Origin of the sequence: Abyssibius alkaniclasticus (assembly GCF_020447305.1) — a bacterium.
Taxonomy (GTDB): domain Bacteria; phylum Pseudomonadota; class Alphaproteobacteria; order Rhodobacterales; family Rhodobacteraceae; genus Abyssibius; species Abyssibius alkaniclasticus.
Genome location: NZ_CP095732.1, coordinates 1189785 through 1247455, shown reverse-complemented (window position 1 = coordinate 1247455; position 57671 = coordinate 1189785). Strand labels below are relative to the sequence as shown.

Here is a 57671-nt window from a genome sequence, read left to right as displayed (position 1 = left end):
CCCCAAAACGCCCGAAGACCCGACGCCGCGCATTTGCAAAACCTGCGGCAACGGGCAGTTGAACCTGAAAACCGCGCGCTCCGGCGGGGCCTTTATTGGATGTTCGAATTACCCCGAATGCCGCTACACCCGCCCGCTTTCCGGCGATATCAACGGCGATATCGGCCCCGATGGCAAGCTGCTGGGCCATGACGATAACGGCCTGCCCGTCAGCCTGCGCGTCGGCCGCTATGGCCCCTTCGTGCAGCTTGGCGAGGTGACGGAAGAGGAACCCAAACCCAAGCGCAGCTCGCTGCCCAAGGGGCTGGCGCCCGATGCGGTGGACCTGCAAAAAGCGCTCGACCTGCTGTCGCTGCCGCGTGCCATTGGCACCCATCCGGATGGTGGTGAGATCGAGGCAAATTTGGGACGATTCGGCCCCTATGTGCTGTGGCACAAACCTGCGGAGGAGGAGGGCGGCAAGCCGTCCAAACTATATGCCAACCTCAAGGATGCCGACGAACTGTTCACCATAGGCATGAACCACGCCGTTGAAATCATCGCGCAAAAGGCCGCGCGTGGCGGCGCGGGCCGTGGTGCGGCGGCCAAGCCCTTGCGTGAACTTGGCGACCACCCCGAAGGCGGGCCGATTGCCGTGATGCCCGGGCGCTATGGCCCCTATGTGAAATGGGAAAAGATCAACGCGACCATTCCCAAGGAACTCACGCCCGAGGATATTTCGCTTGAAGCCGCGATCGGGTTGATCAACGCCAAAGCCGCAACCAAACCCAAGCGCAAGACAGCCGCCAAAAAACCGACGGCGAAGAAAAAACCGGCGGCGAAGAAAGCCGCTGCCAAAAAGCCCGCAGCACGGAAAAAAGCCGAATAAACGGCGCTAGGCGCGGGCCATATCGGCCCAGATCGGCAAATGGTCCGACGCGCGCGCTGCCGACTTGCAGCGATGCACGGCGCTGTTTTCCACCCGCAAGTCGCGGCTATGGGCGATCCGGTCCAACTGGGCAACCGGGCGCTGCGTAGGGTAGCTGCGCCCCGGCACATGCATATCAAGCACGCTGTGAAGCGCGGTCAGGTTGCGGCCCTGCTGGCTCCATTCGTTGAAGTCACCAATCACAATGGCGGGCATGTCGGGCAGGGTTTTCAGATGTTCCACAAGTGCTGCTGATTGCGTGCGCCGGTCCTTGCTGCGCAGCCCCAGATGAAGGCCCACCACCCGCAGCGGGCCACTGGCCAGCGCAAGATCGGCCGAGACGGCACCGCGCGGCTCCAGCCCCGGCAGATCAATGCGCGAAATGCGCGTCACCCTTGTGCCGCGGCGCAGCAAAATCGCATTGCCATGCCAGCCGATACTGCCATTCCGTGTGGCCACATCCAGCGCAAAATAGTCGGTTTCATCCTTCAGCAAAGCCGCAGGAATGCTGCTTTTGCGGGTGCCGAACCGGCGGTCAACCTCTTGCAGGGCAACGATATCGGCCGCAAGGCTATTGACCACGCCCAGCACGCGCAGCGGGTCGCGCCGGTAATCCAGCCCGATGGACTTTCGGATATTGTAACTGGCAATGCGAAACATACGGCCTCCCGCTCATCATATGGGGAAGCGCAGCCAAATTTTCAATTCGCCCAGGTTTTGCGCTGGCGGTGCCGCCCCGGCCTTCCAAACCGGTGCTTCAATGCGCATCACCTGTGCGATTGCCGTGCCGGTTATCCTTGCAAAAACGGGATCGGCAGGCCGAATGTTGCCGCGAGAAGAACGAAATTAAGGCCAAGAACGGCAGTCGCCCCGGCGAATGACAGCGCCCTGACGAACGGACCTGTCACATAAGACCCCATGACATCCCGTCTGGATGTGAAGATAATCAGGGCGATCATTGGAACCGGCAAAGCGATGGACAGCACAACCTGTGACATGACCAGAGCATCGGTTGCGTTATAGCCCAGCGCGACCACGCCGAAGGCGGGCAGCATGGTGACCAGTCGGCGCAGCCAGATCGGCACCTGAAAATGCAAGAACCCCTGCATGATCATCTGCCCCGCCATCGTGCCGACGACCGAGCTTGAGATGCCCGACGTGATCAGCGAGACCAGAAACACAGCCGCCGCCGCCGAGCCAAGCAGCGGCGTCAGCAGGTAATAGGCCGTTTCGATTTCGGCAACGCCGCTATTGCCCTGGTTGAACGCACTGGCCGCCATGATCACCATTGCCATGTTGACCATGCCGGCAATCGCCAGCGCCACGACGACCTCGATATTGGAAAACCGCAGGATGCGGCGGCGCTCGCCTTCGTTGCGAATTGTGGCGCGGCTTTGTGTCAGGCCGGAATGCAGGAAAATCGCGTGCGGCATGACGGTGGCACCGATAATGCCCACCGCAATCGTGAGTGCCGCGCCATCGGGCAAAGCCGGGGTAACAAGGCCCGTTGCCGCCGCGCCCCAATCGACCGGCGCGATCACCAGTTCGACAAGATAGGAAAGCGCAATGATCGCAACCATCGTGCCGATGATAAGTTCCATCGTGCGAAACCCGTGCCGCTCGAAGATCAATATGCCATAGGTAACGATCGCCGTCACCGCCATGCCCCAGATCAGCGGCAGGCCGAACAGCAGCGACAGGCCAATCGCGCCACCCAGAAACTCGGCCAGGTCGGTGGCCATCGCCGCAACCTCGCTGACCGCCCACATGCCCCAGACCACGGGCCTGGGGAAATTGTCGCGCGAGATTTCGGCCAGATTCTTGCCGGTCACGATGCCCAGTCGCGCCGACAGCCCCTGAAACAGCATGGCAATGAGGTTCGCCATCAGCACGACCCAAAGCAGTTGATACCCGTATCCCGCCCCGGCCTGAATATTCGTGGCGTAGTTTCCGGGGTCCATATAGGCGATAGACGCGATAACCGCCGGCCCCACGAACAGGAACCGGCTGAACAGGCCGCGGCGCTGTCCGGAAAGGACATCGGCCATGCCTTGTCGGGTGCGTTCGGTGCTGATCATTCCTGGCCGCCTTTGCTATTGCTGCAAAATATAGCCTTGGCTAGATTTATAACAAGTGGGTTTATCGTCACCGCCCCGGCAAATGCGAAAAAAAGGTTGGTTTCTTCAAGCGTAAATATTACCCTTGGCTTCAAAATGTTTCCAACCGTGACAATTCGCCCCGATCCACTTGGCTAGGCAGAAAGAAGCGCAATGACCGACGCAAAAAACCCAGCGACACAGGTTACGCCCGCCGAGCAGGCCGGACGGTTCGCGCGCGCACGCGAAGTTCAGTCACGCGCATTGCTCGAAGACTATGTCGAGTTGATCGGCGATTTGATCGAGGCACAGGGCGAAGCACGTGTCGCCGATATCGCGGAACGGATGGGCGTGGCGCATCCTACCGCAACCAAGACCATTGCACGCCTCAAGCGAGAAGGATTGGCGACATCGCGGCCCTATCGCGGAATTTTCCTGACCGAGGAAGGCGCGAAACTGGCGCAAAGCGTGCGCGGGCGTCACCGGATTGTGGTTGATCTGCTCGTCGCACTCGGCGTGCCGTCTGACTATGCAGAACGCGACGCTGAAGGGATTGAACATCACGTTTCGCGCCGCACGCTAGAGGCTTTCGAGGTTTTTCTGGCCAAAAAGGCAAACGCGCCCCAACCCTAGCAAATGCCGGGCCCGCACTGCGAAGACGGTTGTTATCGGCAGGCCCATATCCTACATCTGCCTTATGAAATTTCGTGAACAATCCCGCCTTGTTCTGTTCGTGTGGGCCACGCTGGTCATCGCCGCGATTGCCGCCCTTGTCCTTGGCCGCTGGAGCGCGGCTTTCGTTGCCATTGTCACACTTACGCTGACCTTTCTGCCAATGGCCTTTGAAAGCCGGTTCAACATCAAGCTCCCGGCAGAATTTGGTGCCGCCATCGTCCTGTTCCTGTTTGCCACATTGTTTCTGGGCGAGGTCGGGGATTTTTACAACAAATACTGGTGGTGGGATGTGGTGCTGCATACCGGCTCGGCCATCGGTTTCGGGCTTATGGGGTTCATCCTCATTTTCATGATGTTTGAGGGCGACCGCTATGCCGCGCCCCCCATCGCCATTGCCCTGTTCAGCTTTACATTCGGCGTGTCCATCGGCGCGCTCTGGGAGATTTTTGAATTTTTCATGGATCAGTCCTTCGGGCTGAACATGCAAAAATCCGGCCTGCTCGATACGATGTGGGACCTGATCGTCAATACGATCGGCGCAGCACTCGGGGCAACGGCGGGGTTTTTCTACCTCAAGCGGCGGCATTTCGGCTGGCTGTCTTACCTTATCGACAAATTCGTCAAGGCCAATCAGCGGCTGTTTCGCAAACGCAACCGTTAGGAATTCGCATGACGGGGCGCAATCGCCGTGCTAGGGGCGGGGCATGAACAAAATGCCCTCAAAAAACCAGTTGCTGGAATTCATCCGCGAAAACCCGGGTGCCGCCACCAAGCGCGATATCGCCAAGGCTTTTGGCATCAAGGGGGCTGCGCGTATCGAGCTTAAGGCCATGCTGCGCGCGCTTGGCGATGAGGGGCATCTGGAAAAGAAGCGCCGCAGCTTTGCCGATCCGGATGTGCTGGCCCCGGTTGCTGTGCTGGTCATCGACGGGCAAACCAGCGATGGCGAGCTTCTGGCCAGCCCGGCGGTGTGGACAGGCAAGGCCGCCGCGCCGCGCGCGCTGGTCCTGCCCAACCCCTCGGCCCCTGCATTGGCACGGGGTGACAGGGTTCTGGCCAAGACCGAGGCGGTGGATGCCCCCGCCCCCATTACCCACCATGCCCGCCCCATTCGCCGCATAGCCCAGGCGGCCGCGCGCATTGTCGGCGTGTTCCGCCAGGCCGATCATGGCGGGCGCATCCTGCCCGTGGGCAAGGGCCAGGGCGACGAATATCAGGTGGCGGTGGGCGATCGGAACGGAGCGCGCGATGGCGAACTGGTCGAGGCCGAGCCTGCCGGACCCAAAAACCGTATGGGCTTGCGCAAGGCGCGCATCGTCGCGCGCATTGGCGACCCGAGCGCGCCAAAGGCCGTGTCGCTGATTGCCATTCATGAACATGGCATTCCAGACACCTTCCCCGATGAGGTGATCGAGGCCGCCGCCGCTGCCGAACCCGTGGAGCTTGGCAAGCGCACCGATCTGCGCCACCTCCCGCTGATCACCATCGACCCGGCCGATGCGCGCGACCGCGATGACGCTGTCGCCGCGATGGCGGATGACAACCCCGCCAATCCCGGTGGCCATATCCTTTGGGTGGCGATTGCCGATGTCGCCCATTATGTGCGCCCCGGCAGCCCGCTCGACCGCGAGGCGCTGAAGCGCGGCAATTCCTGCTACTTTCCCGACCGCGTTGTGCCCATGCTGCCCGACGCGCTTTCGGGCGATCTGTGCAGCCTGCATGGCGATGTCGACCGCCCCTGTATTGCGCTGCGCATCGTGCTGAACGCCCAGGGTGCCAGGCTTGGCCACGAATTCAAGCGCGGGCTGATGCGCAGCCATGCGGCCCTGTCTTACGAACAGGCCCAGGCCGCCGCCGATGGCTATGCCGATGCGGCGACAGCGCCGGTGCTGGAAAGCGCCATCAAACCCCTCTGGGCCGCCTATAAGGCGCTGCAGGCCGAACGCGACCGCCGCCAGCCCCTGCACCTGGACCTGCCCGAACGCAAGATCGTGCTGGATGAGGCAGGCCAGGTTACTTCCGTGGCCTTTCGTGACCGCTTCGATGCCCACAAGCTGATCGAAGAATGCATGGTGCTGGCCAATGTCTGCGCCGCTGAAACGCTGGAGACCGCGCGCCAGCCGCTGCTTTACCGTGTGCATGAGGAACCCGCCGTCGACAAGCTCGAAGCCCTGCGCGAAGTGGTGGGCGAGGTCGGGCTGACGCTGGCCAAGGGGCAGGTTCTGCAAACGCGCCACCTCAACCGCCTGCTCGATGCGGCGGCGGGGGGTGAGTTTGCCGAAATGGTCAACATGTCGGTGCTGCGCTCCATGACGCAAGCCTATTACGCGCCGCAGAATTTTGGCCATTTTGGCCTGAATCTGCGCCGCTATGCGCATTTCACCAGCCCGATCCGCCGCTATGCCGACCTGATCGTGCATCGTGCGCTGATTACGGTGCATGATTGGGGCCGCGATGGCCTGCCGCTTGACCAGGCCGAACGGCTGGCCGATATCGGCACCGCCGTATCCGCCACCGAACGCCGCGCAATGGTGGCCGAGCGCGACACGACCGACCGCTACCTTGCCGCCTATCTGGCGGAACGGGTGGGCACGGAAATGGACGGTATGGTGTCGGGCGTTGCACGCTTTGGCCTGTTCGTGAGGCTCGATGAAACGGGCGCCGATGGGCTGGTGCCGATCTCGGCTATCGGGCACGAATATTTCCAGTATGACGCCGACGCCCAAACCCTGAAGGGCGAAAAATCCGGACGGCTGATCGCGGCGGGAATGCGCGCGCGTGTCCGCCTGGCCGAGGCTGTGCCGATTACCGGCGGGCTGGCTTTCGATTTGCTGGAATTGCAGGGCAAACCCATTGTGGCGGGCCCGCGCGGGCGCGGCGCGGGGGGGCCAAAACGCAAACTCGTGCGCGCCAAAATCAAGCGCGACAAGGCCAAGCGCAAGCCGCGCAAGTAATTGCCGATGCGCAAAGGCCCGGCTTACATGCACGGGGCACACTGGCTATGCTGCAAGCAATTGGTTTATTTCTGCTGCCGGAGCCTGTTAGATGCGCCTGATCCTTGCAATTCTGCTTACCCTGTCCCTAGGTATTCCCGCCATCAGCATGGCCCAGTCATCGCCCACCGAATTTCCCGCCGCCACGGCTGACCAGCAGGCGCGGTTTGCCGCCTGGCGCGACGGGTTTCGCACCCGCGCGCTTGGCAATGGTGTGCCCGCCGCGCTGTTTGATTCTGCCTTTCGCGGGCGTGGTTTCAATACCGAAGTCGCCTATCGCGATGCCAATCAGGCCGAGTTTCGGCGTGCGATCTGGGATTATCTGGACCGCGCCGTGTCTGATACGCGCATCACCAATGGCCGCCGCCTGGCGCGCCGCAATGCCCGCACCTTGCGCGCCATCGAAAGCCGATTTCCGGTTGACAGCCAGGTCGTCATGTCGATCTGGGGGATGGAAAGCAATTACGGCGCCGTGCGCGGCGACATTCCGGTTGTCGAAGCCCTTGGCACCCTTGCCACGCAAGGCCGCCGCCGCAGCTGGGCCGAGCGTGAGTTGATGAACGTGTTCCGTATTCTGGGCAATGGCGATGTCGCCCCGCGCAACCTTACGGGCTCCTGGGCGGGGGCAATGGGGCATACGCAGTTCATGCCCAGCTCCTACCTGGCCTATGCGCGCGATCTGAGCGGCGACGGGCGGCGCGATGTCTGGGGCAACAACCCCGCTGACGCGCTGGCCTCTGCAGCCAATTATCTGGCCGAAAACGGCTTTCAGCGCGGCGCGCCCATCGTGCATGAAGTGCTTCTGCCCGCCGGCTTTGATTTTGCGCTTGTCGATGGTGAAACCCGCAACAGCGCCGGATTCTGGGCCGGGCTTGGCGTGCGCCGGGCTGAAGGCGCGCTATACAGCGGCGCGCCCTTTGCCCTGTGGGCGCCCGCTGGCGGGCGTGGCCCGGTCTTTGCGATCTACCCGAATTTTCAGGTGATCAAACGCTATAACAATGCCGATAGCTATGCGCTGGCCGTGGGGCTTCTGGCCGACCGCATCAATGGCGCCGGCCCGCTGCTTGCCGCATGGCCACGCGATGAACGCCCGCTGAGCGGCGCGGAAATTGTTGAAATTCAAACGATTCTGGCGCGGCTCGGCTATGCGCCCGGCACCGCCGACGGGCTTATGGGGCCAAATACGCGCAGCGCGATCCGTGGCTTTCAATCGGCCAAAGGCCTGTTGAGCGATGGTGAGCCGACGGTGGCGCTGCTGGCGCTTCTGCGTCAGGAGGCGGGCTGATCGAGCCGGTCGAGAATCGAGCGGCCCCCGTCGATTGCCAATACCTGCCCGGTGATGAAACTCGCCCCCGGTGAGGCCAGAAAAAGCGCCGCATCCGCCACCTCATCGGCCTCGCCAATCCGCGCAAGCGGGGTTGCGGCGATCATGCGGTCGGCCAGACTGTCTTCCACCTTCAGGCGTTCGCGCAGGCTTGGGGTCATTACGCCACCCAGTGCCAGGCCGTTCACACGAATCTGGTGCGAAGCCAGGCGCGCCGCCTGCCCGCGGGTCAGCTGTTCCTGTGCGGCCGAGGCCACGGAAAACGGCAGCAAAGCCGGCAAGGTGCGCCGCGCGGCAATCGAACAGATATTCACGATCGCGCCCGCAGGCTCGTCGCGCGGGCGCGCATCCGCTTGCTGGATCATCCGCTTGGCCACGGCCCGGCTTAGCCGCAGCGGGCCGGTGACAAGCTCGGCCATCAGCTTTTCAAGCGCCTGTTCCTCGTCCTCATCCTCATCCGGCTTGGCGGCAACGGTTTTGGCGTTGATCAGAATATCGACCCGGTCGAACGCGTCGATACAGGCGGCCAGCAGGTTGGCGATGCTCAGCTTCTCGCGCAGATCGCCCGCATGATGCGCCACCTCGCCCTTGCTTCCGTCAAGGCTTTGGGCAGCGGCCACAAGCTGTGCATCATTGCCATCGGTCATCATGACATTTGCGCCAACCTGGGCAAAGCGGCGCGCAATGGCCAGCCCCACACCCTCGGCGGCACCCGTGATGATGACCGATTTTCCTTCAAGCCCGGTTGCCATGTGCTGCACTCCCTTGTCCAAACAGCCTTCTAGGCCATTTGCCCGCGATTCAGAAGCAGAATTCGCCTATTTTCCGCGGCGTTTTGGCCGGGCGGCGTGGATGACCTTGTAAACACCGCTTTGCGCCAGGGTATTCACCTCACCAAACAAGCCGGCCAAAGTCGCCTCATAGGGCAATTGGCGGTTGGCGACCATATAGAGCTGGCCTGTCGGCGCAAGCTGGCTGGCGGCACTGGTGATAAAATCGCGCCCAAGGTCGGGGTTGGTGGCGCCCTGCCGGTGGAAGGGCGGGTTCATGATGATGGTGCCAAACCGTGCGGGGCCGGTGTTTTGCGTTGCATCGCCCCAGTGAAACCGCGCGCGCCCGTCACTGATATTGCGCCGCGCGGCGGTCAGGGCCGCATGATCGGCCTCAACCAGGTGCAAGTCGTCAAGCGACGGGTTTCGCGCCAGAATTTCAGCCGAAAGCCAGCCCCATCCGGCACCGAAATCGGCCACACTGCCTGTTAGATTTTCGGGCAGAAACGCGGCCAGAAACGCGCTGCCCGCATCGGGTTTGGCATGGCTGAACATGCCGGGCGCGGTGATGAACCCGGCCGCATTTTCCTGCATTCCCGCAAGGCCCGCCCATTCGCTGAAGGTTTCGGGCAGGGTTTCGGGGCGGTGGAACCACACGAGCTTGCCATGCGCCTTGGCATGGGTTTCCACCGCCAGCCCGGCCACTTTCAGGCTGCGGGCGAGCGCATCGATCCCTGCCGATTTTGCGCCGTCCAGCAGCACGATGCCGCCGGGTTCGACCATGCTCACGGCCTGCGCCAAATGCCCGAAGTTTTGCTCGCGGTTCTGTGCGGCCAGCACCAGGGCGCCCGCAAAACGCCCCTCAACCTGCGGTGCAACCGCATATCCCGCAGCGACAAGCGCCGCATGGGCCATATAATCGCCCTGCTGCACCTGCAACCCCCCTTGCGGCAAGGCGGCAATATCGGCGGAACGATAGGCATTGATGGCCAGCATCGGGCCCGCAAGCGGCGGCACCACGCCAAATTCAAGCGCATGGGCCAGGCGCAAACTCATTCTTTCTCAAGCGTGCATTGCAGCGGATGCTGGTGGCGCTGGGCATAATCCATGACCTGCGTGACCTTGGTTTCAGCAATTTCATGGGTAAATACGCCGACCACGGCCACGCCCTTCAAATGCACGGTCATCATGATTTTGGCGGCCAAAGCCTCGTCGATACCAAAAAACCGTTGCAACACATGCACAACAAATTCCATTGGCGTGTAATCGTCATTCAGCATCAGCACCTTGTAAAGCGGCGGGCGCGCGGTTTGCGGCTTCACCTTGGTGGCCACACCAATCTCACCCTCATCCTCGGGGGGCTGGTTTGCGGCTGAATAATGCTTCGTCATGGGTTTGTTGCGCCTGTTCCGTTCGCTTTCATATAGCGCGAAGCCGGGTATGAAAAAAGGGGGCGAGGCCCCCTTTTCCCAAGTCATTTCGCAAGTGCTTAAGCTGCGAAAGATTTCATCATGTTGGTTGCGGCGTCAACACGTGCATTCCAGGGTGCGGTCACGTCTTTGACAACGGCTGCGAACAGTTCGTTCATTTTGGTCGACTGGGCAACAAACTGCTCCATCGAGGCCTGTGCGAAAGCGGTCTGCTTTTCAACCATTTCGGCAACTGTTTTCGCCGAGGCGAAGTCTTTTGCAGCGGCAACCGACTCATCGAAGGATTTTTTCGAGAAGGCGGATACTTCGCTGTTCAGGCCTTCAACGGCTTTGACAGCCACTTCGGACGATTTTACCAGCGCTTCGACATTGCCCTGGCCGAAAGCGGTTACGCCTTCAAGACCTTTGGTCAGCTTTTCAACCTGTTCGGTCACGGCTTTCTGGGTGTCTGCGGTCATTGCTTCAACCTGTTCGGTTGCGGATTTGGTGGTTTTTGCGTTTGCCATAGGAGTGTCTCCATCGGTTAAGTGTTTTGGTATTGATGGATATATAGGCAAAATGCTGCACTGCGTCAAGAGCTATGTTGCAGCGCAACATTTTTGCTTTTGCGCGTTTTCATAAACTGAAAATAAAGTATTTCCATTCAAAAACACCGTGTTATAGTGACCAAGCAGTAAAACGGCACCGAAAAATCGGGCCAGAGGCGAAATCGAGCTTTCGGATGATTCCGATGTTAAAGAATTTTACGCGCGGGGTGATTCTCGCGCTGGTTGCGAGTATGTGGGCCGGCTTTGCGGTCGCCCAGCCTACCGCTTCATTTGTCATGGATGCACGCACCGGCGAGGTTCTGTATGCGCGCAACGCCGATCTGCGCGTTCATCCCGCATCACTCACCAAAATGATGACCCTGTATCTGGCCTTTGTCGAGCTTGAGGCGGGCCGCATCACGCTGGATCAGCAGGTTACGATCTCATCCCATGCCGCCTCGATGCCGCCATCAGAACTTGGCTTGCGCACGGGTCAGAAGGTGAGTGTGCGCACGCTTATTCGCGGTGCCGCCATCCGCTCGGCCAATGATGCCGCCACGGCCATAGGCGAGCTTATCAGCGGCAGCGAGGCGGCTTTCGCCGAACGGATGACCCAGGCCGCGCGCGAGATGGGGATGCGCAACACCACGTTTCGCAATGCCAACGGGCTGACCGCCAATGGCCATCTGTCAACAGCGCGCGATATGACCCTGCTTGGCCAGCGCCTGTTTCGCGACTTTCCGCAATATTACAACCTGTTCAGTCGCAACACGACCGAAACCGAGATGGGCACCATCTACAACACCAACCGCCGCTTTCTGAGCGCCTATCGCGGTGCAGACGGAATCAAGACCGGGTATACCTCGGCGGCGGGCTACAACCTGACCTCGTCAGCCCAGCGCGGGCAGGAACGGATCATCGCAACCTTCCTTGGCGGCACATCGGTCAACCAGCGCAACCAGGAAATGGCGCGCCTGCTTGACCTTGGCTTCAACCGCGCCCCAAGCCGGGCGGCCAATGTGCAGCTTGCAGCCCTGCATCTGCCCGCCCCCGGCCAAAGTGAAACGGTTATCGCGACGCGCGCCAACCCCGCCGAACGCCCGAACCGGCAGGAAGCCTTGGTGCGCACGGCCAGCCGCCCGGCGCATCGCACTGCACCTACGCTGCGCGTTGCTGAAAATACCATTCCCGCCGCCGCAATCGAGGCCGAGCAAAATGCGATCAGCGCCGCGCTCGTTGCCGCTGATGCCGCCATGAATGTTGCCGCAATCGAGGCTGCATCACGTGTGGAAATGGGCGATGGCGGGGATGACGACATCGTCATAGCCGCCCGGCGCCCCGAACGCCGGCCGCCGCTTGATACCGGCGTGGTGGCAAATGTTCCGGCAGAAACCGCCTCGGCAGAGCTTGTCGCCCAGGCCGAGCAGCCGCGCAGCGAACAGGCCCGCGTTGTCGTGGCAAGTGCCGCCATTGGCAGCTGGTCGGTGCAGCTTGGCGCCTTCAGCACGCGCGACAAGGCCGAACGGCACCTCATTCAAACCGCACTGGCCCAGATGGAAAGCCTGAATGGCGCCACGCGTGATATTTCCAGCACCATCGTGAATGGCCGCACCATGTTCCGCGCGCGCTTCATCGGCATGAGCGGGGATGCCGCCAACCGCGCCTGCGCACGGCTCGTGGCGCTTACACAGGAATGTCTGGTGATTGCGCCGCAAATCTAGGCGCTAGATCGCGGTCTCGACATCCGGCAGTTTCAGCGCGCGCAGCAATTCGCGCACTTCCTGGCGCGCGGCGATATTGGACAGCGACATCATGTTGCGGTCAGCCTCGCGCAGATCGAGCAATGTCAGCCCGCTCAGGAACAATTCGCGAAACACCACGCGTTCCGAAAACCCCGGCACAATGCGAAAGCCGATGCGCTTGGAAAGCTCGCCAAGCGCGCGGCCAACCTTGTGGCGGTTCTTGGCATTGACCGTGGCCATGCGATTGCGCAGCACCACCCAGTCAATCGGCTTCAGACCGGCGCTGGCGCGCAATTGCCGCGCCTCCCACACCATTTCGGAATAGATTGACGGGCCGATCACCTTGTTGTTGGCCGGGTCGATCCGCGCCAGCAGATCAAAGTCGATCAGGCTGTCATTCATCGGTGTGATCAAGGTATCGGCCACCGCATGGGCCATCTGCGCATAGCGCGTGTGCGCACCGGGACAATCGATCAGAATGAAATCGGTCTGGGCCTCAAGCTCTTGCAGGGCGGTGGTGAAGCGCGCCTCTTCCTCGGCCCGGGCATCGCGCGATGAATCGATCTGCGAGGCCGTCAGCCGGTGCTGGGCGGGCATGGGCAGGCTGATGCCCGTGCGCGCAATATAGGCGGCGCGGTTGTCAAGATAGCGAAAGAAGCTTTGCTGACGCAGATCAAGATCGAGCGCGCCAACCGCGAGGCCCGAACGCGCCAGAGCCACCAGAAGATGCATGGCCGTGGTCGATTTGCCCGACCCGCCCTTTTCGTTCCCCATGACGATGATATGCGCCATATCCGCCCCTACCAGTTAAAAAAACGCGCCCAATTGGGGCGCGTTTTGTCGTTTTGGCACAGGTTGGGTTTAGAAGCCCAGGCCTTCGTATTTCTTTTTGAATTTCGAGACACGGCCGCCAGTATCCAGCAGACGGGCGTTGCCGCCGGTCCAGGCATGGTGCGAGGTCGGGTCGATATCAAGGTTCATCACGTCGCCTTCCTTGCCCCAGGTCGTGCGTGTCTGGAACTCGGTGCCATCGGTCATCTTGACGGTGATGGTGTGATATTCGGGATGGATGTCGTTTTTCATGTCATGCTCCTGCAATGCGCGGCTTATTCAGCCGAACCGCCCAATTCGCGATAATTGGTTTTTTCGATGATACGGGCCGATTTACCGCGACGGGTGCGCAGGTAATACAGTTTGGCACGACGCACACGGCCACGGCGAACCACGGTGATGTTGTCGATATTCGGCGAATGCAGCGGGAATACACGCTCCACACCTTCGCCAAACGAGATTTTGCGCACGGTGAAGCTGGCGCCGATGCCTTTGCCGCCATTGCGGGCAATCACAACGCCTTCATAGTTCTGCACGCGCGAACGGGTGCCTTCGGTGACCTTGTAGCCAACGCGAATGGTGTCACCCGACGAAAAATCCGGAATGTCTTTGCCGAGGGCGGCGATTTGCTCGGCCTCGAGCTGTTGAATGATGTTCATGTCAGTCGTCCTTTTGCGCGCCTTTACTGGCGCCGTTGTTCGCGTCCGAGAGCTGCTGGTCTGTCACCGGGTCCTTACGATTGTAAGCCCGCCACAGATCGGGACGACGTTCCTTGGTCAGCTTTTCCGACTGGGCCTGCCGCCACGCGGCAATCTGGCCATGGTGCCCCGATAGCAGAATATCGGGTATTGCATGGCCTTCCCAATCGTTGGGCCTTGTGTAGTGCGGGTGTTCAAGCAGCCCGTGCGAAAAGCTTTCCGCCTCGGTCGATACCTGATTCCCAAGCACGCGGGGTATAAGCCGAACCGATGCATCAATCAAGGCCTGTGCTGCAATCTCTCCGCCGGTCAGAATGAAATCACCCAGGGAAAATTCCTCGACCTGCCTTGCGGCCAGCACACGCTCGTCCACACCCTCGAACCGGCCACATAAAAACGTGGCTCCTTGCGCGCGCGAAAGCCGTTCAGCATCGGCCTGAACAAAGGGTTTTCCGCGTGGCGAGAGGTAAATCACCGGCCAGTCAGCGCGCGACAGCCCGCTTTCGGCATGGTCAAGCGCATCGCCCAGAACGTCGGCGCGCAGCACCATGCCCGCACCACCACCGGCGGGCGTGTCATCGACATTGCGGTGCTTGCCGCGCCCGAAATCGCGCAACTGCACAGTCTCCAGCGCCCAAAGCCCCTCGGCCAGCGCCTTGCCGGTCAGCGACTGGGCCAGCACACCGGGAAAGGCTTCGGGGAAAAGCGTGATGATTCGCGCTGTCCACTGGCCTGCATTATGCCCCATTGGGATGGTCATTCGCTTTCGTCCGGCGGGTCGACCACCACGCGGCGCGCGGCCAGATCGACCGTTGGCACGCAGGCACGGGTAAACGGCACCAAAAGTGAAGCTTTCGGGTTACGGATTTCCAGAATATCGCCCGCGCCGTGGTTTTGCACCGTGGCGACCTTGCCAAGCAAGGCGCCGCCCGTATCCACCGCATCGAGCCCCACAAGGTCGGAATGATAGAACTCGTCATCCGGCAAAGCAGGCAGGCGGGTGCGGGGCGCAAAAAGCTGCGTGCCTTTCAGCGCCTCGGCCTGCTCACGCGTGGTAATACCACCTAGCCGCGCGGCAAAGGCACCGTTCAGCACTTTGGTCAGCGCCACCGAAAAGCTGCGCGTGCCGGATTTGTCGGAAAGCGGGGCGTAATCGGCAATGGCCTCCGGGTCGGCGCAAAAGCTTTTCAGCCGCACTTCGCCCTGCACACCAAATGCGCCCGCAATCGCGCCAATGCAAATCAACTCATCCGCCATGATCCGCCCCCGAATGGTTCCGTTTCAAATACAACTGCCCACGCCGCGCAGCAAGCACGCCGTGGGCAAGGTTTTACACAGGCGGGGCACGAAACCCCGGCAGGTCTTATTCTGCGGCAGCCTCTTCAGCGGGTGCTTCTGCGGGTGCAGCGGCGGCTTCGGCAGCGGCGGCAACCTTGGCGGCACGCTCATCGGCACGGGCTTTGGCGGCTTTGCCCGGCTCGCCTTTTTTCAGGTTGGCGCGGCTGGCTTTTTCACGCAGGCCGGCGGCTTCCAGAAAACGCGCAACGCGGTCGGTCGGCTCGGCACCCAGGCTCAGCCAATGTTGCACGCGCTCGACATTCATCTGCACGCGCTCTTCGCTGTCTTTGGCCAGCAGCGGGTTATAGGTGCCCAGCTTTTCGATGAAACGGCCATCGCGCGGCATCCGGCTATCGGCGGCCACAATGGAATAATGGGGGCGTTTCTTGCTGCCACCACGGGCCAGACGGATCTTCATTGCCATGTTATATCTCCTTTAATGGCGGTGCGGCGTCATCAAACGCCATCATCTTTCAGTTTCTCATGATGCCTGATCACTTCGGAAATGATGAAGTTCAGGAATTTCTTGGCGAAGGCCGGGTCGAGCCCGGCTTCGCGTGCCAGGCTTTCCAGCCGCGCAATCTGGTTGGCTTCGCGCGCTGGGTCGCTTGGCGGCAGGTCGTGCTGCGCCTTGAGCTGGCCCACCTCTTGCGTATGCTTGAAACGCTCGGCCAGAGTGTAGACCAGAATGGCATCCAGCCGGTCGATGGATTCGCGGTGGCCGGCCAGCAATGCGGCGGCGCGTGTTGTTGCATCACTCATCATACGGCCTCCGGTGCGGGGTGGCGGAAAATGGTCACATCGCCCATATCGGCGCTGTAAAGCGAGGGGTCGGCCACGGCGCCAAGCTTTCTGACCAGCGCAACCGATGCAACATTGTCGTTGGACACACAGCTTATCAGCAGGTGAATGCCAAGACTTTCATGGGCGAATGCGCGTGCGGCCAGCGCCGCCTCATAGCCATAGCCCTGTTTGTGCCAGGCGGGCAGCAGGAAGAACCCAAGCTCGTCAGCCGGGTCGCCGCGCTCTTTGTCGACACCGCAAAAGCCGATCAGCGGGCCGTCTTTCAGACATACGGCAAACTGGCCCGTGCCGCGCAATGCCCAGCGCCCGCGCATCATGCAAAACTCGTCCCACGTATCCTCGGGCGTAAACGGCCCGCCCAGATGCCCGACAGCATCGGCCAGCAGAATCGCCTCATATACTGCGTAGTCACCCATTTCGGGCACACGCAGATTCAGCCGTTCGGTTTCCAGGATGGGGTGCGCGGTCACTTTTTCTTCCCAAATCCGCTTAGCCCGCCGGGCAGATCCGATGGAAGGCCCTTGCCCATGCCGGGGAAGCCGGGGGGCAATGCGCCCTGGGCGGCACCGGGCTGGCCTGCGGCACCCGCGCCGGGCATTCCGGCGGCGCCTTTGCCAAACAGCGCGCCCATACCGCCGCGCATCAGGCCCTTTTTGCCCATCTTGCCCATTTTCTTCATCATATCGGCCATCTGACGGTGCATTTTCAGCAGCTTGTTCAGCTCGGGCACTTCCAGCCCCGCGCCTTTGGCAATACGCTTCTTGCGGCTGGCCTGCAGCAATTCGGGGCGCGCGCGTTCGCGTTTGGTCATGGAATTGATCAGCGCGATCTGGCGGCGCAGCACGGAATCATCAAAGCCCGCACTTTCCATCTGCTTTTGCATTTTGCCAACGCCGGGAAGCATTCCCATCATGCCGCTCATCCCGCCCATCTTGAGCATCTGTTCCAACTGGCCCTTCATGTCGTTCATGTTGAACTGGCCCTTCTGGAACCGCTTCATCATGCGCTCGGCCTGTTCGGCCTCCAGCGTTTCCTGGGCCTTTTCCACCAGCGCAACAATGTCGCCCATGCCCAGAATGCGGCCTGCAACGCGGCTGGGGTGGAACTCTTCCAGCGCGTCCATCTTTTCGCCCTGGCCGGTAAACTTGATCGGCTTGCCGGTAATGGCGCGCATCGACAGCGCCGCACCGCCGCGCCCGTCACCATCCATACGGGTCAGGACAACGCCGGAAATGCCGATTTTACCGTCGAACTGCTCGGCCACATTCACCGCGTCCTGGCCGGTCAGCCCGTCAACCACCAGCAGGGTTTCGCGCGGATTGGTGGCGTCGCGCACGGCAATCACCTCATCCATCAGCACATCGTCAATATGCAAACGGCCCGCGGTGTCGAGCATGAAGACATCATAGCCGCCCAGTGTGGCCTGCTGTTTGGCGCGTTTGGCAATGGCAACAGGGTCCTGGCCCGCCACAATCTGGAGCGTGTCGACGCCGATCTGCTTGCCGAGAATCGCCAGCTGCTCCATCGCCGCGGGGCGGCGCACGTCGAGGCTGGCCATCAGCACGCGCTTGTTCTCGCGGTCTTTCAGGCGTTTGGCGAGCTTGGCGGTGGTTGTGGTTTTGCCCGAACCCTGCAAACCTACCATCAGAATGGGCGATGGCGGGTTGTCGATTTTCAGCGCGCCCGCGCCCTCATCCCCGCCCGAAAGCGTGGCGACAAGCGCGTCATGCACGATCTTGACAACCTGCTGGCCGGGCGACACCGAGCGCGTAACCGCCTGGCCCGTGGCCTTTTCCTGCACCGATTTGACGAAATCGCGCACAACGGGCAAGGAAACGTCGGCTTCCAGCAAAGCGACGCGCACCTCGCGCAGGGCGGTTGCTACGTCATCATCCGACAGCGCGCCCTGCTTGGTCAGCCGGTCAAATACGCCTGACAGGCGGTCTGAAAGGGTCTCAAACATGCGCGGCCTCCATTCGTTAGCCCAAACCAAACACCAAGCGCACCAGTGGGCGCAACGCGCTGACTGGTGGCGATCCCGATATATAGGCACGGGACCGGATGGTTGAAACATCCGGGAATTGAGGGGCATCTAGCGCAGATTGCGGCTGCCGTCAAGCCGGGCTAGTCTGGCGCATGGACAGTTGGGTTATCCTTTTACGCGGCATCAATGTTGGCGGCCACGGCAAGCTGCCAATGGCCGATTTGCGTTACATTGTAACCGCAAAAGGCGCGCAAAACGTGCAAACCTACATCCAAAGCGGCAATGTTACGCTGCGAGGCCCGCGCCCAAATGCCGATGCGCTGGCCGATGAGATTGAGGCACGCCACGGCTTTCGCCGCCCGATCATGGTGCTGTCGGCCGATGAATTTGCGGCGATCATGCGCGCCTGCCCGTTTGAACCCGCCGAAGGCAAGCACCTGCATGTGTTCTTCACCGGCCCGCTGGATGCACCGGATTTGAGCGCGCCGCTGGCGCTGGCGGCGGATGACGAGCAGCTTTTTGCAGGCCCCAACGCCGTGTATCTGCACGCGCCCGGCGGGATAGGCCGCTCGAAGCTGGCCGAGACGCTGCCGAACCGTCTGCCGCCCGAAACCACGGCGCGCAACTGGAACACGGTTTTGAAACTGGCCGAGATGCTGGCGCTTGGCAATTCTGCCGCGCCCTGATAACTGGCGCTGCATGACTTGGACCATTGCCGCCCTTTACCAATTCGCCCGCTTTGAAAGCCCCGCAGCATTGCAGGGGCCGCTGAAAGACCTTGGCCGTGCGCAGGGCATTTTCGGCACGCTTTTGTTGGCGCGCGAAGGCATCAACGGCACGATCGCGGGGCCAAAGGCGGGGGTTGCGGCGATGATCGACCATATCCGCGCCCTGCCCGGCTGTGCGGCGCTTGCCCCGAAATACAGCACCGCCGCTGCGCAGCCCTTTAACCGGTTCAAGGTGCGGCTGAAGGCGGAAATCGTGACAATGGGCCAGCCCGATGTCGACCCGCTGGCAGGCACCGGCCAGTATGTGCCCCCTGCCGATTGGAACGAACTTATCAGCCAGCCCGATGTTGTGGTGATTGATACCCGCAACGATTACGAGGTGGAAATCGGCACGTTTGAAGGCGCGGTTGACCCGCATACCGCCAGCTTTCGGGAATTTCCGGCATGGTGGGCGGCGAACAAAGACCGCTTTCACAACAAGCGCGTGGCGATGTTCTGCACAGGTGGCATCCGCTGCGAAAAATCGACCAACTTCCTGCGCGGGCAAGGGGTGGAGGATGTCTACCACCTGCAGGGCGGTATTCTGAAATATCTGGAAGAGGTGCCCGCCGAGCAGAGCCTCTGGCAGGGCGAATGCTTTGTGTTTGATGGCCGCGTATCGGTTGGCCACGGGCTCATCGAAGGCCCGCACGACCTGTGCCACGCCTGCCGCCGCCCGCTTTTGCCCGAAGACACACAGCGCCCCGAATACGAGGCGGGGGTCTCTTGCCACCGGTGCCTGCACGAGACAACCCCCGAACGCCGCGAAGGCTTTCGCGAGCGTCAGAAACAAATGGCCTTGGCGCGTGCGCGCGGTGAAGTCCATCTTGGCCCGCAAAATGAAGGTGAGATATGACCCGCAGCCACGCCACAGGGCTTATCCTGCTGTTCATGACCGCCGCCATCTGGGGCGCGGGCTTTGTGGCCCAGCGCGAGGGGGCGGCCGCCATCCCGCCGCTTACTTTCAACGCCACACGGTTTTTCATTGGCTGTTTGTCGCTGCTCCCGGTCATTGCGCTGTTTTCCAAACCGCGCGGTAAAATGGGGCCGCGCAGTGCCATGCTGATTGGCGGCATCGCCGGCGGGGCTTTGCTGTTTGTGGGCATCAACCTGCAACAAACCGCGCTGGCGGTGACCACGGCGGGCAAGGCGGCGTTCATCACCGGGCTTTACATTATCTTCGTGCCGCTGATCGGGCGGATGCTGGGCACGCGCATTGGCGGCAAGGTGTTTGTGGCGGCGGGGCTGTCGCTGGCCGGGCTTTATTTGCTGTCGGTCAATGACGGGCTGAAGCTGGCCCCGGGTGACGGGCTTGTGGTGGTGTGCGCGGTGTTCTGGGCGCTGCAGGTGCTGGTGACCGGGCATTTCGCGCCGCAGCTTGACGGGCCGCGCTTTGCGTTCATGCAATTCGCCACCGTCGCCGTGCTAAGCGCGCTTGGGGCGCTGCTGTTTGAAACCATCTCGCTTGAGGCGCTCGTCATCAACTGGTGGCCGCTGGCCTTTACCGGCATCGTGGCGACGGGGCTGGCCTTTACCCTGCAAATTCTGGCCCAGGCGCGCGTGGCACCCACCCAGGCGGCGCTGGTCCTCAGCCTTGAGACCGTGTTTGGCGCGCTGGCCGGATGGGCAATTCTGGATGAGGTTTTTGCCCCGCGCGCCATGCTTGGCGCGGCCCTGATGCTTGGCGGCATTCTGCTGGCGCAACTGCCGGGCATACGAATGCGCAAGCCCATCCGCCTGTGGTTTGCGCGCCGGGGCTAGGCTGGGCATCGTCACCTGTTAACATTGGCCTTGCGAGCCGCTATTGCTGTGCCAGTTTCAAGGAGCGCCACATGACCGACGGCCCGATGAGCCGCTACCGCGACCTGGTTGCCACGGGCCGTTTGCGCGATGACCCGGGCCAGCGGCTGGCGGTTGAAAAGCTGCAACTATTGCACCGGCGGCTAGAGGGGTATGACCCGCGCCGCCCGCGCCGCGTGGGGCTGGCGCTGTTTGGCTGGGGGCGCGAGCGGATCACGGCGTCGGATATTCCCGGCCTGTATCTGTTTGGCGGCGTCGGGCGCGGCAAATCCATGCTGATGGATTTGTTCTTTGAAGGCGCGCCGGTGGACAAGAAACGCCGTGTGCATTTTCATGCCTTCATGCAATCGGTCCATGCCGAAATTGCCAAGGCACGGGCGCGCGGCACAAGCGACCCGATCGTGCCGGTGGCCGATGCCATTGCCGAAAGCGCCGCGCTGCTGTGTTTTGATGAAATGCAGATCAGCGACATCACCGATGCGATGATCGTCGGCCGCCTGTTTGAACGCCTGTTTGCAGCCGGTGTGATCGTGGTGACCACCTCGAACCGCGCGCCGGATGATTTGTATAAGGACGGGCTGAACCGCCAGCTTTTCCTGCCCTTTATCGAACAGATCAAGGCGCGGCTCGAGGTGCATCATCTGGAATCGCCCTTTGACCATCGGCAAAACCGCATGGCGGGCGCGCGGCTTTACATCAGCCCCCTGGGGCCAGCGGCAACGGCGGCGCTGGATGCGGCCTGGGACGATCTTGCCGGCGGGCCGGGCGATGTGCTGGAGCTTGCGCGCCCCGGCCGCCTGCTGCGCCTTGCCGCCTTTCGCAACGGCGTGGGGCGCGACAGTTTTGAAAACCTGTGTGGCGCGGCCCTTGGCCCGGGCGATTATCTGGCGCTGGCCGATGCGCTGCGGGTGCTTGTTCTGGATGACATCCCGCTGCTTGGCCGCGCAAACAACAACGAAGCCAAGCGTTTTGTCACCCTGATCGATGCGCTTTACGAGGCGCGCGTGCGGCTGGTGGCCTCGGCCGCCGCCGAACCAGATGAATTATACCCCGACGGGGCGGGCGCATTCGAATTTCAGCGCACGGCTTCGCGGCTTTCCGAAATGCGCAGCGCCGATTGGGCGGCGGATTAGTCGATATTCTGCGCAACCCATGCGGTGATCTGGCTCGCTCGCATCGCACCGGCATGGCGGTTGCGCTCGCGCCCCTGGTCAAACAGCAGCAGTGCCGGAATGCCGCGAATGGCATAGCGCACGGCGGCATCGGCATGGCGGTCGGTGTCGAGCTTCACAAACCGCGCGCGGGATTTCAGGGTTTTGGCGGCGCTGGCAAATTCCGGAGCCATCATCCGGCAGGGCCCACACCACGGCGCCCAGAGGTCGGCCAGCAGCGGCAGGCTGTCATTGCGGGCGGCTTTTTCAAGCTCGGCAAGGCCGATCTCGGCAACCTTGCCATCGGCCAAGGCATCGCCGCAACTGGAACATTTCGGCCCGTCGGCAAGCCGTGCTGCGGGAAATGCGTTGATTGTGCCGCAGGTCAGGCAGGTCAGCTTCAGTTTTGCGGATTGGAGAGAATTTTCGGTCATGGCACCCTCATATGCGTTGATGCGCATATGTGGGGCGGGCGGGCGAAGTTCAAGCCTAGCGATCGGCGGGCATTCCGTTTTGCTCGGCGCGGCGGCGCGCGGTTTGCAGCTCTTCCGCCTCGGCCTGTTCTTGCAGCCCGCGCAACGCCTGTTTGCGCGCAAAGGCGCGGGCGGCATTGCCGCGTGCGGCCAGCACGGCCCGCTCGGCCTTTTGCAGCGCTTTGGCGATGCGCGCCGCCTCCAGCCGCAGCCAATCGCCATAGGCTGCGCCAATGATCATACTGTCATCGGCGTAAAGCGCGGCTTGCGTTGAATCGAGCGTGGCTTGCGCCGCGTTCAGGGCGGCAACGCGTTCTTGTGCCAGGCGCAACGCGGCAAGGTCGCGGCGCTCGACCTGCTGTGCCAATGCCCCGAGTTTGCGCAAGGCGGCCGGGGTCATTTCGGTCCCGTGGCAGAATTGCGGGCGCGCTTGCGCATGGCATCGGCAAAGCGCAGCGCGGCGGCAATGGCTTTGTAATGCTCGGGGCGAATTTCCTGCCCGATCTCGACAGCGGCATGAATGGCGCGCGCGGTGGGCGGGTCGGAATGCAGCGGCACGCCCGCCTCTTGCGCAAGTTGGCGGATTTGCGCGGCCAGCGCATCGACCCCCTTGGCCACACAAACGGGGGCCGAGCCGGGGCTGCGCGACCATTTCAGCGCCACAGCATAATGTGTAGGGTTGACGACAACCACATCGGCCTTTGGCACATCTGCCAGCATCTGGTTCATGGCAATGGCCTGGCCGCGCTGGCGGCGCTGGGCCTTCATATGCGGATCACCCTCGTTGGATTTATGCTCTTCACGCATGTCCTGATGGCTCATCCGCTGGGTGGACAGATGATGGCTGCGCTGCCAGAAGAAATCGAGCGCGCCGATGGCGACCGCGATGATGCTGACATTGCTCAGCAGCGCCAGAAGCACCGCGCCAAGCATGACCGCCAGCGCCTGTGCGGGCAATGCGGCGGAGCCCAGAATATTGCTGCCCTGCGCCACCATATAGACCCCCGCCACAATGCCGACCGCAACCATTTTGACCAGCGTTTTGGCGAATTCGACCAGCCCTTTGGCGCCAAATTTGTTCTTGGCGCCCTGGAGGGGCGAGATGCGGCTGAGTTTCGGGGCAAGCTTGGACGGGGTGAAAATGAATGTGCGCTGCGCGAACAGCACCGCCAGCACCAGCGCACCCGGCACGAGCAATATGATCAGCATGGGCGCAAGCCCGCTGGCGAGCAGCCCGAAAAGCCGCGCGCCACCCCCGGCCCCCAGCACTGCCGGGGCAAGCGTGTCGGCCCGTGCAATGGTGCCGGACAGGGCCGAGAACAGCCGCTCTACCGCGATCGGGCCAAAGCCGATAATTGCCGCCAGCAACCCCAGATAGGCGGCGGCAACCGACACATCCGGCGCGCGCGCGATATCGCCCTTCTTGCGCGATTCCGCAAGTTTATGGGCGGTCGCCTCGTAGGTTTTTTCGCCGTTTTCGCTAGCCCCGCTCATTGTGGCAGCGCCCAGGGCGCTTCGAGCGTGGCCGATAGCCTGTCATGCCAGACATTCAGAATAAGCGGGGCCGCCAGCATCAGCAACAGCAAGGCGCCAGCGGTAATGGCGGGCGCGCCGACAAAGGCCACCATCAGCGCGGGCATGGCGCGGTTGAGAAACCCCAGCGCAAGGTTGTAGCCGAATGCGGCAATCACGAAGGGGGCGGCCAGCGTCAGGCCCAGCGCGAAAGCATCGGCAACACGCGCAACTCCCCATTGCGCCACATCGCCCGCAACGGGCAAAACCCCGGCGGGGAACACGGCGTAGGACTCGGCAATTGCGCGCACTGCCTGGGCGGGCAGGCCCGCGGCCAGCGCCAGCGCCAGGCCCGCCAGCACCAGCGCGTTGCCAATGGCGGGCATCGGTTCCGGCGTCACGGCAACGCCCGCCATCTGGCTGACGGCGGTGGTCTGGGCGGCAATGGCACCGGCAATTTGCAGCGCCATGACCAAAAGCCGCACGGCAATGCCCATCAGGGCGCCGATGGCCAGTTCGATCAGCATCAGCACGGCCAAAGCCGGAAATGGGGGCAGATCGGTTGGCAGGTTGGGGGCAACCAATGGCCAGCTGATCAGCGTAAAGGCCAGAATTGCCGCAAGGCGAAGGCGCATGGGGATGGTTTGTTCGCCAAAGCCGGGCAGCAGGGCCACAAAGGCACCGATCCGCATGAAAACCAGCACGGCGGCCCCGATCATCGGGTTCACCTGCGCCATGATCGCGGCCATTGCGTCAAACATTCAGGCCACCCCCAGCAGCGCCGGGCGGGCATTGGCGCCGACCTCCTCAAAGGAAAACACCGGATTGCGGATGCCCTTGGCCGACAGCACCGCCTGCACGAACCGGCGGCGGCGGGTGGTTGTGACAATCGCCGGATAGCGCCCGGTTTCGCCTGCAAGGCTGATCTGCTCGGCAATGGCGGCGGCGAGGCGGTTGAACTCGGCCGGTGGCAAGGCCACGTCAAAACCGCCTGCCGCAGTCTCCAACTGGTGCTTTTGAAACAGCGGCTCCCATTCCGGGGCGAGCTGCACCAGCGGCAGCGCACCGTCAGCCTCTTGCATGGTGGAGACAAGCTGAAAGCCCATGCGGTGGCGCACATGTTCACAAATCATCTCGGGCGTGCCGCTGCCCGCTTCGGCGATGGAATCAAGGATCATCGGCAGGTTGCGGATAGAGACCTGTTCCTGAAGCAACAGCCGCAGCACCGATTGCAGCATATCGACCGACACCTTGTCGGGGATCATTTCATCCAGTATCCGGCGGTTGGCCTGGGCGCGCGCCGGGTCCGACAGGGCAACAAACTCATCGAGCAGCTTGCGCAACGAGCGGCGGTTGAACAGCCGGGCGAAATTGGCTTTCAGCACCTCCAGCAGATGCGTGGCGACAACCTCGGTCGGGTTGACGACCGACAGGCCGAGCAGCGCCGCATCTTCCTGCAAGGACGGGTCGATCCAGCGGGCGGGGGCGCCATATACCGGCTCGCGCACATCGCGCCCGGGCGGGGGCGTCGCCTCGGTTTCGGCCAGCAGCACCAGCACCTGACCAACCTCGATTTCGCTGCGCGCCACCTCCACGCCCTGAATGCGGATGACATAGGTGCCATCGGGCAGCAGGGTGGAATCGGTCAGCCGTATTTCGGGAATGATCAGCCCGAAACTGCCGGCGATATGGTTGCGCATGTTCAGAATACGTGCATCGAGCCCCGTGGCGCTATCCATGACCGTCGGCACGAGGTTGGTGGCGAATTCGAGATGGATTTCATCTAGATCGAGCATGTCGCCAAGGGTTTTGCGCGGGGCTTTGGGCGCATCGGCAATGGCGGTTTTGGCGCTCGCTTCGGCTTCGGCGCGAACACGCTGAAAGCCGCGCCGCGCCGCCAGCCCCAGCGCAATCGCCCCGGCGACAAAGGGCAGGAACGGCAGACCGGGCACAAGTGCGAACAGCACCATCAGGGCGGCAACCGTGGCCAGCGCCACAGGATAGCGCCCAAGCTGGGACAGAAGCGCAAGGTCGGTTGCGCCCTTGTTGCCACCCTTGGACAGCAGCAGCGCGGCAGCGATAGAGATGATGACAGCGGGAATTTGCGTGACCAGCCCATCGCCCACGGTCAGAATCGCATAGGTTTCAAAGGCCAGGCCAATCGGCATTCCATGCATGAACACGCCCATAGCCAGGCCCACCACCAGGTTCAGCAGGGTAATCAGCAGCCCGGCCACCGCATCGCCCTTCACGAATTTCGACGCCCCGTCAAGGCTGCCGAAAAACGTGGTTTCTTCCTGCTCCAGCTGACGGCGGGCCTTGGCCTCGGCATGATCAATGGCGCCTGCGGCCATATCGGCATCGATGGCAAGCTGTTTGCCGGGCATCCCGTCAAGCGCGAAACGCGCGCCAACCTCGGCCATACGGCCCGCACCCTTGGTGATCACGATGAAATTCACGATCATCAGCACACCGAACACCACCAGCCCCAGATAGACCGAGCCGCCCATGACGAACATCGCGAAACCTTCAATGACCTTGCCCGCCGCCGCCGTGCCGTTATGCCCCTCGCCGATGATCAGCTTGGTGGAGCTGACATTGAGCGACAGGCGCAGCATGAGGCTGGCCAGCAGAATGGTGGGAAAGGCCGAAAAGTCGAGCGGGCGGCCAATGAATAGCGTGATGGTGAAAATCAGGATGGCCAGCGCGAAACTGGCCGACAGGCCGATATCCAGCACGAATGACGGCACGGGCAGCACCATCATCACAATCACCGCCATCAGCGCAAGGCTGAGCAGCACGGTGGGTTGATACAGCGCGCGGATCGAAAAGCTCATACCAACCCCTAGAACAAGGCACCCGGCCCGCTGGTCAGCAGGCTGTGGGTTTGGGTTTCAATCGCCCCGGTGGCGAGCGAGCCGAGCGGGGCTTGCGCCGCTGTGCCGCTTGCGCCCAGAAGCGGCGCGGGGCTGCCATCATCAGCCACGGGCACGGCGCTATAGGGGCCGGTCAGCGCCGCCTGCCCGGGCGACAGGAAAGGATGCACGGCCAGAACGGGGCGCTGGGATGCGGGGGCGGCGGCCAGCACCAGGCGGGGCGCGGGCACATCGCCGCCAAGCCGGGCGCGTATCTCATCAAACCGCGCGGTATAACGGTTGGCATAGCTGGGGGTGCGCGAATGATAGGCGCCTGCTGCCGCACTCCACGAGCCAAGCTCGTCATATAAATCGCTCAGAAAGCCAGCCGCGTAGCGGGCATTGGTCATCGGGTCGAACATGGCTTCGATCGAGGCAAAATTCTGGCCGTGCCAACGATAGTTGAGCTGGAAGCAGCCCACATCGAAGCTGCGCGCGCCGGCCTCATAGCGGGTCGTGGCAAAGGCCAATGCCTCATCGAGCGTATCAAACCACGCGCCGGCACCTTCCATATTCACCGTCCAGGGCCAGGGGCGCAACGCACCTGCGCGCCGCCGCCCGGTTTCGGTCAGGGTTATGGCAAGCATGACATCGGGGGGGATGCCGCGTTCCTGTGCTGCGGCAAAACTGGCGGCTTCGCACAGGCTTGCGCCCACATCATCGGCGCTTTGGGCAATTGCGGCGCTTGCGCAAAACAGCGCGGCAATCAGGCTAGAAGTGGCGCGGATTCTCCGGTTCATGCCCAAGGCTTAGCGCCGGATCGTTACCAAGCTCTAAAGCAGGTGCAAGTTTATCTGGCATTTCGCGCGCAGCCCGCTTAGGCCTTGGCGAAAGCGAGGTATGACCATGTTTGACCAAACCATTCAGATTCTCGGCAAGCTCATCAGCTTTCCCACAATCAGCAGCGACAGCAATCTGGCGCTGATCGACTGGGTGGCTGACTATGTGGCAGGCCACGGCGCGCATGTCGAAATTTCGCATGATGCAAGCGGCACAAAGGGCAACCTGTTTGCCACGTTCGGGCCAATGATCGATGGTGGAATAATCCTGTCGGGCCATAGCGATGTGGTGCCCACAACCGGCCAGGCCTGGAGCCGCGATGCCTTTACGCTGCATGAATCCGGCGGGCTGTATTACGGGCGCGGTGCTTGCGACATGAAGGGTTTTATCGCCTGCGCGCTGGCGCTGGCCCCGCAGCTTGCGCAAGCCGGGTTGAGCAAACCCATTCATATCGCGCTGAGCTATGACGAGGAAACCGGTTGCCTTGGCGCGCCGGTCATGCTGGCCGCTTTGGCTGCGCGCGGGCTGCGCCCCGGCATCTGCATTGTGGGCGAGCCGACAAGTATGCGGCTGATCAACGGGCATAAGGGCTGTTGTGAAATGCACACGGTTCTGGGCGGGCTGGAGGGCCACAGCTCCATGCCCGCCGCCGGGGTCAATGCGGCGGTTTACGCGGCGCGCTATATCGGGCAGCTGATGGAAATTGCCGAGGCGCTGAAAGCCCGTGCGCCTGCCGACAGCCCGTTCGACCCACCCCAGACCACGCTGAATGTTGGCCGTCTTGCGGCTGGCGTGGCAACGAATGTCATTCCGAACCATGCGGAAATCGACTGGGAATACCGCCCCGTGCAGCCAGACGATATTGCTTTTGTGAAAACCCGCATCAACGACTTTGCCAATAACGTGCTGCTGCCCGAGATGCGCGCCACCCATCCCGGTGCCAGTATCGAAACCCGAACCATTGCCGAGGTTGTGGGGCTGGAGCCGGAGGCCGAGGGCGCGGCACAAAAGCTGGTGCTGGCGCTGACCGGGGCGAACACCACCGCCACCGTGCCCTTTGGCACCGAGGCGGGGCTGTTTGCCGCCCAGGGCATTTCCACCGTGGTCTGCGGCCCCGGTGATATTGCCCAGGCCCATAAGCCGGATGAATTTGTCAGTGGCGAGCAATTGCGCCAGTGTCTGACCATGCTGGAACGGCTGCTCGCGCGGGTTTCGGCCTGATTCTTCGCCTGATTCGCATTTGATTCGGGCTGGATGGTTGCGAATCGGCTGCTCTGCCTTGTAACTCGCCGCCAAGAGCTTAAAATAGGCTCAGGCGCCTGCCTTTGCGGGCGCCTTCATCTATTTGCGGAGAGAGTGATGTCCTGGACAGACGAACGCGTTGAACAGCTCAAGCAAATGTGGGGCGAGGGGAAGTCTGCCAGTCAGATTTCCAAGGAGCTTGGCAATGTCACCCGCAATGCGGTGATCGGCAAGGTGCATCGTCTTGGCCTGTCAAACCGCCCCGCTACCCCGGCAACCGCGCCCGGCAAGGCCGCCAAGGACACGGCCAAGCCTGCCGCCAAACCCGCCAGTAAAGAGCAAACCGCCGCGCCTGCGCCCAAAGCGGCCCCGGCCCAGCCCGCTGCTGCCGCCCCTGCCGCATCCGCGCCAGCCCCAGTTGCGCGCGAGCATATTCCGGGGCGCAAGCCTATCGGCATTCCCGGCCAGCCTTTGCCACCGCAGCCCACCAATTCGGAAATTTCCGCCGAGGCTTTGGCCAATGTAAAGGCGCTGGAGCGCAAGGCCAAGAAACTGAACCTGATGCAGTTGACCGAACGCACCTGCAAATGGCCGATTGGCGACCCGGCTACGCCCGAATTCTGGTTTTGTGGCCATCCGACCGAGCCGGGCAAGCCCTATTGCGAAACCCATGTCGGCATTGCCTTCCAGCCGATGAGCAGCCGCCGCGACCGCCGTCGTTAGGGCGTCGCCAGGGCGTCATCAGGTTTCCGATTCAAGTATTTCCAGAAATGCCGCCCCGAAACGGGCGGTTTTTTGTTGGCCCATGCCTTGAATGCGCTCAAGTGCGGCCAGGTCGCGCGGGCGGCTTTCGGCGATTTTCGCCAAGGTGCCATGCGTGCAGGACAGATACTTGTCCAACCCGTTTTCGCCCCGCGCCAAGGCAAGCTGGGCTTCGTGCAACTGGTCAAACACGCCGCCCTGAGCGCGGCCGTTCAGCTTGCGGCGTGAAGGGTGCTGCGGCTTTGGTGCCGCTCCGCAGATCACTTCCAGAAAGATCGCGCCATAGCTTTCCAGCTTCTTGGCGCCAACACCGTTGATGCGCGCAAATTCATCCATGTTTTGCGGGCGGGTCTGGGCAAGCTCTATCAGCGTGCGGTCGGGGAAAATCACATAGGCGGGGGCGCGGGCGGCTTCGGCCAGTGCGCGGCGTTTGGCTTTGAGCGCGGCGAGCAGGCCCTCATCCTCTTCACCCACCAGCGCCACGGGGGCGGCTGGGCCGCGTTTTGCGGCACGAATGGTGTCGCGCCGCAACTCCAGCGTGGTTTCGCCGCGCAAAAGCGGGCGGGCGGCTTCGGTCATCACCAGGGCGCCCATGCGCTCCGGGTCGGGGCGCAGCAGGTCACGCCCCATCAACTGGCGAAACACCGCCCCCCATTCGCGCCTGGAATAGGCCTTGCCCACGCCGAAGGTCGGCAGGCTGGCATGGCCGGCGCGGGCAATCTTGTCGGTGGTTTCGCCGCGCAAAATGTCGGTCAAATGCCCTGCCCCATAGCGTTCCCCCGAGCGCAAGGCCGCGCTGAGCGCCATGCGTGCCGCCTCGGTGCCGTCAAAGGTTTCCGGCGCGGTGCGGCACAAATCGCAATTGCCACAATCGCCTTCGGGGGCGTCACCAAAATAGGGCAGAAGCACACGGCGGCGGCAGCCCATCGCCTCGGCCAGCCCCAGCAGCGCGTTCAGCCGCGCATGATCGGCGCGCTTGCGCTCCAGCGGGGCAAGCCCCTCGTCAATCTGGCTGCGGCGCAGACGAATATCGTCGGGGCCAAACAGCGTAAGCGTATCGGCCGGCGCACCATCGCGCCCGGCGCGGCCAATTTCCTGATACCAGCCCTCGATATTCTTGGGCAGATCGGCATGAACCACATAGCGTATGTCGGGCTTGTCGATGCCCATGCCAAAGGCGACCGTGGCGACAACGATCAGCCCGTCTTCCTGCTGGAACCGGGTTTCGGCAAGGCGGCGGTCATCCGGTTCCATGCCGGCATGATAAGCCAGCGCGTTATGGCCCGCATTGCGCAAGGCCTGTGCCAGTGTTTCGGTGCGCGCGCGGCTACCGCAATAAACAATGCCCGAAAGCCCCTTGCGCGCCGCCACAAAGCCAAGCAGCTGCGCGCGCGGGTTGTCCTTCGCCTCGAAGGCAATATTCAGGTTCGGGCGGTCAAAGCCGCGCAAAAACACCTGCGGGCTGCGGCCCGCAAACAAGCGTTCAACAATTTCCTGGCGGGTTTCTGCATCGGCGGTGGCGGTCAGCGCCACAAGCGGCACGTTCAGCCGGTCGCGCAGCGCGCCGATTTTCAGATAATCGGGGCGAAAATCATGGCCCCATTGGCTGACGCAGTGCGCCTCGTCGACAGCAATCAGGCTCACATTCACGCGCGACAGCAGCCGCATCGTGCCCTCGCGCCCCAGCCGTTCGGGCGCCATGTAGAGAATCTTGAGACGCCCATCATCAAGCGCGGCGAACACTGCCTCGACCTCGTCTTCGGTATTGCCGGAAGTCAGCGCACCCGCCTCAACGCCCGCATCGTTGAGCGCGCGGACCTGGTCGCGCATCAGCGCGATCAGCGGCGAGATTACCAGCGTCACCCCCTCGCGCAGCAGCGCCGGAAGCTGGAAGCAGAGCGACTTGCCGCCGCCTGTGGGCATTACGGTCAGCACATCATGGCCAGCAGCCACGGCGGCGACCACCTCTTCCTGGCCGGGGCGAAACCCGTCAAAGCCGAAGACGCTGCGCAGAAGGTTGGTTTGGGCATTCATGCCCCTGTCTAGCCCGCCGCGACTCGGCCCTCAATAGCCCAAAGCGCAGCCATCCTTGCGAAAATCCGATGCGCCGATCAGAATGCCGCGCGCCGCATCAATCTGAATGGCCTGCGCGCCGCCAATGGCCGATTTGCGCCATTTCACCTGATGCCCCAGATCGGCAAGGTCTTGCGCCACTTCGGGCGCAAACCCGGTTTCCAGCCACAGTGCGCCATGCTCGGCAAAGGCGCGCGGCGCATCAAAGGCGGTTTGCATATCCATGCCAAAATCCACCAGATTTGACAGGTAATGCCCATGCCCCGCCGCCTGATACTGCCCACCCATCACGCCGAAAGGCATCAGGTTTTTGCCCTCGCGCATCATGCCGGGAATGATCGTGTGCATGGGGCGTTTGCCGGGGGCAAGCACGTTTCTGTGCCCCTCGATCAGGTTAAACCCGGTGCCGCGATCATGGAACAATATGCCGAATTTTTCCGAAGCCTGCCCGCTGCCAAAGCGCGAGAAGATCGAACAGATCAGGCTGAGCGCCATGCGGTTTTTGTCAACCACGGTCAGATAGACCGTGTCCTTATGCACCGCCTCAAGCGGCGGGGTGGGCAAAGGCAGCACGGCTTTGGGTGAAATCAGCGCCGCCAGTCTGGCGGCGGTTTCCGGTGCCAGCATATGCGCCAGCCGCGTGTCCATATGGGCGGGGTCGGTCACAAACCGGTTACGCGCGTCATAGGCAAGCTTGCTGGCCTCGGCCAGTATATGCGTGCGCGTCGTGCCCACAGGGTCCATCCCCGCAAAATCGAAATGGCCAAGGATATTGGCCAGCAGCAAAGCCGCCGCGCCCTGCCCGTTTGGCGGCAGTTCAACAAGCTCGGTGCCACGATACCGCGTTGCGACAGGGGCGACATAGTCAGCGCGCACGCTTGCAAGGTCATCCAGACTGTGCCCGCCGCCCAGCGCCCTGAGCGATGACACAAGATCATCGGCCACCTCGCCTTCATAAAACCCGGCGCGGCCCTGTGCCGCGATCCGGCGTAGTACTTCAGCCTGGCGAGGCGCTGCAAACTTGTCGCCAGCGGCAAAGGGCTTGCCATTCTTCAAGTAGAACCTTCGCCCGTGACCGCGCAGATCATCCCAGCTTTCACCCCAGTCCTGCCCCACGCGCGGCGCAATCGGCAGGCCGGATTCGGCATAGTGGATAGCGGGGGCAAGAACACGGTCGCGCCCGATGCGTCCATAATCCTCGATCAGGCGCAGCAAACCATCAACCGCGCCGGGCATGGTCACCGCATCGGCGCTGTCACTGGCGATGCCGGTGCGGCCGGCGGCGCGCAGGGCGGCGGCATTGGCCGACGCGGGCGCGCGGCCAGACGCGTTGAGGCCGATGATATCCGCCCCCTCACGCGGCTGCACAAGCGCAAAACAATCGCCGCCAAGCCCGGTCATATGCGGCTCGCAGATATTCAGCACCATCGCCGCGGCAATGCCGGCATCAACCGCATTGCCACCCGCCTGCAAAATTTGCACCGCAACCTGTGCCGCCAGCGGGTGGCTTGCCGCGCACATCCCGTTTTCGGCATAGGTCATCGAGCGGCCGTTTTTCTGAAAGTCGCGCATATCTGCCCCCAAATCGCTTTGCAGCACGCTGGCCCGAATGGCACGAATGGCACGAATGTTCAACGATTAGCTTGCCTGAAAGCGCAATATTGCGCAGAATATGCTATGGCATTGATCCCGCACCCCGCAACGTCCCCGCCCTTTGGACAGAGCGCCCAGATCTCGTTTCACCGCAGTGAAATTGCGATCATTCTGTCGGTCTACGGGCGGTTTGTTGCGGCAGGGCTGTGGCGCGACTATGGAATCTCGGCTCTGCGCGATTATGCGGTGTTTTCCATTTTCCGCCACACGGCCGAACAGCCGCTTTTTCGCGTGGAAAAGCGCCCCGGCAACCGGCTGCGGCAGGGGCAGTATTCGGTGATCGGCATGGATGGGCGCACGCTGAAACGCGGTGATGATCTGGCACAGGTGATGCGTATTTTCGACCGTCAGCTCATGCGTGCGGTCTAGCCAGCCCTAAAAATAATCGGGAATTTCGACCGTTATCGCGGTGATATTGTCACGCCCGCCGCCTGCAAGTGCCAGGGCAATCAGCTCATCGCAGACCGAGGTGATGGGCGCCGACAACATGCAGTGGCGGATATCGTCAAAACTGGCATAGCCCGACAGCCCGTCGCTGCACAGCAGGAACCGGTCTCCCGGCTCGTAAGTGCCGCGGATCTTGTCAATCTCCAGCGTTTCGCCCACCCCGACCGCGCGGGTGATCACATTGCCATGCGGGTGGGTCTCAACCTCTTCAGCGGTGATCTGGCCAGAGTCAAACAGGTCATTCACCAGCGAATGGTCGCGCGAAAGCTGGATGAGCTGCCCGTCGCGCAGCAAATAAAGCCGACTATCGCCCACCCAGAGGCAGGCAAAATGCGGCTCGGACAGGATAAGCGCGATGGCGGTCGAGCCGATCGTGCCACCGCCGCGCCGCTCGGCCTCGGCCTGAATGGCATAATGCGATTCCAGAAAGGCGGTGCGCACGGCGCGCATCGCCTCGCCCGATGGCATTCCACGGTCCATCCGGTCGACATGGCCGACAACGCTTTGGCTGGCATAGTCACCGCCTGAATGCCCGCCCATACCATCGGCCACCACAAACACCCCGAGTTCTGGCACAGAGATCAATGAATCTTCGTTCAGCTTGCGCACATTGCCCACATGGGTTTTACCGCAATGGTGAAAAATACTCATAACAAGGCCCCCAGATCTTCGGCATGGGGGTCGTATCCCATGAGTGACAAAAACCCCGCCCCTTCGGGCAAACCGCTGAATGTCAGGCTTGTCGGGTCGCCAAATTCGGCATCGGGTGCCGAAAGCCATTGGCTGGCGCGCGGTGTCGGGGTTGCGCCGGGAAGCGGGTCTGGCAATGCGGCCAGCATCTCCTCCAGCCGGGTCTTGCGGTTGAGCGTGTCGAGCATTTCCAGCGCGATATCTTCGAGCGGGGTGAACAGCGCGTCGTTTTGCAGCCCGCCATCGGCCCCCATGCCTTCGGCCAGCAAGGTCAGCGGAAACAGGCGGCCCACCGCATCCTGGCTGGGCATCATCACGCCAAAGATTGGGCGGTCATGCGCAATTTCAGCCCCAAGCTGAAAGCGCCAGATGGGGGCTGTCGCGTAAAGCTCGCGCCAGCCAGCGCCGAGCAGACTGCGCGCATAGGCAATGCCCGCTTGCAGCCACGGGTCCCAGACATTCACAAACCGGCGGCTGACACCACCGCGCACAAAATCCCCCAGGGCCGGAAACTTACCATAATATCCGTAAGTTCCGCCCATCCTTACAACGAGCTCGGGCAGCGGAAACCGCGCAGCATCTCAAGATCGAACGGGTTGATCGCCGCACCCGCGCGCAGCTCGAACACCGCGATGCGCCCGCCGACATTGAAGATGATGCGGCTACGGTCGGCGGCATTGCCACGGCGCACCTCGGCCCCTTCGAGCATCCGGAAAAACGCCCAGGGCCCTTCAAAGCCGACACCGTTTTCGGTGTTACGGTTCTGGGGCTGGAAGGCAACCTGCGTCGCCCCGCCCGAGCCGGGCCATTGCATGGGTGTAACCTGCTGCGGCTGGCTCTGGCGATAGTCCAGAATCTGCCCGTCGACCACGATCTGCACACGATCGGCGGCCGGGTCGAGCGCGACCGGCTTCAGATCGAATGTGACCGCCGGCAGGCCGGGGGCAAGGAAGAAGGCATCGCGGATTTCGGCGGCGCGCTGAAATTGCGACAGCACCGAATCCGATATCCCAAGCTCCTGGTTGTTCACACGGCGCCATTTCCACGGGCTGCTTGTTGTGTCGACGAATTCGGCCAGATTGGCCTGGAAGAACCCGTCGATCAGCCCTTGCGGCGCAAACAGGCGGGCAAATTCCTGAATGGGCACATCAGCACTTTGCCCCCTGAAAAAGGGGAAACGGTCGGTGATGGCGCGGTTGCAGGTTGGCAAGACCTGCGCCTGCCATTGCGCATTCAGCGCCGCGCGCGCACCGCCCGCGGCCACACCGGAGCTGGCTTCGGTGATCTGCGTCGCCCAGCGCTTCATCGGGTCGGGGATGCGGCCAAGCGCCACCTGCAAATCCTGCGTGGCGGTCGAATTGATATTGGTGCTGCCCCCTGTCACCGACAGGCGGTTCAGCTCCTGATACAGCGCCGTCAGCCGTGCCATCGTGTCGGAAAGTTCGGTTGGCACACCTTCTTCACCAACGGTGAAATCGCGCAGCCAGCGGAACCGTTCTTCAACGGTTGTGCCCGGTGGCGGCGGGGCGGGCTGGCCGTTTGCCGTGGCCGAAGAGGCCAGAACATCCACCAGCATCCGCGTGCGGATAGACAGGTTGTCCAGCGCGGTTTGCGCGCCAAATTCGGTAACATCCGAAGCGGCGCCGGCAATATCGACCGCGCCCGGCGGGGCGGTCAGCTGGGTTTGATAGGCAACCGCTGTCATCAATTTGGCGACCGGAGAATTGGGGCCGGAGATAATGTCGAGCGTCTGCACAACCTCGCTCATCGCGCCCATCGGCGCAATATCGACATCGCCAAGGATGCGCTCATAATTGGCGATGTAATCGGTATAATACAGGTCCAGCACTTCGCTGGCGATGCGGGTCAGCGCCTCTTCATCGCTCAAATCCTCACCACGCTCACCAAGCACCCAGTTTTCGGCGCGCAGCTGTTCGGCCACATCCAGGGCGGCGGGCAGGAAGACATTGTAAAATCCCGCGCGGGTATAGATCCCCTCAACGCCTTCGGACAGCGGCAGGCCAGAGGGGCGGATCAGCACGCGTGCGGCCAGCGGGCCGCCCTGTTCCAGCACGCGCCAGTCATTGATGGCGCGCGCTTCCGGGCTGGCGATGATCGAGTTGTATACCCGCACCGATACCGGCGTTTCGCTGAGCAGCGCCTGCACCTGCGCGACAAGCGGGCCGTGCAGCGAAATTTCCTGCATCGGCTGGTTGATCATCTGCGTCAGATGGCCGACCAGATCTTCGCGCGCCTGCGCCATCTGCTCGCCCGGATAGGTCATATCCCAATCGACGCTCAGCAGATCAACAACCAGTTGCTCGTCGATCGGGCCTTGCAGACCAAGCATCATATAGACCTTCAACAGCTCATAAAGCAGTTCGGGGTTGTTCAGGTTGGCCTGCATCTGGCGTTCGAGTTTGAGCAGGATGCGCGGCAAAAAGCGTTCGTTCAGCGCACGGCGATAGGTTTGAGAGGCGGCATTGCCGACATTGTCGCCCTGCCACAGCCCCCAGGTCAGCTCGCGCGGCGGCGCCGGATCGTCTTGCGCGGGGTTGCCCGGCAGATCGCGCAATATGTTCAGCGGCTCGATCAGCGGCAACAGGTCGACTTCATCAACCGGGCTGACGGGTATGACCGAAACCATCTGGTTATAGCGATCGACATCGGCGCTGGCCTGCGCGATCATCTCCTTGTTGCCAAGGAAGGAGAAGGTCCAGAGCGTGCCAACCCCCGCAGCAAACAGAATTGCGGCGGTGATCGCGCCGCGCTTGATCCAGCGATAGCGGCGCTCGACCTTGTCATCGGCCGAAACCAACCCGGCCTCGCCAAAGATCACGGTCTCGATCAGGTTGCGCAAAAAGTAGCTGCGCCCCTGCCCCGAGCCTGTGCCAATTGCCTGACGGCCAATGCCAAAGGTGCGGGCCATGTTCATCATCAAACGGTCAATCGGGGTGCCTTCCTGCGTGCCCGAGGTAAAATAGACCCCGCGCAGAAACTGCTGGTCCTGATATTTGTTTTCCTGGAACACATCGGTCAGGAATTCTTTTGCAACGGTTTGCAGGCTGGCCAGTTGCTGCGCAAACCCGTTGATCAGCCCGCGGCGCTGGCTGTCGGTTTCCTGCTGGAGCCGCTCAAGCGTCAGGTTATTCAACTGGCCAAGCAAGGCCGTGAATTGCCCGTCAAATTCGGCCAGCGCGTTGATTTTGGTTTTCGGCCCCTTGATCGGATAGGTGAAACCCCAGACCTGTTCACGCTCTTCGCGGCCCAGATTCTCGTAGAACTCGCTGAACCCGGCAATCAGGTCGGCCTTGGTAAACAGGATGTAAACCGGAAAGCGCACGCCCAGTTTTTCGCGCAATTCCACAAGCCGCTGGCGAATGGCATTGGCATGTTCCTTGCGCGCGGCGGTGTCGAGCATCGAAATATCGGACAGCGAAATCGCCACCATTGCCCCGTTGATCGGCTGGCGCTTGCGGTTGCGTTTGAGCATGGCCAGAAAGCCGAGCCAGGCATCGCGGTCGGCCTCGGCATCGGAATCCTGCGTGGTATAGCGGCCTGCCGTGTCGATCAGCACGGCCTCATCGGTGAACCACCAGTCGCAGTTGCGCGTGCCGCCGATGCCGCCCAGCGCCTGCATTCCCATTTTCTCGGCCAGCGGAAAATTCAGGCCGGAATTGACAATTGCCGTGGTTTTGCCCGCGCCCGGTGGCCCGATCATGATATACCAGGGCAGTTGATACAGGTTCCGTCTGCCACCCTTGCCGCCCAGCTTGGATTTTTTCAGAATTTGCAGCGCCTCTTTCATGCGCTTGCGCATTTCCAGAAGCTCTTCTTCAACGACATCGTCGCCGTCTTCTTCCTCGGCGACGATATCCTCATCCATGCGCCTCTCGCGGCGGCGGCGGCGAATGGTGCGGATGATCAGCATCAGGATGACAATGAAATACAGCACCCCGATGGTGATGTATTTTGCAAGCTGGGTGCCAAAGGGCCGCCAACTGCCAAAGGCCAGAAGGTCGCCGAACAGATAGATCAGCACGGCAAATACCGTGGTGATCAGCAGCCAAAGCAGCCAGGCCGAACCGAAGATCTTCTTAATGATACGCCACATTCAATTCGGTCCTAACGCACAAGTATGACTTCGACGCGCCGGTTCTTGGCGCGGCCTTCGCGGGTGCCATTATCGGCAATGGGTTCAGATTCGGCGCGGCCTTCCGCCGACATGCGGCCCGGAATATCGAGAATTGTGGCCATATAGGCCATGACCGCCTCGGCCCGTTTCAGCGAAAGTACTGTGTTATTGGGAAAACGCGCCGTCGAAATCGGCACGGAATCGGAATGGCCTGCAATGATCAGCGTGCCTTCCTCGTTGTTCAACGCCTCGGCCACGCGCTGGATTTTCGGCAGATATTCACTCTGAAGCTCGTCCGAGCCAGGGCCGAACATGGCCAGCCCTGCGCCCTCGGATGCGATGCGGATGGTCAGCGTATTGCCGGTCTGGAACACCTCGACAATACCTTCGGCAATTTCCGCCTCAAGGAACTCCGACACACGGCCAACCTGATCCACCGTTGCGGGCGGCGGCGGCGGGGGCGGCGGGGGCGGGGCGCGGCGCAGCAACTCAACCTCCTGGGAAGAGCCAAGCGTGGCCAGCTGGCCCTGCACGCGTTCGGTATCACCCGAAAGCGCAAAGGTAAGCCCGGTAAAGGCAAGGCTCAGCACAACGGCCAGAACTCCGGCAATCACCCAAACAGAAAGCCAGGCGCGCAGCACCTTGTGGCCAAGTTTCAAACCCTTCCACATGGGGGAAAGCGCACGTTCCGCCTGGCCGCGATTGGCGCGGATCAGCCGCGCCAGCCCCTCACGAATGCGCAAATGCTTGTCGGTGCCCTGGTGTTCAACGCGCAAGCGCCCCTCAAAGCCGAGCGACAGGCAGACATAGATGAATTCGAGCAGTTCCAGGTTGTTGGCCGGATCCTGTTCCAGCTTTGCCAGCACATCATAGAACCGATCACCGCCATGCGTTTCCTTGTGGAAGGTGCCCACCATCGATTGCTGGGTCCAGATGGAGCGCCCCCCCCAGGGGGTGTTCAGCACCACATCATCGATCGTGGCGCAAAGCGCGTAGCGGGCAATATTCACGTTGCGTGCATGAACGCCTGCCTGCAAGGCGCGGTTCTCGAACTGCTGCACCTCGCGCACCACGGCCCCGCGCAAAGCATCGGGGTTGGTGTGCTGGGCACGGTTGCGAATACGGCCGATCAGCGCAAAAATCGGCGCGGCGGCGGCGTTGAGCGGGTTCAGCCCGGTCGTTGAAAACTCGGCCTCATCCACACCCGAACGCGCGGCGGCAGGCGCGCCGGAAGGCTGGGCGGGTGGCGCCGTCGGGGCTGCGGGCGGTGGCGGCGTCGGGGCTTGCGCATAAGGATCATAGGGGGCTTGCGGCGCACGCGGTGGCGGCGGCGCCGGGGCTGCTGGCGCACCAGGCCGCGCCGGGGCACGGCCACCGGGGCGCAGATTGACAACCGTTTTCTCGGTGTCGCCGGGTTCTGCAAAGGGGTCGTCACCACTCATCTATCAGCTCCCATTACGCATTGCGGATGGCCCAAAGTTCCATTTCCAGCCCCGGAAAATCGCCCGCGACATGCACGGCAATCCCGCCCGATGTTGTCAGCTGTTTCCACAGCGGGCCATCACGATCAAGCTCGAAATAGGTGGTGCCGGAATTGAACGGCACCTGGCGCGGGGCCACGGGCAGCGGGCGCATTTCCACGCCCGGCAGGGCCGAGTTCACCAATTGGCGAATGCTTTCCACCGGCCCGATTTTCACCTGTGTCGGGAAATGGCGGCGCAGGCTTTCGGGTGTCACCTCGGCCTTGGCGGCCAGCACGAATTTTGCACCGCCTATCAGGCGTTTATCGGCAACCATCGCCACCGAAATGCCGTATTTGCGGGCTTCAAGCGCGATTTTGACGGCGTTTTGCTCCAGAACGGCGCTGAGATACTGGCGAAGCGCGCGCATCAGGTCGCGGAAGGTCGCGGTCAGGTCGTCATGCTTATAGGGTTTCATATCGGGCAGGCGTTTGGCGCTGTCCATGAATGTTGAAAGTTCGCCCGCAAGACCGATGAGCATTTCATACATCGCGCTGGGATGGGTGTTTTCGATATGCGTCAGGTGGCGCACCATCGGCAGGTAGCGGTTCACGCATTGCAGCAGCAAAAAATCCTGAATTTCGGCGGCCCCCTTGGCCGGCCCGCTTTCAGCCAGACGCCCGGCCAGCGCATCGCAACGATGGGTCAGCAGGCCTTCCACCTCTTGCAGGAAATCGGCCAGGGTGGGCGAGGCGCGCACATCAAGGCAGCTTGGTATGAACCCTTTGTCAAGCACCACGGCATTGTCAGAGCGCACTTCGATGATGCGGCAAATCGGGATGACCAGCATATCGGATGTATCATCGACATCCAGCGCGAACCCCAGCCGCAGCTTGGCCACCGCCAGGGTTGCCGGGGTTTTTTCGGTGCCAACCGCATTGGTCACCTCCACTTCGGCCGGGCGGAAACGCGCGGCAGATTTTTCGGCCCCTGTCAGGTCCACCTCGGTTGCGCCGTGGCGGCGGGTGGGCACGGTCAGGTAAACCACGGTGTTCTTGATGGTTTCGGGCACATCCATCGCCGGGGGGTGGTCATCGGCCGAGGGCACGCGGAACACCGCGCCATCCGGGGTCATCCCGCGGGCGGTTTTCAGCGCGATCTTGCCCAGGCGCAGCAGTTCTTCATCAATCGTAAGCTCGGCCACACCCCAGGCATAGGGCGCCACGCTGGTGGCGACACCGCCGACCAACGCCTCGATATAGCGATCCTGCTGCTGAAAATGATGCGGCTGCAAGAACAGCCCCTCATTCCAGACGACCTTGTTATCCCAAGCCAACGCTGCCTACCCTTTCAACGCTCCGCCACATGGCGGCACTATAATTTCTTCAATTGCGAACGATACGCTTCCGCAAAGGCCTTGCCGAACAGATTCTGAAAATCATCTTCGGCCTCGGCGGCGATTTCGCCATACATTTTTTCAAACGCGTCCCAGTATTTTGCCTTTTTACCGCCGAAAAGCCCGCCCTTGCCTTCGATTCGGCCCGCAAGGCTGGCGGGGTCGAATTTTTTGAGCAGCGAGGTGATGGCGGCCTGCATCCCGGTCATCATGGCAACCTCATGCGCCTTGATGTCTTTGAGCGCCTCATCGGCGGCGCGATCAGCGGGCAAATAGCCGGGCATTCCGGGGCGCAGCATTGCCTCGATCGCCTGATCGGCCGAGACCGAAAACTTGATCGGGTTGTTCCCGTCGGGCGAGATCATCGTCTGGCCAAGCCGGAATTCGGATTTGATCGAGGCGCGGGTCATCAGCACTTCGCGCAGACCTTCGACCATCTTGCGATAGGCGGCACCGGCACGCTCCATTGCAGCGGCCAGGTCGGCATCGTCGATTTTGACCTTCTCCGCGCCAGCCGATGCCAGGAAGACCTTGGCAAGATCGGCATTCACCACGGGGCCGCTGGCCGCAACTGCGGGCGCGGGTCTGGCCGCGTCAGGCGCCTTGACCTCGGGGGCCGGTGGTGCGGGCGGCGCCGGCGCAAGCGGCTCAGGGGGTGGCGGTGCAGCGGCATGGGGTGCTGCCGGAGCCGGGGCCGGTGGCGGGGTTGGCGCGGCCTTCGGGGCCGGGGCCGGGGCCGGGGCGGGGGCGGGTGCCGGGGCGGGAGCAGGCGCTTCCTCCTCACCATCCAGATCCCAGTCATCGGGAATGAACCCCGCGCCACCCCCCGAAACTTCGGGTGCCGCGAAATAGTCATTCGCGCTGGCGGTATGGTCTTCCGAGCTATGGCCAAACTCGGCAAACGGGTCCGGGCCCTTGCCGCCCAGAATATCATCATCATCGGGAATAAGCGGCGCCGGGTCGGGTGGCGGGGCCGACAGCGATGTGGCTTTCGGGCCAGCCGCCGGGCCTGCGCCCAGCAGATCGCCCAGAAAATCATCATTGCCCGCGCCCGGCCCGCCAAAACCCGGCAAATCGCCGGTATTGGCGGCGCGGCCTTGCGGCGAAAGTTCCTCATCGGCCAAGGGCGGCGCAAGATCGGCCAGAATGTCGGATGTGCTGGCGGCAGGCGCTTCCTGAATGTCGACGCGCAGCTCATAGGGGCCGATCTGCACGATATCGCCGTTGTTCAGCGGCGTTGCCACCGGGCCAAGCGCGCCCGGCTCAAAGTTCAAAAACGTGCCATTGGTGGAAATATCCATCAAGACATAGTCGTTCCCGCGCTCCTCGATCACGCAATGGCGCGACGAGACAACGCGATCAGGGTCGGGCAGAACAAGGTCGTTTCCTGCGGCGCGGCCAATGGTGAGTGCGCCCCCGCGCATGGGAATTTGCGACGGGCCATCGGGCACGACGCCAGAGCCTTGAATATTCAGAATTAGCCCCATGCGGTCGTGTTATCCTCCGATCAGAACGGTTGGTGCGCCCAGCACGATGGCGCCGCCATGACTCGTCATATCGCCCAGGCGTGCAGCGGGAAGGCTGGAAATCATGACGGTGCCCGAGCCTTTCGTGATGACATCCGGCGGGCCGACACAGGTGCACATGTCGCTTGAACGCGCTGCGGGCACACATGCAATCAGGCAGGTTACGCCACCGGGTGGCAAAACCGGCCCGCCAACATGCGGCACGGGCCCGTTAAACATCGGGCAGGTATGCATATCGCCGACACGGGCTGCGGGTTGTCCCATTTCAGTCTCCTTTCAGCCTAGTCTATCCAGCCAGATCGGCTTCGCCAATGGCCTTGTCGGATTTCGTTGCTTTCGGTTCGACCTGCCCCGAGCCGCCGCGGGCAATATCCAGCCCGCGCGCCAGCAAAAGCTCGCCCTGCAGCGCAATCTCTTCGGGAATTTTCGATGAGAAATGCGATTTGACCTGCGCGGTAAACACCAGCAACCCCACCAGATGCGGTGGCGAGACCGATTTCTCCTCGTCATCGGGCATGGGCACGTTAAAGCCGGCTTCGCACATGGCCACATCCATGCCGCCCGGATCCTCGAACATCGGGCGCAGCTTTTGCTTTTGCGCCAGAGTCGGCTTGAACACCCAGGCCTCGGCGGCTTCCAGATGCGGGGTTTTCTTGCCCTCCGGCATCAGGTCACGCACCGCAAGGCAGCCCCACCACACGGCTTCGCGCCCCGGCAGGGCAAGGGCTAGAACCTTGAGCGCGTCCATCAGCAGGTTCTGCGCCACCAGTTCCTTGATCAGATGCGACACCGGCGCATTGGCAGGCGTTTCGATTTGCGTGTTGAATTTCAGTTTACCAAGGCGAACGACATCGGCGGCGGTTTTACCGTCGATCTTGGTCAGTTTGGCGAATGGATCTTTATCAGTCATCTCGCCCGCCCTAATTTATTTTCACAATGGAGCCTTGCAGCGCAAGAATGGCGCTACTCTTCACCTCGGCTGCGCCGCTCGCTTCTACCGTGACAGAGCCACCGGCCGTCAATTCGGCAGAGCCCCCCGCACTGATCGAGGCCGACCCGCCCGCTGAAACCTCGAACGAGCTACTTGCGTCAACGCTGACATTGGTGGTGCTGATAGCGATTGACGAGCTATCTATCACAACACTCGTGCCGCCCACCTCCAGCGTTATCTTGCTGCCGGACTTGATCAGAATATCACCCGTCACATCCAGCGTATAGTTACCCGAAACTGTGACAGTATTGTCACCACCAATCGTCACCTCCTCATTCGCTCCCACGGTTTCCGTGCGGTTGGCGCCGATATCGGTGGTTTCATCCTCGCCAACGGTCAGCGTGCGGCTGGCGGCAATGCTGCGCGCTTCGCTACCTTCCTTCACGGTGAAGGTATGGTCGCCCTTCTCAAGTTCGGTGGTTTTGTGGTTGTAGATCTTCTCGGTTAAATCCCCGGGGTCCATCTTTTCAAAGCCGATGGAAATTTCGGCGTTGTTCTTGATGGTTTCCTTATAGTCCTTCTCCGATTGCAGCCGGACAAATTCTTCGTCCTTCTTGTCTTCAAACACCAGTTCATGAAAACCGCCACCGCCTTTGGAGCTGTTGGTCTTGATGCCGGATTGAGTCATATTCGCGGGGAAGGCGAAGGGGTGCTTCTTGGCCTCGTTGTAAAGCATACCGATGATGATGGGCCGGTCGGGATTGCCCTCTTCAAACTGCACGACAACCTCTTGGCCGATGCGCGGAATATGGAACGCGCCCCAGCCCTGGCCCGACATATGCTGCATCACGCGCACAAAACAGGTGGTTTTCTCGTCCTTGTTGCCCTCGCGGTCCCAGTGGAACTGCACTTTGATGCGGCCATGCTTGTCGGTGTAAATCTCCTCGCCCGAGGGGCCGGTGACCACCGCGGTTTGCAGCCCCGATATTTTCGGGATCGGCGCGCGTTTCGGGGCGCGATAGGGCTCGGCCTTCAACTGCACCGAAAAATCCGACTCGATGGCCGGCGTTGTTTCCTTGTCGCCCTCTTTGGCGTCACCCACCGGTGCGCCGCCCTGCCCGCCTTCCGATTGCAGCGCCGTCTGCGCCTGGCCCTTGTCTTCGGTATCGGTTTCGATGCTCAGCTTGTGGCGCGCGCTCAGCACCAGATATTCCTTGTTGAAGCTGCTGCGCGGATGTTCCTTCATGGTAAAGGTGCCGCCCGCCGCCAGCCAGCGCACATTGCCCTTCCCGCGCGAACGGTTGTGCTGGGCGGCATGGGCTTCGGTGCGCACGCGTGTGCGCACCTTGCCTTCTTCAGCCGTCAGATGGTGGCCAGGATAGTCGTAATACTCGATATCCTTGAAACTATGCGTGCCCTTGGCAATCGCCGTCACCGCAGCAAGATCGGATGTCGGGTTCTCAAAATCGTAATCGGTCATCGTGACCTTGCCGGTATTCACCGCCTCGGCCGACTTCCACTCGTAAATATGGTCCTGATCGCGCTTGTATTCATCTTCCTTGAAGTGAAATTCCAGACTGTCGGCGCCGTGCTGCAGCTTCACATGGGCCGAGCTTGAATCGGCCAGCACCAGCGTTTCCTTGCTGTCGTCATGCTTGAAATAATAGTAGATGCCCTCTTCTTCCATCAGCCGCGAGATGAAATCAAAGTCGCTTTCACGATACTGCACGGTGTAAACCCGCGGGTTGTAGGTGGCGGTTGTCTTGTCTTCAAAATCGGTGAGATCGGCGTCGCGCATGACCTGTTTCACAACATCCAGCGCCGATTTATCCTGAAATATCCGGCAATCGCGCCCGAGGGTCAGAAAATACAGCGTCGGGCGCATTTCGCAGCGAAACAGCGCCTGCCCGCCATAGCGCCCCTCATAGGCCGCATTGGCGCAATACCCTTGCCAATAGCGGGTATTGCCGTCTTTATCGTCTATTTCCAAACCAAGCCGCTTGCCGACAATGTCTTCAAGGCTCAAATCATGATCGGGCGACAGGAACTGAATATCTGCCTTGCCGATCTGGCTTAGCCCTTCTTCAACTTCTGCGCGCAGCAAGACCATTTTTTCCGGGCCCAACGGCCCCTTGATGCGGACTTGGCGGTTTTTCTGAACAATGTCCTGACCAGCCATTTTATCTCCTTAAGAAATCGGCATGGGCGAAATCCCTAGCCTTTCAATTCGATCAAATTGTTTTCCCGGCGAAGCCGGTCGATAATATTTGGATGAATGGCCCAAAGACTGCTCATATTCAGCTCTTCCGGCTTTGATAAGCTCATCTCGTAAGCCGATTCGTAGCTGATCAGGCGCACGGGCGTAGGATAATATTCCTCGTCCGATAGCAACGCCGCCAGATACGCATCACCCTGCAACAGCCACGTGGTATTGCCGTCGCTAACCAGAATGATATCCGATTGTTCCTCGGACGTCATCACAGATCCCCCAATAATGCGGCAAGGTCGGCATCCATATCGCCGTCATCGCCGCCGTCATCGTCATCATCGCCGAATCCGGCCAGCAAATCATCAAGATCGCCGCCATCATCGCCGTCGTCACCAAAATCCAGATCCAGGTCGAGATCGCCGCCATCGTCATCATCGCCGCCGAAATCGAGGTCCAGATCGTCATCGTCACCATCGTCATCACCGCCCGCGCCCGCAGACGCGGCGGCTGCGGCCTTGCCACCGCCACCCGCCGCCTTGGGTGTGGCCGCCCCAATGCCGACCGAGGTGCGCGCCTGAATGCGCCCGGCCCCAAGCTCGCCCGCGCTATCGCCCGACCATATGCCCAGAAGCTCGCCGCCGCCGACCGACTGGAACGAGCCGAGCCGCACAACATTCTGCCCCTGTATGGACAGAACCGGCATATAGCCGCGCGCCACAACCTCGGCGGATGAACGCACATTGAGCAGCCGCTCGGTGCAGGGCAGCGCCACCTGGTCGCCATATTGGTCCAGCATATAGTAAAACGGCACATCATCCAAAGTCATGATGCTGCCAAGCTTGATATTCTTGCCCTGCTGGCTGACGCTTTCGGCCAGAAGCACGGCCACCAGCAGTGCCGGATTGGCCATCAGGAAGCTGCGCACACCTTCTTTTGTGCTGAATTCTTCGTATTCAAACCGGTCGATCGGGTCAGATTTCTTGCCATAGGGCATCCGCAGCATAAAGCGCGGCGTGGCCAGGCCCAGGTATCGCGCCTCGGGCATTTCGCGCAAGGCACCCCATGTTTTTTGCACCAGCGGGTGCCGGTCTTCGGGTTTGATGCCCATGAACCCCGTGGAAATGGACGAGATGAAGGGCGCATCCATATAGGCCGAAATCCGGGCCATACGCGCCAGAATTTCGGCATGGGGCGGGGTTTCTTCCCAGGTGAACAGCCCGATCACGGCCGAAAGCGGCCCCTGGCTTTCATCGGCACGCGGGCGTTCGACCAGCATATCGAACAGCCCGGTTTCGGCCATATTCTCGGTGCCGGCCAGATCGGCCGCCAGCTCTTCGGCAGCCATGTCATAGACAACCACCTCCAAATTCGTGCCGCTTTCCACACGCCGGCCAAGCAGATCGATCGAGCGCCAAGCCGATTCCAGGAACTGGAAATCGGGGTGGTGCAAAATGGCCGACATCAGCCCCGACAGCGCCTTGTCCACGGCGGCGACCATAGCCTCGGTGCCCTTTTGCGGACTGGCGGTGATATAGGGGCCGACGATTCGCGCGATGATATCGGTCGCATCGCTGGCCTCGGCGCGCGGGGTCGTATCGCCGATCAGCGACTGAAAATCGCTCAGCTTCATATCGGCGGGGGCGGCACCGCCCTTGCCGCGTTTGCTGGACTTCACCTTGTAATCGGCAAATTCGGCGCCCCAGCCTTCCAACTGGCGAATGGCGCTTTCCAGATTGCGCCCCGAGGTCAGGCTGCGGCGAATGGCCGAAAGCTCGGAGAACACCTCCATATTGTCGAACAACTCGTCGGGATGCAGGTCGTCCAGCTCATTCAGCTCCACCTCCATCGCCGCGCCGTCATTGCCCACAGGCAGGGTCAGCGTGGTGCGAAAGCGGCTGACGACCGTTTCCAGCGTATCAAAGTCGAGCTTGAAGCCCTTGCGCGCCGCCAGATCGGTGCCAATCTCCAGGGCGCCGCGGTTGGCGCGGCCCGAAAAATCGCCCAGCACGGCGATGCGGAATTTACGCCGCGCGCCGGCCTCGTGGCTTAGCGCGGGGGCGTCGAGCGTGCCGAAATTGGGCTGGAATCCGTCTTTGGGCTTGCTCACTTTTTTCTCCTCGGGGGCGGGGTCATCATCGGGTTGGTCATCGTCACTCTCGGCAAGCAGGGCGTCAAGATCGCCATCGTCATCGCCCAGCAAATCGGCCAGATCGGCGTCGCTGTCATCATCGGCCAGAAGGGCGTCAAGGTCGTCATCGGTATCGGTATCGTCGCCCAACAGATCGGCCAGATCATCGTCGGCATCGCCTGCATCGCTCAGCAGATCATCGAGGCTGTTGTCATCGTCATCGGCCAGCAACGCATCCAGATCGGTGTCGCCATCATCGCCCAGCAGGTCATTCAGCGCATCATCGCCATCTTCGCCGAGCATGGCGTCAAGGTCGCTGTCGTCCGCAGCATCGCCCAACAGCGCATCAAGCCCGGCCTCATCGCCATCGGCGAGCAAATCGTCAAGATCGGGCAGGTTGTCAGCAATTTCGTCATCCGCGTCAAAGGGGATGGTTTCGTCGGGCGCGTCCTCGGCCAAGAGTGCATCCAGCCCGCCATCATCATCGCCCAGCAGATCGTCAAGCGCGGTATCACCGTCATCGACCGGATCATCGCTTGCCGCAAAGGCCATAAGCGCGGCGAGCGGGTCATCACCGGCATTCGCATCTGCGCTGTCATCGCGCAAGGCATCTTGCCGGGTTACGTCGTCATCGGCTGCGTCGTCCGACAATGCGCCCAAAATATCATCAAGCGCCCCGCCATCCGCATCTTCATCCTCATCGACATCGGCCATCTCGGCCAAAAGCGCGTCGGTGTTGCTGTCATCAGGGCCGTCATCAGGGTCGTCATCGGGAAGATCTGCGGCCATGTCGGCAAGCAGATCATCGGTATCATCCTCTTCGGGCAGATCCGCGATATCAAGCGCCATGTCGGCGAGCAGATCATCGGTATCGTCCTCGGCCTCATCCTCGGGCAGTTCAACCGACATATCCGCCAAAAGCCCATCGGTGCCATCCTCCTCGGGCGGCTCATCATCGCCCGCAGCGGCCATATCGGCGAGCAGGCTGTCATTGCCCTCCTCCGCCTCATCCTCCGGAGCCTGCGCTGCCATACCGGCCAGCAGGTCTGCGTTGTCATCATCCGCCTCATCTTCCGGCACATCGGCCGCCATGCCCGCCAGCAGATCATCGGCACCGTCTACCTCCTCGTCATCCTCCGGAATATCGGCGGCCAGGTCGGCCAGGAGCGTGTCGGTGCTGTCATCATCCTCGTCGGCTTCATCAGGTGCTGCGGCCATATCGGCCAGCAGTGCCGATGTGTCATCATCCTCGGCCTCACCTTCGGGCAGGCCGGTCGCCATCTCGGCAAGCAGCGCCGCCGAACCGTCATCTTCCGGCGCCTCATCCTCAACCGCCGCGGCCATGCTGTCCAGCACTCCGGCGCTGTCATCATCCTCGTCGGCTTCCTCGGGCGCATCTGCCGCCATATCGGCAAGCAGCGCGTCAGGGCTATCCTCTTGCGCGTCCTCAGGCGCATCCGCTGCCATGCCGGCAAGCAGGTCTGCCGCGCTATCGTCTTCGACATCGTCGTCCTGAGGGCTATCAGCCGCCATGCCTGCCAGCAATTCATCGGCCAGATCGTCTTCAAACACGTCCTCTGGCGCGTCTGCCGCCATGCCCGCAAGCAATTCTGCCGATCCATCCTCCTCGGCTTCATCTACCGGTGCATCGTTTGCCATATCTGTTAGCAAGGCATCCGTGCCGTCATCTTCAGGCACATCCTCGGGCGCATCTGCCGCCATATCGGCCAGCAATGCGGCCGAACCGTCTTCCTCAACCTCATCCTCTGGCGCATCGGCGGCCATTCCGGCCAGCAGTTCAGTGGAATCGTCGGTATCATCCTCATCTTCCGGCGCGTCTGCCGCCATGCCCGCTAACAGTTCAGCGGAGTCATCCTCCTCCGCAGCATCTTCCGGCGCATCGGCGGCAACACCTGCCAGCACATCAGCCGACAGGTCTTCCTCAAATTCACCCTCTGGTGCATCGGCAGCCATTCCGGCCAGCAGTTCAGCGGAATCGTCTTCCTCAACCTCATCCTCTGGCGCATCGGCGGCCATTCCGGCCAGCAGTTCAGTGGAATCGTCGGTCTCATCCTCATCTTCCGGCGCGCCTGCCGCCATGCCCGCTAACAGTTCAGCGGAGTCATCCTCCTCCGCTGCGTCTTCCGGCGCATCGGCGGCAACACCTGCCAGCACATCAGCCGACAGGTCTTCCTCATCCTCATCTTCTGGCGCATCGGCAGCCATTCCGGCCAGCAGTTCAGCGGAATCGTCGGTCTCATCCTCATCTTCCGGCGCGCCTGCCGCCATGCCCGCTAACAGCGCGGCCGAACCGTCTTCCTCAACCTCATCCTCTGGTGCGTCTGCCGCCATTCCGGCCAGCACGTGGGCTGCGCCATCATCTTCGGCTTCATCTTCGGGCGCGTCTGAGGCCAGGCCGGCCAGAACCGCTGCACTTTCATCTTTCACGGGCGCGTCATCGGGGGCATTGGCGGCGATATCGGCCAGAATTCCGCCTGCCGAATCTGCTTGCGGCGCATCCTCGGGCGCGCTGGCCGCAACCGCGTTCAGCACATCGGCCTGCACTTCGGCCCCCACATCGGATTTGGTGGCGGCATCAGCGGCCCCGCCCGCCAGCAAGGCGCGCAACTGCTCGGGATTGCCGACAAGCCTGTCGAGCAATTCCTCTGCGCCGACCTTGCCATCCATATAAGTCATCAGATTATTGAGCTGCTCGCGCGCTTCCAGCAGTTTGCGCAAGGGCTCCACCTTGCGGGCAATCGCGGCGGGCGAAAAATCGTCCATCCGTTCAAAGGCGATATCAACCGAAAGATTGCCTTCGCCCGTCATCGTATTGGGCACCGCAAACTGCACGCGCGGCTTGATGGCGCGCATCCGCTCATCAAAGTTATCAATATCAATTTCAAGGAATTTCCGGTCGGCCACGCTGGGTTGCGCCACCTCAGACTTGCCGGACAAATCGCTCATCACCCCCATGACAAAGGGCAATTGCATTTTCTTTTCGGCGCCGTAAACCTCGACATCATACTCGATCTGCACACGCGGCGCGCGGTTGCGCGCGATGAACTTCTGACTACCGGCCATCGCGGGCCTCGAGCTGTTTGCGAATATCGGCAAGCGCGGCTTGCGTGGCCTCGTTGCCATCGGTCACGATTTTCAAGATACGCTCCAGCTCCTGGTCTTGCGCTTCTTCCACGGCCGATTGCATGGTGTTGACCAGAATACCGATGAACAGGTTCAACACGGCGAATGCCGTCATCACGATGAAGGGCACAAACAGCAGCCAGGCCTGCGGGTATTGCTCCATCACCACCCGCACAATCCCCATCGACCAGCTTTCCAATGTCATGATCTGGAACAGCGAGTAAAGCGATTCACCGATCGTGCCGAACCATTGCGGATAGGCATCGCCGTAAAGCATGGTCGTCATTACGGCGAAGACGTAATAGACGATGCCGAGCAGGATGATCACCGCGCCCATGCCGGGCAGGGCTTCGAGCAAAGCACGGATGACCGAGCGCAACTGCGGCACCACCGACAGGATGCGCATGGCGCGGATAACCCGCAAGGCGCGCAGCACCGACAGGCCCGCCGTGCTGGGCAAAACCGCGATCACCACAATGCTGAGGTCGAAAATATTCCAGGCATTGCGGAAAAAACGCCAGCCATAGGCATAGAGCTTCAGCACCATTTCAAGCACAAAGACAACGATCACGGCGCTGTCGATAAACCGAAGCGCGCCGCCAAGATTGTCGCGCACAACATCCGAGGTCGACAGGCCCAGCGTGATCGCGTTGAACACGATCAGCGCCAGAATCCCGTAACGGATGGCCGGGCTGTCAACAAATAGTGCGGCGCGTTCGCGCAGGCTACCTTTGGGTGCATCGCTGATAAACGGCATGGTGTTCCTGTTCAGGCTTTGGCGGCTTTCGCCTTTTTCTTGTAGGTTGCTTCCAGTTTCGAGGCCAGGTCGATGATTGCCGTGGCCGATTTATACAAGGGCGTATTTCTATCGACGATCAGCTTGGCGGTTTTCGCACCCGTCTCGCCGCGCGTGACCAGCGCAAGTGCTGCGGTATGGTTGGCAATGACCGTTTTGGCGGCATTGCCCAGGCGCAGAACTTCGTTCTTGATCGCAGTGATCGAGGTTTTGGCGTCCTTGGCCTCGTTATCGGCCACGCCCGCCTTCAACGCGCCGGCAAAAGTTTTCTGCATGTCCTGCACCTCTTTCACCTTGCCAAGCGCATTGCTGGCAAAATCGCGCGTAAGGGTCTTGAAGCTGGCCGCCGACAGTTTCAGCGCCTTGGCGAGCTTGTCATCGGGCTCGCCTTTTTCCTTCATATCGTCGCGCTCATCCTCCATTGTCAGCAGGAAGTTGCGCATTTCCTCGCCCGCATCCTCGATCAGCGTCAGAAAGCTTTCGGCGGCTTTCGGGTCCAGCGCCTTGGCGGCCTCGTTCAGCGCCTTTTCGTTGAACTTGGCTTCCGAGGAAATTTCTTCGCCCAGATCACCGATCTTCTCGCCGATCTTGTCTTCCAGCGATTTCAGCAATGTGCCGGCCTTCTTGTGAAACGCCTTTGTCAGCTTCATCTTGTCCTGGCCGTTCTTGGCCTTTTCGATATGGCCGTAAACCTCCATCAACTGCGTGGCAAAAAGCGAAAGGTCATAGCGCGCGATGGCACGCATCTGCGCCTCGATGGTTTTCTTGTTCCACTTGGCCGAAGTCGGCTTGAAATCTTGTGAAAAACTCATCGGTTTCGGCTTTTTATAGCCAATTTCCTTGGCCATCAGCAGCGCGAGTTTCTTCTTGTCCATCTCGGTGAGCGGGTCGATGGAGATCTTGACGGGGATCACATTGTCATTGGCCATAATATTTTCCAATCCTTGCTAAAATTAGTCGTCAGTGCCTCAAATTCGTCCGGGTCGTGCCCCGGCAGGTTGCCCCGCCGGGGTTGGGTTTCACGAAAAACTATACGTGAATTCGTTGTCTGCCACATCAACTTTGACACCGTTGACCGGCTCGCCATTCATCATCCGGCGTAAAAATTCGCCCGAAACCTCTGGCAGCATCGTATTGGTCAGGATCGCGTCAATCATGCGCCCGCCGCTTTCAAGCTCTTGGCAACGGTCGACAATCAGCTGCACAACGGCATCGGAATATTCAAACGGCACGCCGTGGCTGGCGCGCACGCGTTTGACGATACGGTTGAGCTGAAGCGCACTGATTTTCGCAATCATATCGGGTGAAAGCGGATAGTAGGGAATGGCCACGATACGCCCCAGCAGCGCCGCCGGGAAGACTTTCAGCAGCGGTTCGCGCAGGGCTTTGGCAATGCCGTCGGGTTCCGGCATCAGGTCGGGGTCTTTGCACATATCCATGATCAGGTCAGAGCCGACATTCGATGTCAGCAGGATCAGCGTGTTCTTGAAGTCGATCAGCCGGCCCTCGCCATCTTCCATGATGCCCTTGTCGAACACCTGAAAGAAGATCTCATGCACATCGCTATGGGCCTTTTCCACCTCGTCAAGCAGCACAACCGAATAGGGTTTGCGGCGCACAGCCTCGGTCAGAATCCCACCCTCGCCATAACCGATATAGCCCGGCGGCGCGCCTTTCAGGGTAGAAACGGTATGGGCTTCCTGAAATTCCGACATGTTGATGGTGATGACATTCTGCTCGCCACCATAAAGCGCCTCGGCCAGTGCCAGCGCGGTTTCGGTTTTACCAACGCCCGAAGGCCCGGCCAGCATGAACACGCCAATGGGTTTGGAGGGGTTGTCCAGCCCCGCGCGGCTGGTCTGGATGCGCTTGGCGATCATCGCCATCGCATGATCCTGGCCAATGACGCGCTTGTTCAGATGTTCATCAAGGCTCAGCACCGTTGCGATTTCATCTTTCAGCATCCGGCCCACCGGCACGCCCGTCCAATCGCCCACCACGGAAGCAATGGCTTGCGCATCGACAATTGGCAAAATCAGCGGGCTTTCGCCCTGAAGCGCGAGCAATGCCGCCTGTTTCTCGCCAAGCTGGGCCAAGAGCGCCGCGCGGTCTTCATCGCTCAGCGGGCTGGCGGGCGGGGCTTCCTCGGCATCGGGCTCGTCAACCGTGCCGCCATCCTGGCGCAGCTTGGCGCGCAGGTCCAGAATTTCATCGACAATGGCTTTTTCGCCATTCCAACGCTCGGTCAGCACTTCTAGCCGGGCTTTTTCCTCGGCCATCAGCCCATCAACCCGTGTGCGCCGTTCGGCAACATTATACCCGGCAGTTTCATCGCGCCCGATAATCCCCAATTCGGTTTCAAGCGATGCGATACGGCGCTGGCTGTCATCCACTTCCGCTGGCACGGCGTGTTGCGAAATGGCGACGCGCGCACAGGCGGTATCGATCAGGCTGACCGATTTATCGGGCAATTGCCGTGCCGGAATATAGCGGGCCGACAGCTTCACCGCCGCCTCGATCGCCTCGTCCAGCACCTGCACCTTGTGGTGTTTTTCCAGCATTCCGGCGATGCCGCGCATCATCAGAATCGCCTTTTCCTCGCCCGGCTCATCCACCTTCACCACCTGAAAGCGTCGGGTCAGGGCGGGGTCTTTTTCGATATGCTTCTTGTATTCGGCCCAGGTTGTGGCCCCGATCGTGCGCAACGTGCCGCGTGCCAAAGCCGGTTTCAGCAGGTTGGCCGCATCGCCCGTGCCCGCCGCACCGCCAGCGCCCACCAGCGTGTGGGTTTCGTCAATGAACATGACAATCGGCGTGGGCGAGGCCTGGACTTCCTCGATCACCTGTTTCAGGCGGTTCTCAAACTCGCCCTTCATGCTGGCACCGGCTTGCAGAAGGCCAACATCCAGCGCCAGAAGCCGCGCATCATGCAGGGCAGGCGGCACATCGCCACGCGCAATGCGCAGCGCAAAACCTTCGACAACGGCGGTTTTACCCACGCCGGCTTCGCCTGTCAGAATCGGGTTGTTCTGGCGGCGGCGCATCAGCACATCGACCAGTTGGCGGATTTCCTCATCGCGGCCGACAATCGCGTCAATCTCGCCATTGCGGGCCTGCTCGGTCATATCCACGCAATAGGCGGCCAGCGCCTCGCCCTGCCCCATTTCGGCGGGCGACATGGCCCCCGATGCCTCGCCCGGCACGGCCCCGCCACCGGCGGTGGTCACATGGCGGTCTTCGGGCGAGCCGTCAACGATATCGGCAAAATCATCCTTCAGCTCTTCAGCCTTGATCTTGCGGAACTCGCCAGACATCTGGATGAGAATCTCACGCAGATCACGCCGCGACACCATCGCCAGAATCATATGGCCCGAGCGGATATTGCCCGACCCGTAGCGCAGGCTGGCATAAAGCCAGGCTTCCTCGACCGAATTATGCACATGGTCGGAAATGCCGGAAATGGAATTGGCCCCGCGCGGCAACCTGTCCAGCGCCTCGGTCATTTCGCGGGCCAGGGCGGCGTGGTTCACCTCGAAATGGTTCAGGATATGGTGCAGGTCGCTGTCTTGCAGCTGCAACACCTGATGCACCCAGTGGATAAGCTCGATACTTGGATTCTGCCTTAACTTGCAAAACACCATCGCGCTTTCGAAAGCCTTGAAACAAGGCGCGTTCAGCTTGCCGAACAGTTTGGATTGGTCAATATGTGCCATAGCTTCGGTTTTGCTCCCTGAATTGTTATGCGGCGCTTACATGCGGGCTTGAATGCGGATTGAGGTAGAGATCATCAAGATCCCGGTCTTTTGGTGTGTTGCCCAGCCAGGTTGTCCAGCCCAACTGGCCTTGCTCACCCAGTTTCAGCGGCTCGGCTTCGCCCTTCTTGAGGATCAGGTTGACATCCCAATCATATGTGTCGCCCAGATAGTTGCGCACAAGCGCGCGCAAACGGCCCAGGCTTGTGCCATCGGGCAAAAGGCGCTTGTAATCGGCCAGTGAAACCGGGCCGATGGCAAAGCGGAATTTGGCATGGCGGGTCCAGACCTTGGAGCCAAGCGAGCAGGTCTGCCCCAGCCGTGCGGGGTTGCGCGCATCGCCCAACTGCCATGTGTCTTGCCGGTCCAGTTCCAGCCAGCAGCCGATAAAGGTTTCCAGCCGGGCGGGTGTGCCGAAATAGCCGGCCACCAGCGCCACAAGCCCTTCTTCGTTTTTTGCCCCCTGTGCCAGCCGCCCGGCATAGCGCAGCTTGGCAAGGTCGGGCATTTCATCGCGCCCGTCAAAGCTGCGGCCCTTCAGCCCGACCAGCGATGCCACCATATCGGCAAAAGGGTCATCTTCGCCGTGCCGATCAAAGCTGGCCGCCGGGCTGGCCGAGGCATAGGCGCGGTAAAGCAGGCTCAGCATTCGGTGATGGAAAATATCGGCAAAGGCCGACATGGTCGGGTCGCGGTGCGAATGCACACGGTTGCGGGTGTATTCGGTCAGGTGCAGCGGCAGCGGGCCGTTGGGGCCGAACATGCCGAACATCAGCTGAACCACCTCGCCCGGCGCGCCGTTCTTGCCCGCGCGCGGCCGGAATTTGGTTATGGTCGAGGGCGCAAAGGCCATATCCACCCGCTGCTTGAGGCGCACCGGATCCTGCTTGGGACGGGTCGAGCGCCCAAGGCGCGGGCTGTCACCATAGGCGGCCTCGATCAGGCGCAACGCCTGAAAGACATGGTAGTGTTCCGGATGCTCGCCAAGCCGGGAAACCGGGCTTACAGCACCTGGCGCCTCCCGCTCATCGCTGGCCATCGGGCAATCTCTCCTCGGTCGGGGCTGATAATAACGGTTTCGGTAAAGGAATTCACCGCAACATACCGCGCAAAAAACTGTTGCAGCACCGCGCCCAACAGGTAAACGCCGGTGCCCTCATAAAAACTTTCGTCAAACTCAATCGTCACTTCCAGCCCGCGCACGGCGGTTGAAAGCACCCCATCGGCCATGCGCCGCACAATCGGGCGGGTCGACAGTTTTGTAATGCCCTCAAGCTGCTTTGACAGCGCCTTGTCACCCAGGGGGCCATAGACGCCCAACAACTCGCGCAGGGCCGAGGCAGGCTCGCCCCGATCGGTTTGCGATATGGAGATATAGTTGAGGCTGAGATGCGAGATCAGCCGCCAGGCACTGTCGCTTTCCACCGCAAGGCTGGCGCGCGGGCGGGTGATGGGGGTGATGGCCACGGTTGCCTTCACCGGGCCGCCATCGGGCAGCACAAAATCGCCCTCCGGCTTGCCGGTATTCAGCAAAAGCGGCAGGTCGCGGTTGGAGCAGATCGCCTTGATCGCAAGCTGGTCGATATCCGGCCCATAGGGCGCCTGATTCTGGTCGACCATGTTGATGAAGGTATCACTGCCCAGATACGAGGTGCGCGTGCCCTTCAACCGCTGGCGTTCGCTGCGCTGGCGCATCCGGCGGCGCAAGGTGTAATAGGCGCTGTGGCTTTCACCGGCGGCGGTAAAATCATTGGCCGAATAGAAGGCCTGAAACGGCACGTCATCCTTGCCCTCGGCGCTGATCCCGCGC

General features: G+C 61.6%; 52 protein-coding genes and 1 pseudogene (2 of these 53 cut by a window edge). 13 read left to right on the top strand and 40 right to left on the bottom strand.

Features of this window, described 5'->3' with window-relative positions:
• A protein-coding gene (gene topA / locus LGT41_RS06360) for a type I DNA topoisomerase (RefSeq protein ID WP_274129276.1) crosses the window boundary here: on the top strand, positions 1-868 show its 3' end. 1742 nt of this gene lie to the left of the window's left edge; 868 of the gene's 2610 nt are visible here — the last part of the coding sequence; its start codon lies beyond the left edge, outside the window; the stop codon is at positions 866-868.
• A gap of 6 nt (positions 869-874) precedes the next feature.
• On the opposite strand, the gene LGT41_RS06355 is transcribed toward topA, so the two are convergent.
• Together LGT41_RS06355 and LGT41_RS06350 are read right to left on the bottom strand one after the other, a co-directional pair.
• A complete protein-coding gene (locus LGT41_RS06355; protein ID WP_274129275.1) occupies positions 875-1567 on the bottom strand; it encodes an endonuclease/exonuclease/phosphatase family protein in 693 nt (230 codons plus the stop codon).
• Positions 1568-1698: 131 nt separating this feature from the next.
• Entirely contained in the window at positions 1699-2985 is a 1287-nt protein-coding gene (locus tag LGT41_RS06350) for an Nramp family divalent metal transporter (RefSeq protein WP_274129274.1), read from the bottom strand.
• Between the two features lie 192 nt (positions 2986-3177).
• On the opposite strand from LGT41_RS06350, the gene mntR reads away from it, so the two are divergent.
• From mntR to LGT41_RS06330, 4 genes are all read left to right on the top strand, one after another.
• A complete protein-coding gene (gene mntR, locus LGT41_RS06345) occupies positions 3178-3636 on the top strand; it encodes a manganese-binding transcriptional regulator MntR (RefSeq protein ID WP_274129273.1) in 459 nt (152 codons plus the stop codon).
• Between the two features lie 64 nt (positions 3637-3700).
• Positions 3701-4339, top strand: coding sequence for a DUF2238 domain-containing protein (locus LGT41_RS06340; RefSeq protein WP_274129272.1), 639 nt, complete (start codon positions 3701-3703; stop codon positions 4337-4339).
• A gap of 43 nt (positions 4340-4382) precedes the next feature.
• Positions 4383-6632: a ribonuclease R gene (gene rnr / locus LGT41_RS06335; RefSeq protein WP_274129271.1), complete on the top strand. Its 2250-nt coding sequence runs from the start codon at positions 4383-4385 to the stop codon at positions 6630-6632.
• Between the two features lie 91 nt (positions 6633-6723).
• Positions 6724-7956, top strand: a complete 1233-nt coding sequence (locus LGT41_RS06330; protein WP_274129270.1) for a lytic murein transglycosylase — start codon at positions 6724-6726, stop codon at positions 7954-7956.
• On the opposite strand, the gene LGT41_RS06325 is transcribed toward LGT41_RS06330, so the two are convergent.
• From LGT41_RS06325 to LGT41_RS06310, 4 genes are all read right to left on the bottom strand, one after another.
• Entirely contained in the window at positions 7941-8747 is an 807-nt protein-coding gene (locus LGT41_RS06325; protein ID WP_274129269.1) for an SDR family NAD(P)-dependent oxidoreductase, read from the bottom strand. The genes LGT41_RS06330 and LGT41_RS06325 overlap by 16 nt on opposite strands.
• Before the next feature lie 66 nt (positions 8748-8813).
• Positions 8814-9821, bottom strand: coding sequence for a class I SAM-dependent methyltransferase (locus LGT41_RS06320; RefSeq protein WP_274129268.1), 1008 nt, complete (start codon positions 9819-9821; stop codon positions 8814-8816).
• Positions 9818-10156, bottom strand: a complete 339-nt coding sequence (clpS, locus tag LGT41_RS06315) for an ATP-dependent Clp protease adapter ClpS (RefSeq protein ID WP_274129267.1) — start codon at positions 10154-10156, stop codon at positions 9818-9820. Before clpS ends, LGT41_RS06320 begins: the two co-directional genes overlap by 4 nt.
• Positions 10157-10254: 98 nt before the next feature.
• Complete coding sequence (locus tag LGT41_RS06310) at positions 10255-10701, bottom strand: phasin family protein (protein WP_274129266.1); 447 nt, start codon at positions 10699-10701, stop codon at positions 10255-10257.
• A 224-nt stretch (positions 10702-10925) separates the two neighbouring features.
• On the opposite strand from LGT41_RS06310, the gene LGT41_RS06305 reads away from it, so the two are divergent.
• A complete protein-coding gene (locus LGT41_RS06305; RefSeq protein ID WP_274129265.1) occupies positions 10926-12443 on the top strand; it encodes a serine hydrolase in 1518 nt (505 codons plus the stop codon).
• Positions 12444-12446: 3 nt separating this feature from the next.
• Here LGT41_RS06305 and LGT41_RS06300 read toward each other — a convergent pair whose 3' ends face one another.
• The 9 genes from LGT41_RS06300 to ffh all read right to left on the bottom strand — a co-directional run bounded on the left by LGT41_RS06300 (position 12447) and on the right by ffh (position 18098).
• Complete coding sequence (locus LGT41_RS06300) at positions 12447-13256, bottom strand: division plane positioning ATPase MipZ (protein WP_274129264.1); 810 nt, start codon at positions 13254-13256, stop codon at positions 12447-12449.
• A gap of 69 nt (positions 13257-13325) precedes the next feature.
• Entirely contained in the window at positions 13326-13547 is a 222-nt protein-coding gene (rpmE, locus tag LGT41_RS06295; protein WP_274129263.1) for a 50S ribosomal protein L31, read from the bottom strand.
• 23 nt (positions 13548-13570) lie between these two features.
• Positions 13571-13954: a 50S ribosomal protein L19 gene (gene rplS, locus LGT41_RS06290; protein WP_274129262.1), complete on the bottom strand. Its 384-nt coding sequence runs from the start codon at positions 13952-13954 to the stop codon at positions 13571-13573.
• Between the two features lies 1 nt (position 13955).
• Positions 13956-14753: a tRNA (guanosine(37)-N1)-methyltransferase TrmD gene (trmD, locus tag LGT41_RS06285; protein WP_274129261.1), complete on the bottom strand. Its 798-nt coding sequence runs from the start codon at positions 14751-14753 to the stop codon at positions 13956-13958.
• Entirely contained in the window at positions 14750-15250 is a 501-nt protein-coding gene (gene rimM, locus LGT41_RS06280) for a ribosome maturation factor RimM (protein WP_274129260.1), read from the bottom strand. Before rimM ends, trmD begins: the two co-directional genes overlap by 4 nt.
• 106 nt (positions 15251-15356) lie before the next feature.
• A complete protein-coding gene (gene rpsP, locus LGT41_RS06275; protein WP_274129259.1) occupies positions 15357-15755 on the bottom strand; it encodes a 30S ribosomal protein S16 in 399 nt (132 codons plus the stop codon).
• A 32-nt stretch (positions 15756-15787) separates the two neighbouring features.
• Positions 15788-16093, bottom strand: coding sequence for a chorismate mutase (locus LGT41_RS06270; protein WP_274129676.1), 306 nt, complete (start codon positions 16091-16093; stop codon positions 15788-15790).
• Positions 16093-16605 (bottom strand): GNAT family N-acetyltransferase, encoded by a 513-nt coding sequence (locus LGT41_RS06265; protein ID WP_274129258.1) that lies wholly within the window; start codon positions 16603-16605, stop codon positions 16093-16095. Before LGT41_RS06265 ends, LGT41_RS06270 begins: the two co-directional genes overlap by 1 nt.
• Positions 16602-18098: a signal recognition particle protein gene (ffh, locus tag LGT41_RS06260; RefSeq protein WP_274129256.1), complete on the bottom strand. Its 1497-nt coding sequence runs from the start codon at positions 18096-18098 to the stop codon at positions 16602-16604. Before ffh ends, LGT41_RS06265 begins: the two co-directional genes overlap by 4 nt.
• Before the next feature lie 173 nt (positions 18099-18271).
• Here ffh and LGT41_RS06255 point away from each other — a divergent pair, with 173 nt between their 5' ends.
• The 4 genes from LGT41_RS06255 (at position 18272) to zapE (ending at position 21819) form a co-directional block, all read left to right on the top strand.
• A complete protein-coding gene (locus LGT41_RS06255) occupies positions 18272-18805 on the top strand; it encodes a DUF1697 domain-containing protein (RefSeq protein ID WP_274129255.1) in 534 nt (177 codons plus the stop codon).
• A gap of 13 nt (positions 18806-18818) precedes the next feature.
• The gene (trhO, locus tag LGT41_RS06250) at positions 18819-19742 is read left to right on the top strand and encodes an oxygen-dependent tRNA uridine(34) hydroxylase TrhO (RefSeq protein ID WP_274129254.1); all 924 of its coding nucleotides are present in this window, start codon (positions 18819-18821) and stop codon (positions 19740-19742) included.
• Positions 19739-20647: a DMT family transporter gene (locus tag LGT41_RS06245; protein ID WP_274129253.1), complete on the top strand. Its 909-nt coding sequence runs from the start codon at positions 19739-19741 to the stop codon at positions 20645-20647. Before trhO ends, LGT41_RS06245 begins: the two co-directional genes overlap by 4 nt.
• Before the next feature lie 71 nt (positions 20648-20718).
• On the top strand, positions 20719-21819 hold the full coding sequence (gene zapE / locus LGT41_RS06240) for a cell division protein ZapE (protein WP_274129251.1): 1101 nt from the start codon (positions 20719-20721) through the stop codon (positions 21817-21819).
• Here zapE and LGT41_RS06235 read toward each other — a convergent pair.
• From LGT41_RS06235 to LGT41_RS06210, 6 genes are read right to left on the bottom strand one after another with little or no spacing between them, the layout of a single operon-like run.
• Positions 21816-22271, bottom strand: coding sequence for a thioredoxin domain-containing protein (locus tag LGT41_RS06235; RefSeq protein WP_274129250.1), 456 nt, complete (start codon positions 22269-22271; stop codon positions 21816-21818). The genes zapE and LGT41_RS06235 overlap by 4 nt on opposite strands.
• 55 nt (positions 22272-22326) lie before the next feature.
• Positions 22327-22710 (bottom strand): hypothetical protein, encoded by a 384-nt coding sequence (locus LGT41_RS06230; protein WP_274129249.1) that lies wholly within the window; start codon positions 22708-22710, stop codon positions 22327-22329.
• On the bottom strand, positions 22707-23804 hold the full coding sequence (locus LGT41_RS06225; RefSeq protein WP_274129248.1) for an EscU/YscU/HrcU family type III secretion system export apparatus switch protein: 1098 nt from the start codon (positions 23802-23804) through the stop codon (positions 22707-22709). Before LGT41_RS06225 ends, LGT41_RS06230 begins: the two co-directional genes overlap by 4 nt.
• Positions 23801-24583: a flagellar biosynthetic protein FliR gene (locus LGT41_RS06220; RefSeq protein ID WP_274129247.1), complete on the bottom strand. Its 783-nt coding sequence runs from the start codon at positions 24581-24583 to the stop codon at positions 23801-23803. Before LGT41_RS06220 ends, LGT41_RS06225 begins: the two co-directional genes overlap by 4 nt.
• Positions 24584-26659, bottom strand: a complete 2076-nt coding sequence (gene flhA, locus LGT41_RS06215) for a flagellar biosynthesis protein FlhA (RefSeq protein ID WP_274129246.1) — start codon at positions 26657-26659, stop codon at positions 24584-24586.
• A gap of 8 nt (positions 26660-26667) precedes the next feature.
• Positions 26668-27477: a transglycosylase SLT domain-containing protein gene (locus LGT41_RS06210; RefSeq protein ID WP_274129245.1), complete on the bottom strand. Its 810-nt coding sequence runs from the start codon at positions 27475-27477 to the stop codon at positions 26668-26670.
• Positions 27478-27583: 106 nt separating this feature from the next.
• Here LGT41_RS06210 and argE point away from each other — a divergent pair, with 106 nt between their 5' ends.
• Both argE and LGT41_RS06200 read left to right on the top strand, forming a co-directional pair.
• The gene (gene argE / locus LGT41_RS06205) at positions 27584-28738 is read left to right on the top strand and encodes an acetylornithine deacetylase (RefSeq protein ID WP_274129244.1); all 1155 of its coding nucleotides are present in this window, start codon (positions 27584-27586) and stop codon (positions 28736-28738) included.
• 138 nt (positions 28739-28876) lie between these two features.
• Complete coding sequence (locus LGT41_RS06200) at positions 28877-29482, top strand: GcrA family cell cycle regulator (protein WP_274129243.1); 606 nt, start codon at positions 28877-28879, stop codon at positions 29480-29482.
• Positions 29483-29500: 18 nt separating this feature from the next.
• Here LGT41_RS06200 and recQ read toward each other — a convergent pair whose 3' ends face one another.
• Positions 29501-31555 carry a DNA helicase RecQ gene (recQ, locus tag LGT41_RS06195; RefSeq protein WP_274129242.1) on the bottom strand — a complete coding sequence of 685 codons (2055 nt, stop codon included), beginning with the start codon at positions 31553-31555 and terminating at the stop codon, positions 29501-29503.
• A gap of 30 nt (positions 31556-31585) precedes the next feature.
• A complete protein-coding gene (locus LGT41_RS06190; protein ID WP_274129675.1) occupies positions 31586-33166 on the bottom strand; it encodes a gamma-glutamyltransferase family protein in 1581 nt (526 codons plus the stop codon).
• Between the two features lie 105 nt (positions 33167-33271).
• Between LGT41_RS06190 and LGT41_RS06185 the strand changes: the two genes are divergently transcribed.
• A complete protein-coding gene (locus LGT41_RS06185) occupies positions 33272-33616 on the top strand; it encodes a DUF2794 domain-containing protein (protein WP_274129241.1) in 345 nt (114 codons plus the stop codon).
• 6 nt (positions 33617-33622) lie between these two features.
• Here the strand turns inward: LGT41_RS06185 and LGT41_RS06180 are convergent, their stop codons facing one another.
• From LGT41_RS06180 to tssF, 17 genes and pseudogenes are all read right to left on the bottom strand, one after another.
• The gene (locus LGT41_RS06180) at positions 33623-34345 is read right to left on the bottom strand and encodes a PP2C family protein-serine/threonine phosphatase (protein WP_274129240.1); all 723 of its coding nucleotides are present in this window, start codon (positions 34343-34345) and stop codon (positions 33623-33625) included.
• Positions 34342-34926 (bottom strand): type VI secretion system-associated protein TagF, encoded by a 585-nt coding sequence (gene tagF / locus LGT41_RS06175; RefSeq protein ID WP_274129239.1) that lies wholly within the window; start codon positions 34924-34926, stop codon positions 34342-34344. The genes LGT41_RS06180 and tagF overlap by 4 nt, the downstream gene beginning before the upstream one ends.
• A 2-nt stretch (positions 34927-34928) precedes the next feature.
• The gene (gene tssM, locus LGT41_RS06170) at positions 34929-38498 is read right to left on the bottom strand and encodes a type VI secretion system membrane subunit TssM (protein ID WP_274129238.1); all 3570 of its coding nucleotides are present in this window, start codon (positions 38496-38498) and stop codon (positions 34929-34931) included.
• Positions 38499-38509: 11 nt separating this feature from the next.
• Positions 38510-39961 carry a type IVB secretion system protein IcmH/DotU gene (icmH, locus tag LGT41_RS06165; protein ID WP_274129237.1) on the bottom strand — a complete coding sequence of 484 codons (1452 nt, stop codon included), beginning with the start codon at positions 39959-39961 and terminating at the stop codon, positions 38510-38512.
• A 13-nt stretch (positions 39962-39974) separates the two neighbouring features.
• Complete coding sequence (tssK, locus tag LGT41_RS06160; protein WP_274129236.1) at positions 39975-41315, bottom strand: type VI secretion system baseplate subunit TssK; 1341 nt, start codon at positions 41313-41315, stop codon at positions 39975-39977.
• A 38-nt stretch (positions 41316-41353) separates the two neighbouring features.
• Positions 41354-42862: a type VI secretion system-associated FHA domain protein TagH gene (tagH, locus tag LGT41_RS06155; protein WP_274129235.1), complete on the bottom strand. Its 1509-nt coding sequence runs from the start codon at positions 42860-42862 to the stop codon at positions 41354-41356.
• Positions 42863-42871: 9 nt separating this feature from the next.
• The gene (locus LGT41_RS06150; RefSeq protein WP_274129234.1) at positions 42872-43165 is read right to left on the bottom strand and encodes a PAAR domain-containing protein; all 294 of its coding nucleotides are present in this window, start codon (positions 43163-43165) and stop codon (positions 42872-42874) included.
• A 22-nt stretch (positions 43166-43187) separates the two neighbouring features.
• Positions 43188-43811 (bottom strand): DUF6931 family protein, encoded by a 624-nt coding sequence (locus LGT41_RS06145; protein WP_274129233.1) that lies wholly within the window; start codon positions 43809-43811, stop codon positions 43188-43190.
• 10 nt (positions 43812-43821) lie between these two features.
• Complete coding sequence (locus tag LGT41_RS06140; RefSeq protein ID WP_274129232.1) at positions 43822-46011, bottom strand: type VI secretion system Vgr family protein; 2190 nt, start codon at positions 46009-46011, stop codon at positions 43822-43824.
• Positions 46012-46046: 35 nt separating this feature from the next.
• Positions 46047-46313 carry a hypothetical protein gene (locus tag LGT41_RS06135; protein WP_274129231.1) on the bottom strand — a complete coding sequence of 89 codons (267 nt, stop codon included), beginning with the start codon at positions 46311-46313 and terminating at the stop codon, positions 46047-46049.
• On the bottom strand, positions 46310-49702 hold the full coding sequence (locus LGT41_RS15915; protein WP_420720209.1) for a type VI secretion system contractile sheath domain-containing protein: 3393 nt from the start codon (positions 49700-49702) through the stop codon (positions 46310-46312). Before LGT41_RS15915 ends, LGT41_RS06135 begins: the two co-directional genes overlap by 4 nt.
• A 1044-nt stretch (positions 49703-50746) precedes the next feature.
• Positions 50747-51253, bottom strand: a pseudogene (tssB, locus tag LGT41_RS06125) (type VI secretion system contractile sheath small subunit); the annotation flags it as partial.
• Entirely contained in the window at positions 51243-52070 is an 828-nt protein-coding gene (locus LGT41_RS06120) for an ion transporter (RefSeq protein ID WP_274129230.1), read from the bottom strand. The gene LGT41_RS06120 and the pseudogene tssB, both read right to left, overlap by 11 nt.
• 11 nt (positions 52071-52081) lie before the next feature.
• Entirely contained in the window at positions 52082-53038 is a 957-nt protein-coding gene (locus LGT41_RS06115) for a hypothetical protein (protein WP_274129229.1), read from the bottom strand.
• A 90-nt stretch (positions 53039-53128) separates the two neighbouring features.
• Positions 53129-55822 (bottom strand): type VI secretion system ATPase TssH, encoded by a 2694-nt coding sequence (gene tssH, locus LGT41_RS06110; RefSeq protein ID WP_274129228.1) that lies wholly within the window; start codon positions 55820-55822, stop codon positions 53129-53131.
• Positions 55823-55847: 25 nt separating this feature from the next.
• Positions 55848-56900 carry a type VI secretion system baseplate subunit TssG gene (gene tssG / locus LGT41_RS06105; RefSeq protein ID WP_274129227.1) on the bottom strand — a complete coding sequence of 351 codons (1053 nt, stop codon included), beginning with the start codon at positions 56898-56900 and terminating at the stop codon, positions 55848-55850.
• Positions 56864-57671, bottom strand: the end of a protein-coding gene (tssF, locus tag LGT41_RS06100; RefSeq protein ID WP_274129226.1) for a type VI secretion system baseplate subunit TssF. It continues 1079 nt past the right edge of the window; the window shows 808 of its 1887 coding nt (coding positions 1080-1887); its start codon lies beyond the right edge, outside the window; its stop codon occupies positions 56864-56866. Before tssF ends, tssG begins: the two co-directional genes overlap by 37 nt.

Bases quoted from the DNA above. Each gene is read 5' to 3' on its own strand.
- icmH (WP_274129237.1), bottom strand. From the start codon at position 39,961: ATGAGTGGTGACGACCCCTTTGCAGAACCCGGCGACACCGAGAAAACG.
- flhA (WP_274129246.1), bottom strand. From the start codon at position 26,659: ATGAGCTTTTCGATCCGCGCGCTGTATCAACCCACCGTGCTGCTCAGC.
- tssM (WP_274129238.1), bottom strand. From the start codon at position 38,498: ATGTGGCGTATCATTAAGAAGATCTTCGGTTCGGCCTGGCTGCTTTGG.
- rplS (WP_274129262.1), bottom strand. From the start codon at position 13,954: ATGAACATCATTCAACAGCTCGAGGCCGAGCAAATCGCCGCCCTCGGC.
- tagF (WP_274129239.1), bottom strand. From the start codon at position 34,926: ATGGGCGGAACTTACGGATATTATGGTAAGTTTCCGGCCCTGGGGGAT.
- LGT41_RS06230 (WP_274129249.1), bottom strand. From the start codon at position 22,710: ATGACCCCGGCCGCCTTGCGCAAACTCGGGGCATTGGCACAGCAGGTC.
- LGT41_RS15915 (WP_420720209.1), bottom strand. From the start codon at position 49,702: ATGGCGGCTGATAGCCCTCAGGACGACGATGTCGAAGACGATAGCGCG.
- LGT41_RS06150 (WP_274129234.1), bottom strand. From the start codon at position 43,165: ATGGGACAACCCGCAGCCCGTGTCGGCGATATGCATACCTGCCCGATG.
- LGT41_RS06200 (WP_274129243.1), top strand. From the start codon at position 28,877: ATGTCCTGGACAGACGAACGCGTTGAACAGCTCAAGCAAATGTGGGGC.
- LGT41_RS06220 (WP_274129247.1), bottom strand. From the start codon at position 24,583: ATGTTTGACGCAATGGCCGCGATCATGGCGCAGGTGAACCCGATGATC.
- rpmE (WP_274129263.1), bottom strand. From the start codon at position 13,547: ATGAAAAACGACATCCATCCCGAATATCACACCATCACCGTCAAGATG.
- LGT41_RS06245 (WP_274129253.1), top strand. From the start codon at position 19,739: ATGACCCGCAGCCACGCCACAGGGCTTATCCTGCTGTTCATGACCGCC.
- tssH (WP_274129228.1), bottom strand. From the start codon at position 55,822: ATGGCACATATTGACCAATCCAAACTGTTCGGCAAGCTGAACGCGCCT.
- rnr (WP_274129271.1), top strand. From the start codon at position 4,383: ATGAACAAAATGCCCTCAAAAAACCAGTTGCTGGAATTCATCCGCGAA.
- trhO (WP_274129254.1), top strand. From the start codon at position 18,819: ATGACTTGGACCATTGCCGCCCTTTACCAATTCGCCCGCTTTGAAAGC.
- LGT41_RS06270 (WP_274129676.1), bottom strand. From the start codon at position 16,093: ATGAGTGATGCAACAACACGCGCCGCCGCATTGCTGGCCGGCCACCGC.
- LGT41_RS06325 (WP_274129269.1), bottom strand. From the start codon at position 8,747: ATGGCAACCGGGCTTGAAGGAAAATCGGTCATCATCACGGGTGCCGCC.
- LGT41_RS06225 (WP_274129248.1), bottom strand. From the start codon at position 23,804: ATGAGCGGGGCTAGCGAAAACGGCGAAAAAACCTACGAGGCGACCGCC.
- LGT41_RS06185 (WP_274129241.1), top strand. From the start codon at position 33,272: ATGGCATTGATCCCGCACCCCGCAACGTCCCCGCCCTTTGGACAGAGC.
- LGT41_RS06145 (WP_274129233.1), bottom strand. From the start codon at position 43,811: ATGACTGATAAAGATCCATTCGCCAAACTGACCAAGATCGACGGTAAA.
- LGT41_RS06180 (WP_274129240.1), bottom strand. From the start codon at position 34,345: ATGAGTATTTTTCACCATTGCGGTAAAACCCATGTGGGCAATGTGCGC.
- rimM (WP_274129260.1), bottom strand. From the start codon at position 15,250: ATGGCGGATGAGTTGATTTGCATTGGCGCGATTGCGGGCGCATTTGGT.
- LGT41_RS06190 (WP_274129675.1), bottom strand. From the start codon at position 33,166: ATGCGCGACTTTCAGAAAAACGGCCGCTCGATGACCTATGCCGAAAAC.
- recQ (WP_274129242.1), bottom strand. From the start codon at position 31,555: ATGAATGCCCAAACCAACCTTCTGCGCAGCGTCTTCGGCTTTGACGGG.
- LGT41_RS06115 (WP_274129229.1), bottom strand. From the start codon at position 53,038: ATGGCCAATGACAATGTGATCCCCGTCAAGATCTCCATCGACCCGCTC.
- zapE (WP_274129251.1), top strand. From the start codon at position 20,719: ATGACCGACGGCCCGATGAGCCGCTACCGCGACCTGGTTGCCACGGGC.
- tagH (WP_274129235.1), bottom strand. From the start codon at position 42,862: ATGGGGCTAATTCTGAATATTCAAGGCTCTGGCGTCGTGCCCGATGGC.
- argE (WP_274129244.1), top strand. From the start codon at position 27,584: ATGTTTGACCAAACCATTCAGATTCTCGGCAAGCTCATCAGCTTTCCC.
- tssG (WP_274129227.1), bottom strand. From the start codon at position 56,900: ATGGCCAGCGATGAGCGGGAGGCGCCAGGTGCTGTAAGCCCGGTTTCC.
- LGT41_RS06235 (WP_274129250.1), bottom strand. From the start codon at position 22,271: ATGACCGAAAATTCTCTCCAATCCGCAAAACTGAAGCTGACCTGCCTG.
- LGT41_RS06330 (WP_274129270.1), top strand. From the start codon at position 6,724: ATGCGCCTGATCCTTGCAATTCTGCTTACCCTGTCCCTAGGTATTCCC.
- LGT41_RS06350 (WP_274129274.1), bottom strand. From the start codon at position 2,985: ATGATCAGCACCGAACGCACCCGACAAGGCATGGCCGATGTCCTTTCC.
- rpsP (WP_274129259.1), bottom strand. From the start codon at position 15,755: ATGGCAATGAAGATCCGTCTGGCCCGTGGTGGCAGCAAGAAACGCCCC.
- LGT41_RS06300 (WP_274129264.1), bottom strand. From the start codon at position 13,256: ATGGCGCATATCATCGTCATGGGGAACGAAAAGGGCGGGTCGGGCAAA.
- LGT41_RS06305 (WP_274129265.1), top strand. From the start codon at position 10,926: ATGTTAAAGAATTTTACGCGCGGGGTGATTCTCGCGCTGGTTGCGAGT.
- ffh (WP_274129256.1), bottom strand. From the start codon at position 18,098: ATGTTTGAGACCCTTTCAGACCGCCTGTCAGGCGTATTTGACCGGCTG.
- clpS (WP_274129267.1), bottom strand. From the start codon at position 10,156: ATGACGAAGCATTATTCAGCCGCAAACCAGCCCCCCGAGGATGAGGGT.
- LGT41_RS06140 (WP_274129232.1), bottom strand. From the start codon at position 46,011: ATGGCTGGTCAGGACATTGTTCAGAAAAACCGCCAAGTCCGCATCAAG.
- LGT41_RS06255 (WP_274129255.1), top strand. From the start codon at position 18,272: ATGGACAGTTGGGTTATCCTTTTACGCGGCATCAATGTTGGCGGCCAC.
- LGT41_RS06310 (WP_274129266.1), bottom strand. From the start codon at position 10,701: ATGGCAAACGCAAAAACCACCAAATCCGCAACCGAACAGGTTGAAGCA.
- mntR (WP_274129273.1), top strand. From the start codon at position 3,178: ATGACCGACGCAAAAAACCCAGCGACACAGGTTACGCCCGCCGAGCAG.
- trmD (WP_274129261.1), bottom strand. From the start codon at position 14,753: ATGACCATCCCAATGGGGCATAATGCAGGCCAGTGGACAGCGCGAATC.
- LGT41_RS06340 (WP_274129272.1), top strand. From the start codon at position 3,701: ATGAAATTTCGTGAACAATCCCGCCTTGTTCTGTTCGTGTGGGCCACG.
- LGT41_RS06355 (WP_274129275.1), bottom strand. From the start codon at position 1,567: ATGTTTCGCATTGCCAGTTACAATATCCGAAAGTCCATCGGGCTGGAT.
- LGT41_RS06320 (WP_274129268.1), bottom strand. From the start codon at position 9,821: ATGAGTTTGCGCCTGGCCCATGCGCTTGAATTTGGCGTGGTGCCGCCG.
- LGT41_RS06120 (WP_274129230.1), bottom strand. From the start codon at position 52,070: ATGCCGTTTATCAGCGATGCACCCAAAGGTAGCCTGCGCGAACGCGCC.
- LGT41_RS06210 (WP_274129245.1), bottom strand. From the start codon at position 27,477: ATGAACCGGAGAATCCGCGCCACTTCTAGCCTGATTGCCGCGCTGTTT.